The sequence below is a fragment of the Xanthomonas sp. DAR33341 genome, assembly GCF_003992815.1.
Lineage (GTDB): Bacteria > Pseudomonadota > Gammaproteobacteria > Xanthomonadales > Xanthomonadaceae > Xanthomonas > Xanthomonas cissicola.
This window is the reverse complement of record NZ_QEYV01000019.1, coordinates 1-57,671: the sequence shown is the minus strand read 5'-3', so window position 1 is coordinate 57,671 and position 57,671 is coordinate 1. Positions and strand designations below refer to the sequence as shown.

Below are 57,671 nucleotides of genomic sequence, written 5' to 3'. Positions count from 1 at the left end.
CTCGGCTTTGTAGTTGGAAGTAATGACCTTGTATTCGCCGATCGCCAGCTGCGGGAACGGGTTGCCCTGCGTATCGCTTTGACCGGCGACGCCACCGCTACGTACGTAGCTCTTCTGGCCCACGCCATCGATGTACAGATTGCCGGCACTGGCATTGGACGCACCGCCGCGCAGCTTGGTGTTGCCGTTGCCATCGACCTGAAACACCATGCCCGGCACGGTATCGGCAAACTCCAGGAAGTTACGCGTGGCCTGTGGCAATTGCTGGATCTGACGCGCGCTGATGGTGTTGCCCACCTCCGAGGTCTTGACGTCGCGGATCATCGGCGCGCTGACCGTCACCGTATCCAGCGTGGTCGCATCGCCTGCGGGCGCAGCGGCCGTCTCGGTGCCCAGATCGACGGTGGCGCTGGAGGCCACCGACAGGGTCACCGTGCGGCTGATGCCGTTGGATTCGACCTTGTAGGTACCCGGCTGCAGCCCGACGATGGTGTAGTTGCCGTTCGCATTGACCGGCGCGCGTCGCACCGAGCCGGTGGCGACGTTTGTGACGACGACTTCGCTGCCGTTCTGCGCGGAAGCGACCTGGCCACGCAACGTGGCGTTACTGGACTGGGCCATGGCCGGTGTGGCGGCGAACAACGAGGTGGCCAGGGCGCAGCACAACAGGCTGCGCGCCGGCAGGGTGGAGACGGTGCGGTGATTCTTCATGACTTCCCCCTCCCAGGGGTAAGGCGCGACGCAGTGCAGCGACTGGCGCGTTGGATTGGTGCTTTGGTGTGGAACACAGGGACAACAGGCAACGACAGCCGCGAGGGCTGCAAGAACAACAAGGGTCTGCGGTGACGGGTGCTTGCTCCTTCAGGCACGGGTCGAGACGGATGAAACAGTGGGGGCGTGGCCGATGCAGCGCCTCGGCAATCACCGGGCAATGCAAGACCAACGATGCACCAGGATGCGTGCCGTGCGCGGAGGCCAGCACAGGCGGCCTCCCTGTGCTGGCATCGCTGGCATTGCTAGCGACTTACCAGATGATGCGTGCGCTCAGGAACAGCGTCCGCGGCGAGGTGGACAGCGCGCCGTACTGGTTGATGCTGGCGCGCGGGTTGTAGACGCCGTTCTGGCCCCAGTCGATGGCGTACTGGTCGTAGTTGCGGAAGTTGAGCGCATTGATCAGATCCCCGCGCACCTGCACGGTCAACGCCTCGGTCACATGCATGTCCTTGGACAGCGACAGATCCAGCTGCCGCGTGCCGAAGATGTCGCCGCCGGCGATGAACTTGCCGCCCGGTGCATCCACCGAGACGATACGGATGTTGTCCGACGGCTGTCCGCCGTACTGGTCGTAGGACACCGCTTCATTGCGCGGCGGCACCGTGGCCAGGGTCAGCTTGGCCGAGGCGCTGATACCCCAGAACAGATCGTAGATGCCGGTCAGCACCAGCCGATGGCGCGGCACTGCGTTCAGATCCAGGAACGGGTAGTCGGCGATGGTGGCCGCATCGAACCCGTAGCGATCATCGTTGCCGCGGTTACCGCGTGCGCGCGAGAACGTGTAGGCCGCAGTCAACCCCCAGCCGCTTTCCTGGGTATAGGGCTTGTCGGCCGACAGCAGCAGCTGGCCGGTCTTGGTTTCCACACCGTTATTGCCGATCAGCAGCGAACCGAAGCCCGGCGGATTCTCGTTCCACGGCTGGCCGCCATTCTGGAAGAAATCGCCATTGGGGTAGCGGTTACCCAAGGTGAGGATCAGACCGTCCTTGCTATGGATGTAGGACACCGTGGCCGAGGTGTTCCATTCGCCCAGCCGCGTGCGCAGGCCCAGCGAATACTGGTCGGAATAAGGCGTCTTCAGATCGTTGTTGAGCAGGTCGATCTCACCGTTGCGCACCCCTGAATTGACCAGACTGCCGAGGCTTGCCGGATCGCTGAGGTAGGCCGGATTCCAGTTGACGCAGGTGCCCGGCGCCGGCGTGCAGCCGGGCGCGGCTTCGGCAAAGCGGAGCGTGTACTGCGCCAGCGCCGACTTGACCTGCTCCAGTCCCAGGATGTCGAACAGATTGCGGTCGTAGCTGCGCCCGGCACCGCCAAACAACACCAGCGATTCGTCGCCGCGGAAATCGTAGGAGAAGCCCAGGCGCGGCGCGAAGTTGTTGTTGTCCTGCTTACGGTTATGGCCGTTGCTGATGTAGTCGTTGATGTTGACGCCGCCCTTGGCCAGTTGCTCGGCGTAGGTGGCGCTCACCGTCGGGTCGGTGCCGGGGCCGTTCAAGGCCGCCACCACTTCCGGCGGGGTCACGTTGTCCAGATACGAGGGAATCTTCTCGCCATCCCAGCGCACGCCCAGGTTCAACTGCAGCTTGTCGTTGACGTCCCAATCGTCCTGGATGTACAGGCCCAGCTGCTTGCTCTTGGTCGTCACCGACGGCGCGGCACCTGCAAACGGCAGATTGAACTTCACCTGGTACGGAATCGCCGAGGTTCCCAGGCCATCGGCCACCGCGTAGTAGAACGACGGATTGACCGCCGCGTTTTCGCTCTGGGTCAGCTCCACTTCCTTGTACTTCACGCCCATCTTGATGACGTGGCTGCCGTGCCAGTCGATGCTGTTGAAGGTCAGGTCGTTCTGGAAGCTCGGGCCTTTCTGACCCTTGCGCTGGATCGCCAGGCCGCTGGTGGCGTTGTCGCGGATCAGCACATCGTCTTCGGCGACGCCGCGGGTATAGATGTTCTGGTTGCCCAGGGTGAAGGCATTGGGGTTGAACAGCACGTCCTCGTAGGAGACACGCGCCTCGTTGACGTAACGTTCGCCGAAATGCTGCCAGCGCAGGTCGTAGCGCTCTTCGGTGTTGAGGTTGTTCTTGCCGGCGATGGCGGTGTTGCGGTCGCCCACGTCGTCGCGGCTCTTCTCGTCGCGGTACTTGGCGGTCAACTCCAGGCGATCGTTCTCGCCCACGTCCCAGTCGATCTTGCCGAAGTACAGGTCTTCCTTGAACGGACGGGTGACCGAACCCAGGCGGCTCTGCACGCCGGCCGGCAGGTCGTCGCGCAATGCGCTGAAGCTGTCCGGCACCGAGACCGGGTTGGCCGACACCTCGAAGCCCTTGCCTTCGTAGCTGACGAAGAAATGCGCCTTGTCCTTGACGATCGGCCCGCTGAAGGCCATGCCGTATTCGTCCTGGTGGGTCTGGCGCTTGCTACCGTCGGCATTGGGCGCACCGGCGCGCTCGTCGGCCTGACGCGCGCGGAAATCGGTATTGGTGGTGCGCCCGAAGATCTCGCCGTGGAACTCATTGCCGCCAGACTTGGTGGAGGCCACAATCGCCGCCGACCCCACCTGGTCGAACTCGGCCTTGTAGTTGGAGGTGATGACCTTGTACTCGCCGATCGCCAGCTGCGGGAACGGGTTGCCCGCGCTCTGCTCCTGGCCGGAGACGCCGCCGAACAGATAGCTCTTCTGGCCCACACCGTCGATGTAGACGTTGACCGCCGAGCTGGCCTGCGCGCCACCGCGGATGCGGCTGTTGCCGTTCGGGTCGGTCTCGAACTGCATGCCGGGCACGGTGTCGGCGAACTCCAGGAAGTTGCGCGTCAGCTGCGGCACCGTGTTGATCTGCTTGAGCGACACATTGGTGCCCACTTCGGAGGTCTTGACCTCCTGCAGCGAGGTGGCAGTGACCTTGACCGTGTCCAGGGTGGTGGCGGTGCCATCGGCGGGCGTTGTCGCCTCGCCGCCACTGCCCAGATTCAGGCTCACCGACGAGGCCACCGACAGGGTTACCGTCTTCTCGGTGCCCGGGCCGGCATCCACCTTGTAGGTGCCCGGCGGCAGGCCAACCAGGGCATAAGTGCCATCCGGGCCGGTCGCCACGCGTCGCGTCGTGCCCGTGGCGAGGTTGGTGGCGGTCACGGTGGTGCCTGCCTGGGACGCGGCCACTTGCCCACGCAGGGTGGCGTTACTGGACTGCGCCATGGCCGGGCCGGCGGCCAGCAACGAAGCGGCCAGGGCGCAGCACAGCAGGCTGCGCGCCGGCAGGGTGGAGACGGTACGGTAGGTCTTCATGACTTCCCCCTCCCAGGGGTCAGGCGCGTACCGGCAGCGTGGTCGGCGTGGCGCAGGGTGACGCGTTATTTCAAGGACGAACGAGCAGCGGTAGCGGCAACGATAGAGTTATAAAAAACATAAGAAAGCGTAAATAATTCGTGAAGATGCGATGCGGCGCATCGTTGTCAATGTCCGGCTGTGCCACGGGCGGCGCTGGAGGCACGCACGATCAGTTCCGGAACCATCTGCGAAAATGCTGGCGGTGCGGCTTCGGCAGGCGGTGCAGGCGCATCGACCAACTGCTGGCCCAGCAACAACTGCAACGCACGCGCGCCCAGGCCGGCGATATCCACCCGCATCGTGGTCAGCGCAGGCAGGACGTAGCGCGCCATCGGCACGTCGTCGAATCCGGCCAGCGCAATGTCCTGCGGCACCTTGAGCCCGGCATGGCCGAGCGCGAACAGGCAGCCCAAGGCCATCATGTCGTTGGCGGCGAACACCGCGTCGGGCCGCGTGTCCCGGGCCAACGCCTGGCCGGCGCGGTAACCGGATTCTTCGTCGAAGTTGCCGGGCAAGACCCACGGCTGCACGGCCGGGTCCAGCGCCAGTTCGTCGCGATACCCGCGCATGCGCTCATGCGCATCGAAGTTGTCGTCCGGCCCGGCGATGAAGGCGATGCGGCGGTGGCCACTGTCGCGCAGATGCCGGGTCATGACCCGCGCGCCGCCGTAGTTGTCCACATTGAGCACCGGGCGCTGGCTCGCGCTACCCGCGCAATTGAGCAGCACCGCCGGCAGGCCGCCGGGCAGCGCGTCTTCATGCACGCCCGAATCGCCCAGCGACGGCGACATCACCACCACCCCGTCCACGCGCCCGGGCAGGCGCTCCAGTGCCCGGCGCTGCGCCTGCGGGTCGCCGTGCGAGCTGGACACCAGCAGATGGTAGCCCTGGTCGCGCGCCACCTGATCGATGCCGCGGATCAATTCGGAAAAGAATTCGCCATGCAGGTCCGGCAGCACCACCCCGATGGTGTGGGTGCGCCGGCTGCTGAGGCTGCGCGCGGCGTGGTGCGGGATGTAATTGAGCGCACGCGCCACCTGCAAGACACGCTCGCGCACCGACTCGGCCACGTGCTGATGCCCGTTCATGGTGCGCGAGACCGTCGCCACCGACACCTGCGCTTCACGCGCAACGTCCTTGATGGTGACGCTGCCGCCTTCGGACCGTGGCCGACTCATGCTGTGGCGTTCTCCAGGTCAACGCACGTGGCGCCGCGCGCCGGGGTAAGGCGCACGGCCTGCTGGCACCGAGCGCCCGTGTCGGACAGGCACATGCATGACATCAGCCCCATCTGATGGTGACCCCCAAGCGAGATGCAGCGCACGCTAGCAGGAACTGCAAGCGCTTACATGATGCGCCGCAGCATGCGATCAAACGCAAGTGGCGCAAGGGCTGCAGCCCGATCGCTGGACAAGTTTGTCCGAATAAGACATCGGCAGCCAATGTCGGACACTGGTCGACAACGTGCCAGGAACTACGAAAACGTAACATCTGCACACCATACCCTGGCGCACGGTTCAGGCCTGCCTTGCCGCCAATGCATCCAGACAGCAAGATGCGCCGATCGATCAGGGGGAACATCGTGCGCATGTCGCTACCTACCGTCCGTGCAGGGCGGTTCCACTCCGCCGCGTGGCTGCTGCTGGCCGCGCTGTGCGTGAGCGGCTGCCAGCGCAACCAGACCGCCCCGGCACTGCCCGGCGCCAAGGCCGAGCCGGCCGCGGCGATGCAGGCGATGACCCTGCCGCTGCGGCGCAATGATCTGGTGGCGTATGCGCGCATCCGGGTAACGCCTGCGCAATACACCCAGCTGGAGGCGGCGTGGCGCAGCGGTGCCAGCCGCTGGCCGCTGACCGAACTGCCGCTGCCGAATGAAGTCGGCGCGCTGCTGGGGTCGTTGTCGGCGCCCGATGCCGAACGCCGCCTGCAGCAGGCCTTCGATGCGCAGCTGGCCGGCCAGGCCCAGGGCATCGCGCAGGCGGCGCAATCGCTGGGCCAGTTCGGCGTGCAATACCTGCGTAGCCGCAACGACTACCAGCCCGAGCAGCGCGCCCATTACGTGCAGTTGGTCGATGCCTTGAGCGCGTGGGCTGCCGCCGCGCCGCTGGCCGATCGCCCCCGCGCCAAGGCCAGCATCGCCGATCTGACGAGCGCCGCGCGCGCCACCGGCATTACGTCCGATGCCGACCTGCAGCGGCTGGGCATGGAAGAAAGCCTGCGCCGGCTCGGGCCGTTCTGGGAAACCTGCAAGAAGGTGCTGGAGCGCTACGACCTGTCGATCGACAGCAGCCTGGACGCGCTGCGGACCGGGTTGATCAAGCAGGATGCCGACACCGCCCAGGTACGGCTGCGCTATCCGCTGGCCGCCCACGATATCGATCTGAACGTTGCGCTGATCAAGCGCGAGGGCCACTGGTACCAGCTGCAGACCCAGAACGAAGTACAGGCGCTGCTCGATGCCCAGGCCACGCCCCTACCTAGCGCCACTGCAGCGCCCGACACCGCAGCGGCCGCGCCGGCGAAGCCTGCCGACACCGGGAACCGCCCGGCTGGGCGATAATGACCGTGATGCCAGAACAGAATCCCCTGCCGTTCCCGGACGGCCAGCCCAGCCCGCCCAGCACTGCCGCAGCCGACACCGGCGCCACGGCGGCGGCATTGCCGCTCGCCGAGCCGGTACCGCCAGCGGTTGCGCCATCGATCGCCCCCAGCGTTGCCGCTGCGCGCAGCGGCAAGCGCCCCTGGTGGGCGCGCCTGCTTGGCCGCCTGGCAGACCCCTGGCTGAGCCTGACCATCGAGCCGGACCAGCCCGGTCGCTACGACGACGGCCGCCCGGTGGTGTACGTGCTGGAAGACTACGGCATGTCCAACGCGCTGATTTTGGACAAGGCCTGTCGCGAAGTCGGCCTGCCGTCGCCGCTGGTGCCGTTGCCGGGCGACCCGCTGGAGCGCAAGCGCGCCTACCTGGCGCTCTCACGGCGCAGCAGCAGCAATTCGCTGATTCCCGAGCAGCGCGGCGGCAAGACCCATTCCGATTCGCTGGCCAAGCTGCTGCAGGCGCACCGCGTGCGCGCCGACCTGGACGTGCATCTGGTGCCGGTGTCGATCTTCGTCGGCCGCGCGCCGGACAAGCAGAGCGGCTGGTTTGCGGTGCTGTTCTCGGAAAACTGGGCGCTGGTCGGCCGCTTCCGCCGCCTGCTGTCGGTCTTGCTCAACGGCCGCACCACCATCGTGCGCTTCGCCCCGCCGATTTCGTTGCGCCAGACCATGGCCGAAGGGCTGCCGCCCGAGCGCACCTTGCGCAAGTTGCAGCGCGTGCTGCGCACGCACTTCCGGCGCATCCGCGAAGCGGTGATCGGCCCGGATTTGTCTACCCGCCGTTTGCTGGTCGACCAGGTGCTGGCCGCCGAGTCGGTACGCGAAGCCATCGCCATCCAGGCCAAGCGCGACAATTCCAAGCCGGTCGATGCCTGGCGCAAGGCGCACGCCTATGCGTGGGAAATCGCCGCCGACTATTCCAGCCCGGTGGTGCGCTCGGCCAGCTTCCTGCTGACCCACGTGTGGAACCGCATCTACGCGGGCGTGCTGGTGCATCACCTGGACAAGCTCAAACAGGCCGCGCCCGGGCACGAAGTGGTGTACGTGCCCAGCCACCGCAGCCACATGGACTACCTGCTGCTGAGCTATCTGCTGTACGAACGCGGCATCGTGCCGCCGCACATCGTGGCCGGCATCAACCTCAATCTGCCGGTGGTCGGTACCCTGCTGCGCAAGGGCGGCGCGTTCTTCATCCGCCGCTCGATCAAGGGCAATGCGCTGTATTCGGCGGTGCTGAGCGAATACGTCGCCCAACTGGTGGCCGGCGGCTATTCGATCGAATACTTCGTCGAAGGCGGGCGTTCGCGCACCGGGCGTTTGCTGCAGCCCAAGGGCGGCATGATCGCGATGACCCTGCGCGCGTATTTGCGCCAGCCGCGCAAGCCGGTGCTGTTCCAGCCGGTGTACATCGGCTACGAGAAGTTGATGGAAGGCAACAGCTACCTGGACGAGCTCACCGGCCGGCCCAAGGAGAAGGAATCCATCTGGGGCCTGCTGTGGTCCATCCCCAAGGTGCTCAAGCAGAACTATGGCCAGGTGGTGGTGAACTTCGGCGAGCCGATCGCGCTCAACGACGTGCTGGCCAAGCACGCGCCCGATTGGGACGGCCAGCCGCTGCCGGAAGACGAAAAACCCACCTGGCTGGCGCCCGCGGTCGACATGCTGTCGACGCAGATCCAGACCCGCATCAACTGCGCCGCCGACGTCAATCCGATCAACCTGCTGGCGCTGGCCCTGCTGTCCACGCCCAAGCACGCGATGGGCGAGGCCGATCTGATCGCGCAGATCGAGCTGTGCAAGAAGCTGCTGGCCGAAATGCCCTACTCGGACCGCGTCACCGTCACCCCGCATACGCCGGCGCGCATCATCACCCATGCCGAAGAGATCAACGTGCTCACGCGTGTGTCGCACCCGCTGGGCGATGTGCTCAGCGTCAGCGGCGATACGGCGGTGCTGCTGAGCTACTTCCGCAACAACGTGCTGCACCTGTTCACTGCCTCCTCGTGGGTGGCGTGCTGTTTCCAGAACAACCGCCGCATGAGCCGCGCCGGTCTGTTGCGCCTGGGTCGCACGGTGTATCCGTTCCTGCAGGCCGAGTTGTTCCTGCCGTGGAGCGAAGACCGCTTTGCCGAACGCATCGAACAGACCATCGACATGTTCGTGCGCGAAGGCCTGCTGCTCAACGTCACCGACGACGACGGCGGGATCCTGGCACGCAACACCGGGCAGACCGACGAAGTGTTCCGCCTGCGTGCGATCGGCCACTCGCTGCAACAGGCCTTCGAGCGCTATTACATCGCCATTTCGGTGCTGGTGAAGAACGGTCCCGGCGTGCTCGGTGCCGGCGAACTGGAAAGCCTGTGCCAACAGGCCGCGCAGCGTCTGAGCCTGCTGTACGCACCGGCCGCGCCGGAGTTCTTCGACAAGACGCTGTTCCGCGGCTTCATCCAGAAATTGCGCGAGTTGCGCCTGGTGTGGCCGGACGAAAACAGCAAGCTGATGTTCGACGAGCGCCTGGATGCCTGGGCTAAGGACGCCAAGTTCATTCTCGGCCGCGAACTGCGCCATACCATCGAACGCGTCAGCCCGGCAGCGGCCAAGCCGGACGTGGTCGTGCCCCCGCAGTAAGCCGTTGGCGAACGCCTTCAAGCCCTGTGGGAGGCGTTGGGCGCGTGGCGGGGTGTGGGCGAGACGCCGGCCGCCTTCACGCAGCGGTTCCGTTCGTTTCATCGGGCACTTCCAGCACTCCCGTTAGCATCGCAGCACCTTTCACTGTGATCGGCTGCGTTGCACCACGGGCGTCGCCGGCAGGAGACTTGCATGCGCGCAGCCATCCACACCCGGTACGGCGACCCGGCCAAGGTGCTCGAACTTGGCGAACGGCCCACACCGCAACCCGGCAAGGGCCAGGTCCGCATCGCGATGCGGCGTTCGCCCATCCACAACCATGACCTGTGGACGGTGCGCGGCAACTACGGCTACAAGCCCACATTGCCGGCGATCGGCGGCAGCGAAGGCTCTGGCGTGATCGATGCGCTGGGCGAAGGCGTCCAGGGCCTGCAGGTCGGCCAGCGCGTCGTCGCTGCCGGCGTACACGAGAGCTGGGCCGACTCCTTTCTGGCCGAGGCGACCGGCGTGGTCCCACTGCCCGATGCACTGGATGACGACCGTGGCTGCCAGCTCATCGCCATGCCGCTGAGCGCATTGATGCTGATCGAGTTCCTGCATGTCGAGAAAGGCGACTGGATCGTGCAGAACACCGCCAACGGCGCGGTTGGCAAGACCGTCGCCATGCTCGCGGCGGCACGCGGCGTCAACGTGATCAATCTGGTGCGTCGCGATGCCGGCGTGGACGAACTCGAGGCACTGGGCATCGGCAATGCGGTGTCGACCGCGCAAGACGGTTGGCAGGACCGCGTGCGCGCGCTGGCCGGCGATGCGCCGATCGTGCGCGCTATCGACTCGGTCGCCGGCAAGGCAGCAGGCGAGCTGATGGGGGTGCTGGCCGAAGGCGGCGAGTTGATCTCGTTCGGCTCGATGACCGGCGAACCGCTGGAGATTGCCAGTGGCGATGTGATCTTCAAGCAGGCCACAGTGCGCGGCTTCTGGGGCAGCAAGGTCATGGCCGCCACCAAGTCCGAGGACAAGCGCCGCATGATCGGCGAGCTGTTGAAGGCCGCGCTCGACGGCAGCCTGGCACTGCCGGTGGAAGCGGTGTTCGACCTGAAAGACGCGGCCAAGGCCGCAGCGGCCAGTGCCGAGCCAGGGCGAGGCGGCAAGATCCTGTTGCGCGCAGGTTGAGCCGCCGCAGCCGACGGGCACAATCACACGCAGCATCGTCGAAAGCCAGGCAGTCAACCTTGTGTAGGAGCGCGCCCGAGCGCGACGAAGCTTTCCCGAGAAGGCCCGTCGCCCTCGGGCGCGCTCCTACGGAACCGAGGACGCCAGCTGCTCAAATACCGCCAGTCCACTCCCTTCCCCGGCGTGCGGGGGAAGGTGCCCGAAGGGCGGATGGGGGAGCGCCGCGCCGGCTATGCGTGGACCGCGCCGCCGCAACGCGTGCCCGCGCACCACAAAAAAGCAAACCCAACCGCAGGCGCGTGCTACGCCGGCTCGTCGGGAACCAACTCCATCTCCAGCCGGATGATGTTGTCCTTGATCTGCAGCTTGCGCTTCTTCAGGCGCTTCATCTGCAGTTCGTCTTCCGGATTGGCGGGCATGCGCTGAATCTCCTCGTCCAACGCGCGGTGGGCGCGTCGCAACTCGGCGATCTGCTCGACGATCTCGGCGGTTGACAGGGTTTCCACCCCCCGAGCATACACAACCCAGGGTTGTGCGCGTCACCCGCGCTTGCCAAGCGGCCTGGGGCTGCGACAATGCCCGCGCGCCGCGGGGAAACGGTGGCGCGCCTCGTCCATCATTGCCGCGCGGCCACGGCCGTCGAGAACGGAGTCTTTCGATGCGTCTGCATTCGTCCCTGCTGGCCCTGAGCCTGTTGACCGCCGCCAACCTGGCCAGCGCCGCCGATGTCGCCAAGTACGACGGTTTTTTGTGCTGCAACCTGCGCACCGACGGCAGCTGGATCAGCGACAGCAACTACGCCGAAGACGGCAAACGCATGCTCCCGGTCGGCACCCCGGTCAGCGTCACCGGCTTCGGCCGTAACCGCGTCAACCTCAAGATCGCCGGCGAAAAGCAATCCATCGGCAACGATTACAGCCGCGACCTGGACAACACCGCCTTCGCCGCCCGCTATGTGGTCACCACCGACCCCAAGCTCAAGCTCGCCACCTTCCCGCCCAAGATTCGCCAGGCCATCACCGACGGCAAGCTCACCGGCGGCATGACCCGCGAACAGGTGCTGATGGCGGTCGGCTACCCGATCAGCAGCGAAAACCCCAACCTGGACGCCTCGCTGTGGCGCTACTGGCGCGACAGTTTCTCCGAGTACCAGGTGCAGTTCGGCCCCAGCGGCAAGCTGGTCAGGGTGACCGCCGATCCGCAGCTGATGAATTTGATCTGGGTGCCTTGAGGCACTCAGTGAAGCAGCAGGCGCCGGCGTGAGCCGGCGCCTGTCATCGCCCCACGGCTACTGATCACTGATGTCGCGCGTGCGCGCGCTGGCGAATGCGAGGCATCGACGACACCGCGCGAACGTTCGCCCCCGACCAGGGAAGACATGCACGATGGAGAATTGATTGTCCCGCCCGACCCACTGGCCGATCCGGAGGCCTTCGAACTACTGCGTCTGTAGGCCGCGAATGAACAGCGGCACGTGAGCATCAATTGCGAGCCGGGCGGCGGTGCAGAGGACTTCGGCGAACTGCTCGCGGATCTGTTCGAGCATGCTTCGCGGATGTACGCGCAGCGCGATGGCATGCCGCTTGCGCGATGTCGCTCGCTGATGCTGGATGACTTCTCGCGACGCGTTGCCGATCCGAGCGGTCGGCGAGAGGGAGCGCTGCCAGTCGAGCATTAACGGCGCCGTTCAAGACCCTTGTTGCGTAATCGCGTGCCTCCTCTCCACGGGCAAGCTTCTCCCGATTGCGATGACTCGGTCAGCAGCGAGCCGGGCACGGACGCATCGCCGTGGCGCCTTTTGGATACCATCGACGCTGGCTTTCTTGCCCAACGGCGAAGATCCTGGCCTCACAGGCCTTCCCGACCAACACTTGATGAGAGCGTCATGCAGCGAGATCTGATTCTGTATCCCAAAGACGACAACGGCGACACGCTCTGGCATATCGCACAGCAAGGTGTAGACCTTTCAACGCCGCGGGAAATCGCTTTTTCAGTCGTCTTCCCCAGCAAGGAATCGGCGCTTGAGTTCTCGGTGAAGATGCTTCGCTTCGAGCAGAAAGTCCGCTGCTGTCATTACCCGGAAAATACCGCGTTTCCCATGGATGTGACGGTGTATCCGACCATGCTGCCGTCGTACAAGGCCATTTCGGCGTTCGAGGACGACTTGGCAACCGAGGCCAAGCCCTTGGACGGCTTGAACGATGGATGGGAATTTTCTGTGGACACGAAAGACGCCTGATGCGCTTGGCCGGCTGGAGGACTGCACGGCGTGCAGATTCCCCATGGGCGCTTCCGCATCAGCGTGCCGACTGCGGCACACGTCGCAGCTGCGACACGTCGTAGCCCATCGCGGCAATGCGTTGAACGGCCTGCTGATAGTCGGCATCTGAGACCTGTGGAGTGCGCGCCATGTACCAGACGTAGTCGCGCTTGCTGCGCGCCACGATGGTTTGCGTATACCCCGCATCCCGCCAGGCAATCACGTACTCGGCCTTGAACGGCCAGAAGAACTGCATGCGCCAGAGCGCGCCATTGCCCTGCTTCGTCACCTGGCCGATCGGGTGCATCGACTTGAGCGGCGCCTGGAAGCTGCCCTTGCGAAAGGTAAAGGTGGTCTGGATACGACCATCCGGTCGCAGCGCGTAACTTTCGACCGCGTCGTAGGCGTTGCGTTCCGGGCGGGTCGGAATATGCGCGATGACGTACCAGTCGCCCATGAAGCGCGGCACATCGACGCTATCTGCGCGGGGCAGGGCGGCACGCGACTCGCTCCCACTTGCACTCCCGTAGACCGCTAAGGTCAGCAACAACAGCATCGAGCCACCTCGCATGGCAACCTCCACCTGAAAGAATCCGTAGACAGGCCTACGGCGTTGCGGCGCGTCCGGATGCAACCCCATGCGATGCAGTTCCGGACTGGGCGCACGATGACTCTTTTCGCCAGGGGGATGACGGTAACGTTCGATACGTCATGGCGGCGTTCAAGAGCCGCGCCGACGCGTTGCGCATGCCAGGAAACGCGCGATCACCGCACGATGAGCACCGGGTCGACGATCAGCCGCAACGAGGCTCACGACGCGCCCTGGAAGCGCAGCGGCGACGGGACGTGTCGTTCAGCGACGGCGGTCGAGCCATGACGGGCTGGTCGGGATCCCGACAGCCGGTTACCCAACCGCACTCACCAAGGCGATACCGCATCTTCCCCATACGGATAAATCGTCGCGATCGTTCCATCTGCAGCATGCGCCAGCGGCGCCATCTTGATGCTGCGCAGATGCGTCTGACCGCCTGAGAGCACGCTGTCGTGATAGAACAAATACCACTGCTGCTGGAACAAACAGATGGAGTGATGCGTGGTCCAGCCGACCACCGGTGCGAGCAGCACGCCTTGATAGGTAAACGGGCCGTAGGGTGAGTCGCTGGTGGCGTAGCAGATCCGGTGGGTGTCGCCGGTGGAATACGACAGGTAGTACCGGCCGGCGTGCTGGTGGACCCAGGGGCCTTCGAAGAAACGGCGGGCGTGGTCGTCCGCGCGCAGTGGAGTGCCGTGTTCGTCGAGGATGACGACTTCGCGGCTGGGTTCGGCCAGGTCGATCATGCGCTCGTGCAGGCGCGCCACGCGTGGACCGAGCGCGGGTGCGTCGCCCACCGGTTCCTGATGCGTTTGCGCATAGGCATTGTCGCGGTAGTGCTGCAGCTGGCCGCCCCAGATGCCGCCGAAGTAGAGATAATGCGCGCCGTCGTCGTCGGCAAGCACGGCCGGGTCGATCGAGTACGTCCCGGCGATGGGCTGCGGCTCGGCCACGAACGGGCCTTCGGGGCGATCACCCACCGCCACGCCGATCTGGAACATGCCGTCGGCGCGTTTTGCGGGAAAGTACAGATAGGTCTTGCCGTTGCGTTGTGCCGCATCCGGTGCCCACATCTGCCGCTGCGCCCAGGGCACATCGCGCACATGCAGCACTTGCCCGAGGTCTTCCACCGCTGCACCCGGATGCGCCATGCGCAGCACGTGGTAGTCCGCCATGTCGAAATGCGAGCCGTCGTCGCTGAAGGCCACGCCGGCATCGAGGTCGTGCGAGGGATAGATATACAACGCACCGTCGAAGACATGCGCGGACGGATCGGCGGTGTAGAGATGGGTCACCAGCGGTGCGGAAATGGCGGTGCGCGCCAGCGCCTGCAGACTGGCGGCTTGCAGTTCATCGGACATGCGCGTACCTGTGCATGAAGTGGGAGGGGAGGTCAGACGGTGGCGAGCGGGACGGTGTGTCGGCGCACGCTCAGTTCGTGTTCGATGCGGGCTTCCAGCGCTTTGTCGATCTCGTACAGCGCCAGCAGTGCGGTGCCGAGCAGGAACGGAAGCGAGGCGTACACGCTGATGGCCAGGCGGATGCCGTTGGTGACGGCCGCGCTTTGCTGCGGCAATGCTGCGTCATAGCCATACAACGCCAGGATGCCGGCGACCAGTGCGCCACCTACGCTCAGGCCGATCTTCAAGCCGCACAACATCGCCGAGAAGATGATCGCGGTGGCGCGGCGGTGGTTCTTCCACTCCGAGTAATCGGCCACATCGGCGATCATCGCCCAGAGCAACGGAATGGTGATGCCGTAGAAATACCCATGCAGGACGTAGGAGGCGAACACCCAGCCGATCGCATTGGGTGGGTACAGATAGAACGCCAGCAGGAACAGCGTGGAGATCAGCAGCGCGCCGCCGAACACATTGCGCTTGCCATAGCGGTCGGCCAGGCGTTTGGAAAAGCCGATGCCCACGATCATCGCCAGGATGCCGCCGGCGCTGAAGACGCTGAATGCGGAAGTCGGCGCATCTTGTGGCCACTGCAACGCGCTCATGCCGGCGCCAGTCAGTACGCTGTTGACGCCGGCGATGAAGCGGTTGAAGCCGGCGTGATCGAGAAACTGCGTCAACGCATTCGCGTCGAGGTAGTACTTGAAGTAGTAGATGTACATCCCACCCTTCATCGCCAGATTGATGAAGACCAGGATGGTGAGCGCCAGCATCACCAGCCAGGGTTTGTTGCGGACCAGATCGGTCAGGTCCTGGCGCACGCTGTTGCGTTGTTCGCTGATCGGCAGCACCCGTTCGCGCGTGGTGAAAAAGGTGATCAAAAAGCACAGCGTGCCGATCGCAGCGAACAGCGCCATGGTGTTGCGAAAGCCCTGCGCCTTGTCGCCATTGCCCAGGATCAAGACCAACGGCAGCAACAGCACCTGGATGATGAACTGCGCAAAGGTCACCGCCAGAAAGCGGTACGCCGACAAGCTGTTGCGCTGCTCCATGCTGCCGGTGAGCACGCCGCTCAAGGCCGAATACGGCAGGTTGTTGGCCACGTACACCAGCATCAGCAAGGTGTAGGTGGCAAACGCGTAGGCGATCTTGCCCTGCTCGCCGAGCGTGGGCGTATTGAAGGCGGCCAGCGACAACGCCCCGAAGGGCAGCGCCGTCCACAGGATCCACGGGCGGAACTTGCCCCAGCGGGTGCGCGTGCGATCGGCCAGGATACCGATGGCCGGCGTAAACACGAATGCGCCCAGCATGCCGACCACAAAGATCAGCGTCGCTGCCACGCTTGCAGGAATGCGGAACACATCGGTGTAGAAGAACGCCAGGAAAGTGACCAGCGTCTGGAAGATCAGATTGGCGGCCAGGTCGCCCAGGCTGTAGCCGATCTTTTCGCGCAAGGAGAGCTGCTGTGACCGATCGTTCATGAGGTGGGGCGGACTCGAAGAATGCTGCGGAAAACGCCGCGGCGCGCATTGCGCCACCGGTCGCCGCTGGGAGGAACGGCGACCGATGACGACAACACTCAAAAGGTACCGCGGATGCCGAGCATGACGGTGCGCCCGGGCTCATACAGGTCGTAGGTGGCGTTGGGCCAGGCGAAGGTCGTGCGCAACGGTTCGTTGGTGATATTGGTGACGTTGAGCGTGATCTGCGGCTTGGACGGCAGCCAATCCAGTGCGTAGCTCGCCGACATATCGAGCTGTCCGCGCGCGTCGGCGTTGAGGCGCGCATACGGAATGCCGTTCTGGTTGGCGCCGGAGATCACCATGTCGTCGTTCCAGGTGTAGGACAGGCGGATCGAGGCTGCATCCTTTTCCCAGTAGACGGTGCCGTTCCAGAGGTTGGGCGCGACACCGACGGCCACCGCCGGCACGCCTTCGCCTTCGGACTGCTGGTTGACGTGGGTGTAGTTGAGGCTGAAGCCCAGGCCATCGAACAGCCTGTCCAGCGGCTGGACCCAGATGGCCTCGGTGCCGCGGATATTGAGCACACCATCGGCATTGACCTGCGTCTGCACATCCACGGTGGCCGCATTGGGGCCGCCGCGCTGGGCCAGGCCGGCCTGCTGGATCGGCAACAGCGTGTCGTAGTTCACGCCCAGGTCGTTGAACGGGATGCGGCGTATGCCGTTGACGGTGAAGCCGGTGATGCGCTTGTTGAACAGGGTCAGGCCCACATAGCCTTCGCCGCCGGTGTACCACTCGCCGCCGAAGTCCACATTGGTCGATAGATACGGCTTGAGGTTCGGATTGCCCTGCGTGGCGGTCTGCGCGGAAGGGTCGCTGAAGTTGGTGTTGGGCAGCATCGCGCTGGGATCGGGGCGGGTCAGCGTGCGCGAGCTGGACAGGCGCACGACCACCTTGTCGGCCACGTCCCACGCCACGTTGAACGAGGGCAGGGTTTCGGTGTAATCCGAATCCAGCACCTGTACGCTGCGCACGCCATTGATGGTGACCGGGCCGGTAATGGTCTGGTCGGTGGTCACATAGCGCACGCCGGCATTGAAGCGCATGGTGCGGTTCCAGACATCGGCTTCCGCATTGGTCTCGATGTAGAAGCCCAGATTTTTCTCGCGGATGCCGCCGGTCGAAGCGCCGGTGTTGGCCGAGTTGCTCTCCGGTGCGGCATCGCGCAGCGCGTAGTAGTTGGTGTCGGCCAGGAAGCGGGAGAAGTCGGCAGTGATGAAGCCGTCTGGGCCGGGTTTCAGATAACTGGCCAGGGCCGAGTTCGGGATTGCCGAGCCGGCGCCGCCATTGCACACGTTGCCGCCGTTGCCGCGGCACACCACCTGTTCCCAGGCGGTACTGTTGTCGAAACCGCGGATGGTGCGCTCGGCCATGTCGTAGGACGCGCCGATCTTGACGTTGCGCTTGTCCTCGCCGAACTGCAGATCGGCGCGCGCGCCACGCGTTTCGGTCTGGCGCTTTTCGTTCTGGATATTGACCCGGCCGCCCGTCCAGCCCCAGCCCAGATTGGGGTCGTTGAGATCGAGCGGGCTGGTGATGCTGGGGCGGTCGCCGCCTTCGTTGCGGTAGTCCACGGTGGTGAACGGCGAGGTGACCAGGATGCTGGGCGATTCGCGCGCGAGCCAGCTACGGGTGGCATTGGCCTGCACATTGAGCTTGATGTCCTGCTCGGCGCCAAACAGCAGTTCCGCACCAGGATTGACGCTCCAGAACTTGACGTTCTCATGGTACGGGCGCGCTTCCAAAAAATATTGCGCATTGGCGAAGGTGGCGCTGGTCACCACGTTGTTCTGATCCACCTGCATGCCGAGCGGGATCATGTTGCCGTTGCGGCCGATCAGATTCATGCTGATGCGCTCGGTGGTGCGCTCGGCTTCGGAGTACAGCGTGTCCAGATAAAAATGCATGTTGTCGGACGGGCGCCATTCCAGCGACATCACCGACGCATCGCGGTCGCGATCGCCACTCATGTAGACGCTGCGGCCCAGACGCGGAATCAGCGCGTCGCTGATCTGGTCGATGCTCAGGCCCGGGTTGCGCGCCAGCAGCCAGGCGGCGTCGATGGTTTCGCCGGTGGTGAGGCCGCTGCCGGCAGTGGCGGGCACCGTGTCGGGAATGCGCCAGTTGCCGCCGCCATTGACGTTGCACGCCGCCGGTTGGTTGGTGGCTGGCGTGCCTGCCGGCGGCGCGAGACCGCATTGTGTGTAGGTGAGGCCGGGGTTGGTCCAGCCCACGCTCTCGAAACCGCGCACGCCAAGTTTGCTGCGTACCGAAGCCACCCCAAACAAGGCGCCGAAGGTGCCTGCTTCATTGGTCCAGCTGCCCATGAAGGCGCCGCGTGGGGTGGTTTTTTCGCTGGTGCTGTTCCAGTCGGCCTGCGCCTGATAGGTGAAGTGCACGCCGGGGCGATCGAACGGACGCGCGCTGCGCATGTCCACCACTCCGGAAACGCCGCCTTCGAGCATGCTTGCGGTGGGTGTCTTGCTCACCGTGAGCTGGGTGAAGAATTCGGTGGGGAACAGATTCAGATCGACTTCGCGGTTCTGGTTCTGCGCATTCAGGCCGATCGAGGCAGTGGCAATGCTGGCGCCGTTGAGCGTGGTCTTGGTGAAGCTGGTGCCCAGGCCGCGGATGGCGATATTGAGACCTTCGCCATTGACGTCGCGCGCCAGCTGCACGCCGGGAATACGGTTGAGCGACTCGGCGATATTCATGTCCGGAAACTTGCCGATATCTTCGGCAAACACCGTGTCGGCAAAGCCGACCGAATCGCGCTTGGCGTCGGTGGAGAACTGGATGCTACGTCGGTAGCCGGAGACGGTGACAGTGTCCAGCTGGGTCACCGCATCGTTATTGCCGGCAGTGGTTGGCGGGGTTTGCGCCGTGCCCTGGGCATCGGCGGACTGTGCCCAGGCGGCGGTGCTGGACATACCCAGCAGGATGGATCCCAACGCGCAGGACAACGCGGTTCGTGCGTAGCTGTTCTTCACCGTAATCCCTTCCCTAACAGGTAGCAGATGTCCCACGCATCGCCCTGCGCAGGGAGTGCCGCTGCCGTTGCGCGGCGCGACGATGGTGCGATGGGGGAGACGGACGATCAGTGCTCGGGATGTTAGCGCTAACAAATTCGGAACATCACGCTGCAGGGCAACATAGATGCGTGGCGCGCCGGCCGGCCGCCAGCCAACCCACGCCATCGTGCCAGACTCGCTTGCGTACGGTGGCGCAGTGCTGCACTGCGCGATGGATTTATCGCGATGCCGTGGTAATGGTAGCGCTATCATCCGTGGCGCAAGGCCACCTTCGTGCAGGTGCAGTGGTCGATGAATCGAACCGAAGAACACGGCAGCGATGGGTCCGGCCGGCACCTGATGGATGCATGCATGCACCACATCAGCCAGGCCGCTGGCGCGGTTGCACAGGCCGCGCGCATGAGCAACGTGCCCACCGCAGCGCCGGAGGCTGCATCGGCAACGCTCGGCCGGGTGCGCTGGCGGGTTTGCGCCTTGCTGCTGGCCGCCACCACCATCAACTATGTGGACCGCCAGGTACTGGGCGTGCTGGCGCCGTTCCTGCAGACGCAGATCGGTTGGAACGAAATTCAGTACGGCTATATCGTCACCGCATTCCAGGCGGCGTATGCGCTGGGTCTGCTGTGCAGCGGTGCGGTGATCGACCGCTTCGGCACGCGGCTCGGCTATGCGCTGGCGATCGGCCTCTGGAGCCTGGCGGCGATGGGGCATGCCCTGGCCACCAGCGTGGTGGGGTTTGCGATTGCGCGGTTTTTCCTGGGCCTTGGCGAATCGGGCAATTTTCCTGCAGCGCTCAAGACGGTGGCCGAATGGTTCCCGCGCCGTGAGCGTGCGCTGGCCACCGGCATCTTCAATTCCGGCTCCAATATCGGGGCCATTGTCGCCCCGTTGCTGGTGCCGTTGATTGCCACAGCCTGGGGCTGGCAGGCGGCATTCCTGTTCACCGGCGTGCTCAGTGCAACCTGGTTGGCGGTGTGGTGGTTCAGCTATCACCCGCCCGAGCAACAACCCCGTTTGTCTGCCGCGGAACTGGCGTATATCCGCAGCGATGCGCATGAGCCGGTGCAACGCCGGCTGTCGTGGTTACAGGTGCTGCGACATCGGCAAGCCTGGGCGTTTGTGCTGGGCAAGTTCATCACCGACCCGATCTGGTGGTTCTTCCTGTTCTGGCTGCCGAAGTTCCTGCACGCCGAATACGACTTGAGCCTGCTGCAATTGGGCGTGCCCCTGATCGTGATCTTCGTGCTGGCCGACATCGGCAGCATTGCCGGCGGTTGGGTGGCCGGGCGTTTCATCGCGCGTGGCTGGAGCGTCAATCGCGCACGCAAGACCGCGATGTTGATCTGCGCGATTTCGGTGGTGCCCATCGTATTTGCCGCACGCGCCGACAACCTGTGGCTGGCGGTCGCGCTGATCGGGCTGGCCACCGCCGCACATCAGGGCTGGTCGGCGAATCTGTTTACGCTGCCTTCGGACATGTTTCCGCGCCACGCGGTCGCCACGGTGGTGGGTATCGGCGGCTTTGCCGGTGCGGTGGGCGGCATGTTGATCGCCACCTTCATCGGCTTCCTGTTGCAAGCCACCGGCAGCTATGTGCCGGTGTTTCTGATGGCAGGCTCTGCCTACCTGCTGGCATTGGCGCTCGTGCACACTCTGGTGCCGCGGCTGGAGCCGGCGCAATTGCCTGCCGATCCAGCGCCGACATCGTCCTGAGGTGAGCTTATGCACATGCGCGCAGTAATACTGGGGTTGTCGATGGCGGCCGGCATGGCTGCGCCTGTACACGCGGCACCACTGGCAGCGACAGCGTCCAAGTTCCTCGGAAGTGCGTACGGCGCGCAGCAGGCGCCGGGGTTTGCGCAGTACTGGAACAAGCTCACCCCGGAAAACGGCGGCAAATGGGGCAGCGTGGAGGCCGTGCGCGACCAGATGGATTGGAGCACGCTGGATGCCGCATACCGGTTCGCCCAGGCCAATCAGATGCCGTTCCAGATGCATGTCATGGTATGGGGCAACCAGCAGCCGGAATGGATCAAGACCTTGCGGCCGGCCGAACAGCGCCGCGAGATCGAGCAGTGGTTTGCCGCCGTTGCGCAGCGCTACCCGGATATCGCACTGCTGGAGGTGGTGAACGAGCCACTCAACGACCCGCCTAGCAAGGCCGATACCGGCGGCGGCAATTATCTGCAGGCGTTGGGGGGCAACGGCGACAGCGGCTGGGAATGGGTGTTGCAATCGTTTCGGCTTGCGCGCCGGCATTTTCCGCACACCAAGTTGATGATCAACGACTACAGCATCACCAGTAGCGCGCAGGCCACGCAGAAGTATTTGCAGATCGTGCGGCTGCTGCAGCGTGAGAACCTGGTCGATGCCATCGGCGTGCAGGAGCACGCCTTCGAGACCACGCCGGAGGTTGCGGTGTCGGTGCACCGCGACAATCTGGATGCGTTGGCCGCCACCGGCCTGCCGATCTACATCACCGAGTTCGATCTGGACGGCCCGACCGATGCGCAGCAGCTGGCCGACTACAAGCGGGTGTTTCCGGTGTTCTGGGAACACCCGGCAGTGCATGGCATCACCTTGTGGGGCTTTCGGCCCGGTTTGTGGCGCGACAAGGAAGCTGCGTACCTGATCCGCGCCGACGGCACCGAACGTCCTGCGCTCACGTGGCTGCGCGATTACGTTGCTGCCCATCCCGGTACACCTGCGCCATGACAATTGCTGATGCTCACCGCGCTCGCAGACACTTACGTGGTGTCCTGACCCTATGCCGCAGGCTTCATGTCATCGTGCTGGCTGCATGCATCGTGCGGCGGGCAGTCGCGCTGATCGGGCTGGCCACTGCCGCACAACACGGCTGGTTGGCGTATCTTTTTACGCTGCTTTCTGACCTGCTTGCGTGTCATGCAGTTGCAACAGTCGCCGGCTTCGGCGGCGTCGCCGCTGCGGCGAGCGACATGGTGATCGCACCGTTCATTGGTTTCGTTTTGCAGGCCATCGGCAGCTGCGTGCCGGTCTTTTTGATAGTGGGTGCGGCCTACATTCTGGCGCTGGCGGTGGTGCACCGCCTGGTGCCACGGCGGCAGCCGGCGCGAGTGGAGCAACCGGCCTAGACGCCGTTCCAGGTGTCTGCACTTTGGCGTCGATCGGACGCACGTCAGCGCACCTGTCCTTTCCGTGACTGCTTCGCTCACTCATCGAGGATGCCAACATGATGAAACTCCGTTATCCGCTCACGCTTGCGTTGTTGCTGGGCGCTTGTGCGTCCGCTGTCGCCGGGCCTATCGCTGCCGGCAAGCAACGCGTCCTGGGCAGCGCCTACAGCCCACGGCAAGCGCAGGGCTTCACCAACTACTGGAACGCCGACGTTTCCGAAAATGCGGGCAAATGGGGCAGCGTCGAAGCCGTGCGCGGCCAGATGAACTGGGGCCCGCTCGACGAGGCTTACCAGCTGGCCAAGCGCAACCATATGCAGTTCCAGTTCCATGTCGGACTCTGGGGGGCCCAGCAGCCGACATGGGTACGCAACCTGCCGCCAAACGAGCAGCTTGCTGCGATCGAGCACTGGTTTGCGGCGATTGCGCAGCGCTACCCCGACATCGACCTGATGCAGGTGGCCAACGAGACGCTGCCGGGTCACAACCAACCGGACAATCGCCGCAGCGATACGGGTAATTATCTGCAGGCACTGGGCGGCACCGGGGCGACCGGCGTGGACTGGGTGCTTGAGGCATTCCGCCTGGCACGCACGTATTTCCCCCATACCAAGCTGATGATCAACGACTACAACGTCACCGAGTACAACGACCAAGCCAGGCAGTATCTGCACACCATCCAGCTGCTGCAGCAAGAACACCTGATCGATGCGATCGGTATCCAGGGGCACCTCTCGAGCAACGGTCCTTCAGTTTCGGTGCAGCGTGCCAACCTCGACCTGTTGGCATCCACCGGCCTGCCGATCTACATCACCGAGTTCGACCTGGATGGGCGTACCGACGCTCAGCAGTTGGCAGCCTGGCAGCGCTTCTTCCCGATGTTCTGGGAGCACCCGGCCGTGCGTGGCGTGAACCTTTGGGGTTTCCGTCACGGTCTGTGGCGCGAAAATGAAGGTGTTTATCTGATCAATTACGACGGCAGCGAACGCCCGGCATTGACCTGGCTACGCAGCTACGTCGCCAGCAAGTCCTGACCAGGGTTCCCATTTATTGTCCATAGGGCTGATATCGATCATGCGTTCTTCCGTGTTGTCCTTGCATCCCGATCGTTTGCTGCCGGCCGATCCCGGCACGCGCGCGATCGCCCGCCGCCTGTACGCGCAGGTCGCAACGCTGCCCATCATCAGCCCACATGGCCACACCGACCCGGCCTGGTTCGCCACCAATGCGCCGTTCGCCAACGCCACCGAACTGTTGTTGGTGCCGGATCACTATGTGTTCCGCATGTTGTACAGCCAGGGCATCGACCTCGATGCCCTGGGCATCCCACGCGCAGATGGAACCCGCGCAACAGTCGACCCGCGTGCGGCGTGGCGCGTGTTTGCCGAGCACTACACGTTGTTGCGCGGCACGCCGTCGGCGCTGTGGCTCAATCATGTGTTCCATGACGTTTTCGATCTACGTATTCGTCTCGACGCCGGTACCGCCGATCACTATTACGACCACATCACCGCCGCGCTGCAAACGCCAGCATTCCTGCCGCGCGCGTTGTTCGAGCGCTTCAATATCGAGGTGATCGCCACCACCGAATCGCCGCTGGATCGGCTGCAGCATCATGCGGCCATTGCCGCCAGCGGCTGGCAGGGACGGGTGGTGACGGCGTATCGCCCCGACCCGGTCGTGGACCCGGAGCACGAGCAGTTCGCCGGCGCGCTGCAGCAGTTCGGCGCGCTCACCGGTGAGGACGTGCTGACCTGGGATGGCTACTTGCGCGCGCATCGGCAACGGCGTGCGTTCTTTGCCGCGCACGGCGCCACCTCGACCGATCACGGGCACCCCAGCGCCGCGACCGCCGATCTGTCGCCGGCCGAAGCGCAGCGCCTGTTCGATACGGTGGTGCGCGGTGCGGCCACGTCGGAGCAGGCCGAATTGTTTCGCGCGCAGGTGCTGACCGAATTGGCGGCGATGAGCCTGGACGACGGCCTGGTGATGCAGCTGCATCCGGGCTGCTTCCGCAATCACAATCGGCAACTGTTCGAGCAGTACGGACGCGACAAGGGCGCCGATATTCCGATGCGCACCGACTACGTGCATGCGTTGAAGCCGTTGCTGGATCGGCATGGCAACGACCCGCGCCTGCGCCTGATCGTGTTCACCCTGGACGAGACCAGCTACAGCCGCGAGCTGGCGCCATTGGCCGGGCATTACCCCTCCCTGCTGCTCGGCCCGGCGTGGTGGTTCCATGATGCGCCGGAAGGCATGTGGCGCTTTCGCGAGCAGACCCTGGCCAGCGCCGGCTTCTACAACACCGTGGGCTTCAACGACGATACCCGCGCATTCCTGTCCATTCCGGCGCGACACGATGTGGCGCGGCGCGTGGATAGCGCCTTCCTGGCCAAACTCGTTGCCGAGCACCGGTTAGAAGAGGACGAGGCCACCGAGGTGGCGATCGACCTGGCCTACCGCCTACCCAAGCAAGCGTACAAGCTGTGAGGTGGCGCAAACGGAGGGCGGTGGTGCCGACGCGTCCGCACGCGTCGTCGCTGCATCCTGCGCAGCGGAAGGGTCGGTGAACTGATGCGTACACACGCCAAGCACAACGTCACACGACAGCTGCTCGCAGCTTGCGCAGTACGTGCCTGCACAGGGGTTGTCTGGCTCTGCAGCGCATTGCCTATCATGGCAGCACCGCACCCGGCCAGCGACGCCTCGCGCGAACGTATTTCGCTCAATGCGCAGTGGCGCTTTCATCGTGGCGACCCACCCGCAAACCAGGAAATCCTGGACTACGATGTGCGCCCGCAGGTGGTGCGCAGCGATGACGGCAAGGTGGCCGATGCGCAACCGGAGCAAGCGCAGCTCACCGATGCGTCCGCCGTGCGCGTGCTCAAGCCGTGGATCCTGCCCACCGCCAACGGCTTGATCGCAGACCCGGCCCAGCGGCACACGCGCCCCCCAGGCAACCCGGGCAGCACGGTGGCTTATGTGCAGCCGCACTTCGACGACAGCGCATGGGAAACCGTGGACCTGCCACATGACTGGGCCATTGCCGGGCCGTTCCTGGCAAATGGGCCTTACGGTGGCATGGGCCGGTTGCCGAGCTGGGGCATTGGCTGGTATCGCAAGAGCCTGGACATCCCAGCCAGCGATCGCGGCCGCGCGTTGTTTCTGGATCTCGATGGTGCGATGTCTTACGCCACGGTCTGGCTCAACGGCACCCTTGTCGGCGGATGGCCTTACGGGTACAGCTCCTGGCGCGTGGATCTGACGCCGTATGTGGTTGCAGGCAAGCGCAATCAACTGGTCATTCGCCTGGACAACCCGCCCGAATCGGCGCGTTGGTATCCGGGCGGCGGGCTGTATCGCAACGTGTGGCTGACCAAAACGGCGCCGTTGCATATCGCGCATTGGGGCACGCAGCTGACCACGCCGCACGTTTCGGCCGATGCGGCGCAGGTGCAGCTGACCGTCACGCTGGACAACGCCGCCCGCAGCGCCACCCAGGCGCAGGTGAGCACAGCGATCTATCTGCTCGACGATGCAAGCGACCGGCCCAGCGGCGAGGCGGTCGCGCGCATTCCAGCGCAGCCCATCGCGGTCCCTGCCGGCGGCACCGCGCACGTGCAAGGCAGTACCCGGATCGACGCCCCGCGCCTGTGGGGGCCTCCACCCACGCAGCAACCGCATCGCTATGTGGCCATCACCGAGGTTGGCCAGCAGGGGCACGTGGTGGACCGCTACGAAACCCGCTTCGGCATTCGCAGCATCGTGTTCGACGCCGACAAGGGCCTACTGGTCAATGGCGAGCACGTGCCGATCCGCGGGGTGAACAATCATCACGACCTGGGCGCGCTCGGTGCGGCGTTCAACAGACGCGCCGCCGAGCGGCAGTTGCAATTGCTGCAGCAGATGGGCGCCAATGCCATTCGCATGAGCCATAACCCGCCTGCGCCCGAGTTGCTCGAGCTGACCGACCGCATGGGCCTGCTGGTGGTGGATGAGGTGTTCGACAGTTGGGAGATGAAGAAGACCCCGCTGGATTTCCATCTGGTGTTTCCGCAGTGGCATGCCGCCGATCTGCGCGCGATGCTGCGCCGCGACCGCAATCATCCTTCGGTGATGCTATGGAGCGTGGGCAACGAGGTTGGCGAGCAATACACCGGCGAACAGGGCGCGGCGATTGCGCGCACGCTGCGCGCCATCGTGCATGCAGAAGACCCGACGCGCCCGGCCGCGGTGGCGATGAACTACGCCTCGCCCGAGATGCCGCTGTCCGCTACGCTGGATGTCGTCAGCCTCAATTACCAGGGGGAAGGCATCCGCGATGCAGCCGAGTTCGAGGGTACGCAGCGCATCCGTAAGCCGCCGCAATACCCGGCGTTTCATGCACGGTTTCCGCACAAGGCCATCGTCAGCAGCGAGACTGCCTCGGCACTGAGCAGTCGTGGCGTGTATCTGTTTCCGGTTACTCCGGACAACAGCGCGCCGGTACGCGATGGCCGTGGCGGCGATTCGGCGGCGCATCAGGTCAGCGCGTACGAGCTGCATGCCGTGGATTTCGGCTCCAGTGCCGACAAGGTGTTCGCTGCGTTGGATCGACACCCGTACGTCGCCGGCGAGTTCGTCTGGACCGGGTTCGATTACCTGGGCGAGCCCACCCCGTATTACAGCTCGCGCAGTTCCTACTCGGGCATCTTCGATCTGGCCGGCTTTCCGAAGGACCGTTACTGGCTCTATCAATCGCGCTGGCGCCCGGAATTGCCGGTGGCGCATCTGCTGCCGCATTGGAGCTGGCCAGGGCGCGAGGGACAGGTCACGCCCGTGCATGTGTTCACCTCCGGCGACGAGGCCGAACTGTTCGTCAATGGCGTCTCGCAGGGGCGCAAGCGCAAGGCGCCACTGCAGTACCGGCTACGCTGGGACGCGGTGGTGTACCAGCCGGGCGAATTGCGGGTGCAGGCGTACAAGGATGGCAAGCCGTGGGCCAGCGAGCGCGTGCAGACGGCAGGCCGCGCCGCGCGCATGCAGCTGACGCCGGATCGAGGCAGTATCCGCGGCGACGGACAGGACCTGAGTTTCATCACCGTGCGCCTGCTCGATCGCGACGGACGTCCTGCGCCGACCGCGGGCGACCGCCTGCGCTTCCGCATCGAAGGCCCGGGCGAGTTGGTGGCCACCGACAACGGCGATCCCACCAATCTGGAAACATTCGCCTCTTCGCAGCGTCATGCCTTCAACGGGCTGTGCCTGGCGATCGTGCGTGCCAAGGCCGGGGCGCGTGGCACGATCACCGTGCATGTGGAATCGGACACGTTGCAAGCCGCACAGACACAGGTGGCGGTGCAGTGATGCGATCCAGTGCAAGCGAAACCTGCGGCCTCTCAACGGACCTGCCCATGCACATCAACCGCACCAACCTCACCAACCTCACCAACCTCACCAACCTCACCAACCTCACCAACCTCACCAAACCCCTGGGCTTGCTGATCGCCGGCCTGAGTGCAGTGTGCACACTGCAGGCCTTCGCCGCATGCGGGACGCCCGGCACCTCGCTCAAGCAGGCGTATGCGCAAGGGTTTTTGCTCGGGACTGCCGTCAATGCCGATATCGTCTCCGGCAAGGACGCAGCCTCTGCTGCGCTGGTGGCCTGTCACTTCAATGCGGTCACCGCGGAAAACGTGATGAAGGCCGAAGTGGTGGCGCCGCGTCGTGGCGTGCAGGATTTCAGCGCGGCCGATGCATTCGTGGCTTACGCACAGCGCGATCGGCAGTTCGTGGTCGGTCACACCCTGGTCTGGCACAACCAGACACCGGAGTGGTTCTTCACCACCGCCGATGGTCGGCCCAATACGCCGGCACAGCAGCTGGAGCGCATGCGCGCGCATATCGCAGCGGTGGCCGGGCGTTACACGGGCAAGGTGCAAGCCTGGGATGTGGTCAACGAAATCATCGACGAAGACGGCAGTTACCGTTCGACCAACTGGGTGCAGCGCGTGGGCGACGGCGACACGGTGGTCCGCAATGCCTTCGCCTTCGCACAGCGCTATGCACCGGATGCGCAGCTCTACTACAACGATTTCAATGCATGGCGGCCGGCCAAGCGCGAGGGCATCGTGCGCATGGTCAAGATGCTGCAGCAGGCCGGTGTCCGCATCGATGGCGTGGGCATGCAGGGCCATTGGGGGCTGAACTACCCCAGCCTGCGCGATATCGAAGACGCGATCGATGCGTACGCTGCGCTTGGCGTCAAAGTGATGATCACCGAGCTGGACATCGATGTGTTGCCGCTCACCAAGGAAGGCCAGATCATCGGTACCGGCATGGCGCACAAGCAGTTTCAACTGCCGGAATTCAAGCGTTTTCTCGACCCCTATCGCGATGGTTTGCCTGCCGACGTGCAGGCGCAATTGCGCGACCGGTATGCCGAATTGTTCGCGTTGTTCTGGCGCAAGCGCGACAAGATTGCGCGCGTCAGCGTGTGGGGCGTGAGCGATGACATGTCGTGGAAAAACGATTACCCGGTGCCTGGACGCACCAATTATCCGCTGCTGTTCGATCGCAATCATCAACCCAAACCGGCGTTGGATGCGGTGTTGGCGGTGCCCTCCGCGACCGCTGCACGCTAGCGCCTGCCGGCCGAAGAGCGGCTGACGACCAGCGCCCAGGCAACAGGCGGGCACGGCCGATGTTCGTGCGGCATGGCTCCAACACCGCATTCCTGCGTGCTGTGCACGTCACAGATGGGTGCGCGCGACGCGTTGGTCGGCGCTAGGGCAGTCGCTTGCACACGCAGGATGGCATCATGCCCCGACCATGAGACAGGACTGACCGATGCGCTTGCCGCCTTATCTGCTGTTGGCCGTTCCGTTGCTGGCGGTGCTTGCTGCGTGCACCAAGCAGACTCCACCGACGCCGCGTTTTGCGGCCATTGGCCAGCTGCAGACATTCGACCGCCGCTTCAGTGAGGCGGTTGCAAGCGATGCGCGCATCGAGAAGCTCACCGAAGGCTTCACCTGGTCCGAAGGCCCGGCATGGGTGCGCAGCGGAGGCTATCTGTTGTTCACGGATGTGCCGGAAAACACGCTGTATCGCTGGTCCGAACAGGCCGGCCTGTCGGTCTTGCTGTCGCCCTCCGGCTACACCGGCCCGGAGCTGCCCACGCTGCGCGAGGCCGGCGCCAATGGTCTGTACGCCGAGCCCGACGGCACGGTGCTGCTGGCCGATTCCGGCACGCGCATCCTGGCCCGGCTCGATCCGGTCACGCGCAAGAAGACGCCGCTTGCGACCACCTTCGAGGGCCACCGTTTCAACAGCCCCAACGATGTCGTGCGGCGCAGCGATGGCGTGGTGTTCTTCACCGACCCGCCGTACGGGTTGAAGGACCTGGATAAATCGCCGGTCAAGGAGTTGCGCTTCAATGGCGTCTATCGCCTGGACACCGATGGCAGCGTGCATCTGCTGGACGATGGCCTGAGCTTTCCCAACGGCATTGCCCTGTCGCCGGATGCGCGCACCTTGTACGTCTCCAACTCCGATCCGCAACGGCCGATCTGGATGGCTTATGCACTGGATGCGCAGGGCGCCGTCACCGGCAAGCGGGTGTTTGCCGATGCGTCGGACCTGATCGCCAAGGATGTGCCCGGCCTGCCCGACGGCATGGCCGTGGCCGCCGACGGCACGCTGTTTGCCAGCGGCCCTGGCGGCGTGATCGTCTTCGATCCCGCCGGCCAACGGTTGGGTCGCATCGCCACCGGCGAGGCCGTCTCCAACTGCGCCTTCGGCAACGATGGCCACATGCTGTACATGACCTCGCACGCGATGCTGGCGCGCGTGCGCGTGAAGTCGCTGGGCCTGCAGTTCGCGCGCTAGAGCGTGTGATGCATTTTGAGATGAGATGCGTTGGCCGCCAGCGGTGCGGAGCGGGTGCTGCGTGGCGCCGGCTTGGCTGGCGCCAAGGCAAGCCGCACGCCTTGTCTCGACGCGCCGCAGGACGCTCGCACTCACCTCAACGTCCATGACACGCTCCAGACGATCGCGGCGATGCCGCTGCATCGCCTTGCGTCGCGATGGAGACGCACACGCCTGACCGCGTGCGTGTCTGACCGCAGCGCCGATCGCCTCGTGCAGCCGTTGCATCGGCTGCGCTGCGCCACTGCCTCGGTCAGTCGTCGAGCCGCCACAGGCCGCGCCGTTGCAGGCAAGAACAGCGGCCATGACGCGCGCCGCACTGCGCGTCCTCGCCCGCAGCGCCGCCGCCGCTGAGGGCCTTCCCGAGCAGCGCGGTGCGCGCGAGCCCGCGCCTCCAACCGCTGGCTGCAGCGCCCGCGAGGCAGGCCATCCACCTAGCACGCTGCACGCCGTTAGCCACCGCAACCGTGGTGCGCCGCGTCAAAACAGGCGTGCACCGAATCCGCCTTACACCGCGCAGCGCCTGCTGCGCCAGGGCGTGCAGCTGTCCAGGCAATCGCCACGCTTGAGCCTGTTGCAAAAAGGTAATCATCGCTATACGGTAGTTTTCACTACTGTCATGAGCGGATTGCCCGCGGGGTTGCGGCAATGTACGAAGCTTGCGTTTCCCGATTGCTGCGCACCCTGGCGTGCGTTGTCGTAGCGGCGCTGCCGTTGATGCCTGCGCTGGCGGCAGCGTCCTCGCCGGTACAGGGCCTATGGCTGACTGCGGCCAAGGACGCCGTCATCGCATTTGCACCGTGTACCGAGGCCGCCAGCGCGATGTGCGGAGAGGTGGTGTGGGACAAGGACGCCGGCACGCCGAAGGACACCTGCGGTGTGCAGATCGCGCGCCTGGAGCGCGACGACAACGGCACCTGGCGCGACGGTTGGGCATTCGATCCGCGCAGCGGCAAGCGCTACAAGGCCACGCTGCGTGGCAAGGGCGACAGCCTGACCCTGCGCGCGTTCATCGGCGCCGAAGTGCTCGGCGAAAACATGCTGTTCACCCGCGTGCAGGTCCTGCCATCCGCGCCGGTGTGCGCCAGCCATTAGCTGCGTCCAGCGCGGCATGCGCGCGCAGCACCGACCGCCGCGATCGCGACGGTTCTCACTTACATCCACCGGGGGAATCCAGATGGCGAAGATCCATGTCGGCGCGGTTGTCGCGTGCGGGTTGCTGCAAGGCGCAGCTTGCCTACCGGCGCAGGCCCAGCAAGCCGACCCGGCCAGCGAGGGCAGCGTGGCCACCTATCAGTTCGACAACCAGGTCAAGCTGATGAGCGAACAGCGCACGCGCGGCATCTCCGATTCGTTGATGCGGCCCTCGGCCAAGTGGAGCACCCAGTTCGTGCATGCCAGCGGGCTGGTCGCCTTGCTGGAAGTGGCCGGGGTCAGCAAGCAGCAGTTCGTCAATGGCGATGGCCTGGGCGTCACCCTGGCCGGCGGGTATCGCTTCGGCGATCCGGACCGCTGGCACGCCGGCGTCGGCTTGGCCACCGAGCGATTCCCGGGCGCGCGCTTCATGGCGCCGCACGGCATCGACCTGGAAACCGGCACGCCGACCGACGTGCGCACGACCAACTACAACAGCGATTTTGCGGTGATGGAGCTGGGCTACGGCATCGTCGAAGGGCGCGTGTTGTATGTGGTGTCCAAGACCTACCGCGGTGCCGATACCGGCGGCGTGTGCGGGCAGATCCTGCGCTTCTCGATCGATCCGACCGCCGCATTGCAGTGCTACGCGCGCGGCGAAGAGGATTCGCGCGGCACCGTGTTGGCGGACCTCAATAGCCAGTTGCCGTTGCTGCCCTCGCTGCTGCCGTCCACGACGCTGCGCCTGCATGCCGGCTACCAGAAACTGGCCAACTTTCGCGAAGGCAACTTCGCCGATTACCAGATCGGCATCACCCATCGGCGCTGGGGCCTGGACTGGAGCCTGGACTGGCTGACCACCAAAACCAACGCGCATCAGTTGTACTGGGTGCAGGATGGCGAGCGTATCCGCAAGACCGACGGCGATGCGCTGGTGTTCTCGATCGGCTACACGTTCTGATGCGCACGCAAACGCTCGCAGACGACACCGGCGGCAATGCGCCGCTGGTGCTGGCGGTGGACCTGGGAACCTCCGGCTGTAAATGCGCGCTGGTGACGCTGGACGGCAAGGTGCTCGCCTGGGCGTTCGAACCTGTGCAACTGCACGTGCAGGGCGTCGCTGCCGAACAAGACCCGCACGCGTGGTGGGATGCGTTCTGCGCCACCGCCGCGGCCGTGGTGCAGGGCGATGCGGGGCTGCGCCGACGCGTGGTGGCCGTGTGTTGCTCGACCCAGGGCGAAGGCACCGTCTGCGTGGACCACAACGGCCAGGCGCTCGGGCGCGCCATGCTGTGGCTGGACATGCGCGGCCAGGCGGCCATCGCCCGGCGTCTGCAGGGGCGCTGGCTCAATGTGCGCGGCTACGATCCGCTGCGCCTGTGGCGATGGTTGCGCCTGAGCGGCGGTGCGCCTGCGCGCAGCGGCAAGGATTGCGCCGGACACATCGCCTATCTGCGCGATCACCAGCCCGTGCGCTATGAGCGCACGCACAAGTTTCTCAACGTGCTCGACTACATGAATCTGCGCCTGACCGGCCGGTTCTGCGCCACCCCCGATTCGATGCTGACCACCTGGGTCACCGACAATCGCGACCCGCACCATATTCGCTACGACGCAGGCCTGCTGGACATGGTCGGGGTGGAGCGCGACAAGTTGCCGGACCTGCTGCCGTCCACTGCGGTGCTAGGTCCGCTGCTGCCGCAGGTGGCCCAGGCGCTGGGCCTGTCGCCGCAGACCGTGGTGGTGGCCGGCGCGATCGATACCTCGGCAGTGGCGGTGGCCGCAGCGGTGGAAGATCACGCCGCGCACCTGTACCTGGGCACCTCGTCGTGGCTGGGCGCGCATGTGCCGCGCATGAAGACCGACGTGCGCAGTACGATCGCCGCGGTGCCGTGCGCGGTGGAAGGGCGCTATCTGGCGATCGCCCTGCAGACCACCGCCGGCGCCAACCTGTCCTTTCTGCGCGACCGCATCCTGTTCCATGCCGACGAGCTGCTCAGCGACGAGCAGCGCCCGGACGTCTATGAAGTGCTCAATCGCATCGCCGCACGCGTGCCCGCAGGGTCCAATGGGTTGATCTACATGCCCTGGCTGTTCGGCGAACGCACGCCGGTGGAAGACCCGAGCCTGCGTGCCGGCCTGATCAATCTCTCGTTGATGCATAGCCGCGAGGACATGATCCGCGCGGTGATGGAAGGGGTGGCGTTCAACACGCGCTGGATGATGGAGCCGTTCGCACGCCTGCTTGGCTGCGACCCAGGCACGATCGCTGCGGTCGGCGGCGGCGCCCAGTCGGATCTGTGGTGCCAGATCATTGCCGATGTCAGCGGCCGGCCGATCCGGCAATTGCACAATCCGATCCAGGCCAATGCGGTCGGCGCGGCCTTTATCGCCGGGGTTGGCCTGGGCCGGCTCGGCTTCGGCGACCTGGCGGCACTGCAGCGCCCCCGGCGGGTCTACGAGCCGGATGCGGGCACGCGCGCGCTCTACGACGACCGCTATGCGGTGTTCAAGGACCTGCAGCGCACGTTGGCGCCGATCTACCGACGGCTCAATCCCTCCACGTCCGTTCCCGCCCAGGAGGTCGCTGCGCATGTTTGCCCATGAACAACGCCAGCGCGTGGTCGCGCTGTGCATCGAACTGTCGCGCCGCGGCTATCTGGCTGGCACCGGCGGCAATGTCGCCTTGCGTATCGATGCCGAGTGTTTCGCGGTCACCCCTTCGGCGATCGACTACCTGAGCATGCAGGCCGAGGATATCTGCATCGTCCGCACCAAGGACCTGCACCAGCTCGATGGCACGCGTACGCCGTCGGTCGAAACCGGCCTGCATGCGCAGGTGATGCGGCGGCGCCCGGACGTGGGCTGCAGCATCCACACCCACCAGCCGGTCGCCAGCGCCTGCACCCTGCTGGGCGCGCCATTGGAGGTGACGCAACCGGCGTTGCGCCGGCTGCTCGGCGCACGGATTCCGATCGCCGGCTACATGCCGTCGGGCACCGGCCTGCTGGCCCGCCTGCTGGCCCGGCAGCTGCGGCCCACCGTCAACGCCTATCTGCTGCGCAATCACGGCGTGGTCTGCTGCGGGACCAACCTGCAGGCGGCCGTCACCGTGGTCGAGGCGTTGGAGCTGGTCGCGCGCAGCCACCTGCAGACGCAGATCCAGGCGCGTGCCGCGCGCGAGCCCGACCTCGCTGCGGGCCTGCAGCGGGTGCTGACGGCGCTGGATTCTCACCGGCACACGTCCGGCGCGTCCTCCCTTTCCCAGACATGATGGCACCGACAATGAGCGTGACTTCCGCGATTTCGCAATGGCCCGATGTGGACCAGCTGTATCGCCGCTTCGATGCGTTGGTCAAACAGCCGATGCGGCCGATCCGGCGCGAGGGCATGGACAAGGTGATGCGCTACTTCGAGCAGCGCTGCCAAGGCTCCAAGCAGTTGGGCGACGCCGCGCAGCGGGTGATTCCCGGCGGCGTGCAGCACAACCTGGCCTTCAACTACCCGTTCTCGCTGGCGATGCGCAGCGCCGAGGGCGCCTACCTGACCGACGTCGACGACAACCGCTACATCGATTTCCTGCAGGCCGGCGGCCCGACCTTGCTCGGCTCCAACCCACCGGCGTTGCGCGCACGCGTCAACGAGGTGCTGGACCAGTGCGGACCGGTGACCGGACTGCTGCACGAATACGAGGTCAAACTGGCCGAGCTGGTCTGCGCCAGCATGCCGGCGGTGGAGATGGTGCGCCTGCTCGGTTCGGGAACCGAGGCGGTGATGGGCGCGGTGCGCCTGGCGCGCGCGTATACCCGCAAGCGCTGGATCATCAAGATCGGCGGTGCGTATCACGGCTGGAGCGACCAGTTGGTGTACGGCCTGCGCCTGCCCGGCACCGGCCGCATGGAAGCGATCGGCATTCCGCGTGGGGCGACCGCGCAGACCCAGGAATGCCTGCCCAACGATCTGGACGCGCTGCGCCGCAAGCTGCAATTCAATCGCCTGCGTGGCGGGACCGCCGCGGTGCTGCTCGAACCGCTGGGGCCGGAGAGCGGAACCCGCCCGGTGCATGCGGACTACAACCGCCAGGTGCGCGCGCTGTGCGACGAGTTCGGTGCGCTGCTGATCTTCGACGAAGTGGTCACCGGTTTCCGGCTGGGCCCCGGCGGTGCGCAAGGCTACTTCGGCGTTGCACCGGACATCACCGTGCTGGGCAAGTGCCTGGCCGGCGGCTACCCGATGGCCGGGGCGATCGGTGGCCGCCGCGAGGTGATGATGAGTTTGGTGGGTGGCATCGGCACGACCGCGCGGCGCGCGTTTGTCGGCGGCACGCTGTCGGCCAACCCGCTGTCCTGCGTGGCCGGCTATTACGCGTTGCTGGAAGCGCAGCAGAACGATGCCGCCGGCCGCGCCGGCCGCGCGGGCGATCGCCTGCGCGCCGGACTGGAGGCGATCATCCAGCGCCGCGGATTGCCGTACGTGGTCTACAACATGGGCTCGATCGTGCACTTGCAGACCTCCGGCGTGCTGCTGCTGGACACCGGCAACCTCTACAAGCTCTGGCGCGTGCGCAACGACGCCAAGGCGCGCAAGCACATGATGGAAGAGATGGGCGCGGCGTATTCGGCGCACGGCCTGATCACCCTGGCCGGCAGCCGCATCTACACCAGCATGGCCGACACCGATGCGGTGATCGACGAGGCCTTGAACCGTTTCGACGATGTCTTCGCACTGGTCTGAGCCGATGAACGCCACCGATGCCCTGCGCGACACCTGGCTGCAGACCCGCGAACGGCTGCAGGCGACCCACTTGCTCGGCGACGATGACGCGGCCCTGTCGGTGCGTTGCCCGGGCGCAACGCAGATGTGGATCGGCAGCGCCGCGGCGCCAACGCCGCTGCTGCTGGATTGGCGCGAGGATGCCGCGCTGGAGGCGGCGCAGCGTCTGCATGCGCAGGTCTATGCGCAGCGTGGCGATGTGGGGGCGGTGGCCTGGTCGGCCGGTGCGTTCGGCCACTGCCTGGCCGACGTCGGCGGCGCCTTGCCGCAGGTGTTCGACGAACAGGCGCGGCATCTGGGGCCGATGCCGCCGCCGGTACGCGCGGCCGACGCGGCGGCCGTGCTGGCCAGCGGGATCGACAACGCCGTGCTGGTGGCGCGGCGGCCGTTGTGCCTGGGGACCAGTGCGCGTCGCCTGGCGCTGAACATCGCGTTGTTCGAAAAGTGCGCCAAGGCGTATGTGCTGGCGGCGGCGACCGGAGGACCGACCCGGCAGTTGCCGTGGTGGGTGCGTCGCATCGCCAACGGGCGTCTGCGCAAGGACCAGGTGCGTGCGGCGGTCGCATTCGCCAATGGCGCCCTGCCCACCGAAAGCACGGCTTACTGAAGGCATCTCATGCGCAGCCCTCATCCACCCGTATTGTCCGCCGTGGCCGTTCCCGCGTCGCAGGGGTTGCCGTCCGGTCTGTCGATCGGTGCGATCGCCCTGCTCATCCTGGGCGTGCAGCCGATCCTGCTGGGAACATTGGTCGAGCAGAAGCTGATCACGCTCTCCGGCGTGGGCATCGTGGCGATGGGGGAGATCGTCGCGCTCGGCCTGGGCGTGGCGCTGGGCGATGCGCTGTTGCCGCACCGCTGGCAACGTCAGGTCGCGGTGCTGGCGGCGCTGTTGGCGGCACTGCTGGATCTGGCCACCACCCAGGCGGTCGGCGACACCGCGTTCGTGCTGGTACGCGCAGCTGCCGGCCTGGCGGAGGGGCTGCTGCTGTGGGTGGCGACCCTGACCATCGTGCGTGCGGCCAAGCCGGATCGGGTCACCGCGGTGTTCATGCTGACCCAGGCGGTGGCGCAGATCGCACTGGCGAACCTGCTGGCGTGGTGGGTGCTGCCGTCCACCGGCTGGAAAGGCGGCTTCGTGGCGCTGGGCGCGGTGACGCTGTGCGCGGCCCTGCTGACACCGTTGCTGCCGGCAAGGTTGTCTGCCGTGAGCGCAACCGCGCCGGCGAGCCACGTGCGCTGGTCGCCGACAACCCTGTTGCCCTTGCTGATCGCCTTCGTGCAGATGGCCGCGATCGGCGCGCTGTGGGCGTACCTGGAACCGTTGGGGCTGCGCGCCGGCCTGGATGCCGGGGCGGTGCAGGCGCACACCTCGCTGGTGCTGACGCTGCAGATCGTCGGCGCGCTGGCGGCGATCTGGTGGGTGCGCCGGCTCGGTCACGCGCGCACCCTGGTGGTCGGCAGCCTGGTGCTGGCGGCGGTGGCGGCCACCATGGCGCGTGCGGCGCCGGCCGGCACTGCCGCGTTCACCGTTGCCTGCGTGGGCTTCGGTCTGGTCTGGATGTTCCTGATGCCCTTCCACGTGGGTCTGGCGTTCGATGCCGACGCGCATGGCCGGGTGGCGGTGCTGGTGCCGGCGGTGCAGTTGCTGGGATCGGCAGCCGGCCCCTTGCTCGCGTCGCTGCTGCTGCAGCACGATGATCCGGCCCCGGTACCGGTCTTCAGTCTGGCCGCCGCACTGCTGGCGGCCGTCCTGGCGGCGGCTGCCGGCCGCGACCAGCGCCACCACGCGCCGCCGACCGGGGCCCAGCCGAGCAAGGGGGATCGATGATCGACAGCGTGTGCGGGATAGGCCGCAGCGCGCCGCCGAGTCTGGCGCGCCGGCCGCGGTGCCGTTTCCAGTGTGTGCGCTTGCAGCAGGGGCGTGCGCGTCATGCACGCTGACCTGGACGTCTGCGCCGAGGACATCGCGGCAGTGTTCGCCGCCCAGCAGCCGGTGGCCGTGGCCTGGCGCAGTTCCACCGCCGCGCAGCGGCGCGAGCGCCTGCGCGCGTTGCGCAGCGCGCTGCTGGCGCGGCGGCAGGCCCTGTACGCCGCCTTCGCCGGCGACTTCGGCAAGCCGGCGCTGGAAGTGGAGCTGAGCGAGCTGTTGCCGGTGGTGGACGAAATCGCCGCCGCCATCGCCGGGCTGCCGCGCTGGATGCGCCCGCGCAAGGTGTCCCCCACCTTGCTGACGCTGGGCACGCACGCGCAGATCGGCTATCAGCCCAAGGGCCGCTGCCTGATCATCGGCCCGTGGAATTATCCGGTCGCCACCGTGCTGGGGCCGCTGGTCTCGGCGCTGGCGGCAGGCAACACCGCCATCCTCAAGCCGTCCGAATTCACCCCGCAGGTCAACGCGGTGCTGCGCGAGCTGCTGGCCGAGGCGTTCGACCCTTCCGAAGTGGCGATGGTGCAGGGTGGCGTGGCCACCGCGCAGCGCTTGCTGGCCTGCCCGTTCGACCATGTGTTCTTCACCGGCTCGCCGGCAGTGGGGCGGCAGGTCATGGCCGCCGCCGCCGCCCAGCTGGCCTCGGTGACGCTGGAGCTGGGCGGCAAATCGCCGGCCATCGTCGACCGCAGCGCCAACCTGGAACGCGCCGCGCAGGTGCTGGTGTGGGGCAAGCTGGTCAATGCCGGGCAGACCTGCATCGCGCCCGATACGCTGTTCGTGCATCGCGAGGTCCGCACGGCGCTGCTGCAGCGGTGCCGCGAACTGCTGGCGCAGCGCTACGGCGGCAGCGCCGCGGCGGTGGCTGCCAGCCCCGACCTGGCGCGCATGATCCATGTCGGCCATGCGGCGCGCCTGGCGGCCTTGATCGATGAAGCGCGCGCTGCCGGCGCCGAGCTGGTGGCCGGCGGCGAGCATGACGTGGGCCAGCGTTTCATCGCCCCGACGGTATTGGCCGATGTTCCCGAACACGCGCGCATCGCGCAGGAAGAAATCTTCGGCCCGGTGCTGCCGGTGGTGACCTTCGACCATCTCGACACTGTGCTCGCCGGGCTCGACGCCGCTGCCAAGCCGTTGGCGCTGTATCTGTGGAGCAACGATGCCGCACAGGTCGCCCGCGTGCTGGCGCGCAGCAGCTCCGGCAGCGTGGTGGTCAATCACTGCCTGCAGCAGTTCATGCACACCGGCTTGCCGTTCGGCGGCATCGGCCAGTCGGGAATCGGCAGCGCGCATGGCGTGCATGGATTCAAGGCGTTCTCGCACGAGCGTGCGGTATTGCGCGGCGGCCGCCTGCTGACCGCCCATGCCTTCTTTCCGCCGTATCGGGGCTGGCAGCACCGCGTGGCCACCGCATTGACCGCCTGGCTGGCCCGCCGATGACGCGTGCGGCAAAGATCGCCCGCGACGCAGCGCGTATGATGTGGCTCTGGCAAACACCGGCCGTGCACGCGCATGGCTTGGCGGTGGCATGGCGCTACTGCAGACGATGGACGCCGCCTGGCCGGCGCGATGCAGCAGCGACGCAACGGCGCAGGTGCAGTCGCGGTGGTCTGGCCGACGCATCACTCCGTGTTCGAGGAATCCCCCGCCCATGTCCACGACCAAGTCCCGTCCGCGCGCGCCGCTCAAGGCGCCCGCGCCCAGGCTGACCGGCAACAAGCTCCCGGCCCAGCATCGCGCGACCGAGACCTACGAACATATCCTGGCGGTCACCGCGCAATTGCTCGGCGATGTCGGCGTGGAACGGCTGTCCACCAATCTGGTCTGTGCGCATGCCGGACTGACGCCACCGGCGCTGTACCGCTACTTTCCCAATAAATATGCGCTGTTGTCCGAGCTCGGTACGCGCCTGATGCAGCGGCAGAACGCGCTGGTGCCCAAGTGGATCACGCCGCAGGCGATGTCGGGTTCGCGCGAACAGGTGCAGCAGGCGCTCACCGGCCTGGTGCTGGACACCTACCGGGTGACCAAGGCCACCGAGGGCGGGGTCTGGATCCTGCGCGCGCTGCGTGCGGTGCCGGCCTTGCAGCAGGTGCGCCTGGACTCGCACGCGCAGGTCACCAAGGCGCAGGTGCGCATGCTCGCCGATTTCTTTCCCGATGCAGACCCGCGCCAACTGCGTCTGGTCAGCCGCATCGCGGTGGACCTGATCTATGCGACCGTGGAGCTGCTGTTCGATGTGCGATTGAGCAGCCGGGCGGTGGCCGAGACCGTCGGCACGATGATCGCCGGCCACGTCGAGCAGTTGCGCGATGCAACCGCCGATGTGCCGAAAGGCAGTGCTGTGGCGCATCGGCGACATTCGCCACCGGCACGGCGTTCAAGCCGCGCTGGGTGATGGGCCGGCAGCGGGCGCGGCCGGCAGAGCTTGCGCGAAGGACGCGCCTTGCACGCACTGAGGCGTCTGCCGGGGTGTAATGCGGCTACCCGCAGACACTGAATGCCGCGGGCAAGCCCGCGGCGCATGCGGCGCTCAGGGCACCGGCGGCAGCACGAGCAGGTCCTGCAGTTCCGGTCCGCCGCCGCGGTTGCCGCTGCCTGCGGCGATGTAGAGATCCCCGCCCACCTGCGCCGCCTGCGTGCCGTGCCTGCCGCGCGGCAGGGCCGGACCGGTCACCCACCGCGCGGTGGCCGGGTCGTAGGACTCCACTTCGGCATGGCCGGCGACCTGGGCCGTGCTTTCGCCGCCCAACAGCATGACCCGGCCGTGATGCGCGATGGCGGCCGCGCCGGCGCGCGGGGTGGGCAGCGTGGCATCGGCCACCGACCAGGTGGCCTGCCGCAGATCGTAGACATCCAGCTGCGGGATCGTTTGCGACAGCGTGTCGCCGGTGTCGTGCGAAGACCGGCGCCCGCCGCCCGCGTAGAGCTTGCCGTCGAGCACCACGGCCTGGAAGTGATCGCGCGCATGCGGCGCATCGGGCAGGCGCGTCCAGCGCTGGGTCCGCGTGTCGAAGGCGTCCAGCCAGGGCACATAGCCGCTGTTGTGGCCACGCGTATTGCCGCCCACCAGATACAACACCCCGTCGTGCGCGACGGTACCGGCCGAACCGCGGCGGCGATCGGCAGGGATCTCCGCGCCCACCTGCCAGCGGTCGGTGGCCGGGTCGTAGATCAGCAGATGCGTCAACGCCGTTTCGTTGGGATAGTCGCCGGTAAACCCGCCCACCAGGTAGAGCTTGCCCGCCCAGACCGCTGCCTGGGCGTGGTTGACGGCCAACGGCGGTGCGCTGCCGCGCGACCAGCGCCGGGTCCGGGTATCGAAGATATCCAGCGGGCGTTCGCCGCGACCGCCGAGCACATACAGGCGCTCGCCGATGGCGGCCATGCTGTTTTCGTGGCGTGCATGCGGCTCGCCCTGCGCCTGCACCGAGCGCCATTGCCACTGGCTGGTCGATCCGGCTGGTGCGACGCCATTGGCCTGGCCGCTGGCAGGCACGCTTGCGGTCACCACGAGCAGGAACACCGCGCAGAACGACGTCGCCAAGCGATGCATCGGTGTTCCTTTGGTTGCCGAGAGCGGCCAGTCTACTCACCTGGCAACGCACAGCCAGAGCAGAAAGCGGACAGAGCCGCGACGCACGTAGCGACCACGACAGTGCAGCGCTGTCACGGTCGACGATGGCAGTGGTCGATCATCTGCACGGCGGTGTTGCAGCCGGATACGCAGCGCGCTTCATCGAGCGCAGCGCCATTGCTGCTTGCAAGTGCCCGGGGAGACGCCGCCTCTTCACGTCCGACAGCACTGCGTATGCGAACACTACCGCTACCGCACTGACAGGAGATCTGCGTGACGCGTTCATCGACAACGTCCCGTTCGGCGACGACGCCGCCCAAGAGCGTCGCCGCTGCAGCGGCGCGTGGACTGCGCCTGCGCGAGCAGCATGGCCGTGGCGGTACCGCCGTTGGTGTGGCGCGTGCGCGCGATCTCTCCGCGCAGAAGTCGCTGTCTGCACAGACCATTGGACGCATGCATTCGTACTTCGCGCGACACAGCGTGGACAAGAGCGGCAAGGGCTGGGCGGATGCAAAGGCGCCATCGGCCGGCTACATCGCCTGGCTGCTCTGGGGCGGCGATGCAGGCCAGCGCTGGGCCGCGCGTGTATACGCGCGCCTGCAGCGGGCAAGCGCGACCAGGGGGGGCAGCAGCGGAGATGGCTCGAAAAAGACTGCTGTAAAGAAGACCGCAGCAAAGAAGAGCGCAACCAAGCAGGCCGCGACAAAAAGAACCGCGACGAAGAAGTCAGCAAAAAAGACGGCTGCGAAAAAGACCGCACCGAATAAGCGCGCCACGAAAAAAACGGCGGCCGCGAGCGCCTCCGCCAGAAAGACTGCACCGTCCAAGGTCGCACGCAAGGCAAGCAAGAAAGCTGCAGCAAAGAGCCGCACGGCCGAGAAGAACGGCGCGACCAAGAAAGCGCCATCAAGGCGCACTGCGGCGAAGAAGGGCACCTCCACAGCTGCCAAAAAGCGTGCAACCAAGACGTCCGCGCCCTGGAACACGTCCAGCCCGAAGGGCGCTTCGCATTCCAAGCCACTGTCTCCATCGCAGAAGGCCCAGGCCCGCAAGCGCGCAAAAGCCGCAGGCCGGCCATATCCGAACCTGGTGGACAACATGGCCGTCGCCAGCAAGCGCAGCACGAGCAAGCGTGCGGCCAGGTCCAGCGGCGCGAAAAAGCGTGCAGGAACGAAATAGCGGCATCGGTAAAGCGTGTTGGACAGTGCATGCTGCACTCAGCGATGTGCGGAACATGCCCGTGTCTTGTAGGCATGCTGCCGGGTCTGAGGCAGTGCCGGCTAAGCTGTGGAGCGGTGGCGTTTGCTGTCGCCCCGGCATCGGTCCGAGCAGTACTTCACCTCGTCCCACACACGCTCCCACTTCTTGCGCCAACGAAACGGCCGCCCGCATTGCGCGCACACCTTCTCCGGTAGATCCTGTTTTTTGCGCGCTGCCATAGGCTGGGAGGACCGGGCATGTGTCGATGAAGCGGGGTGCAAGCATGTCATAGCGATGTCCAATGCAAAACGCCGTCTCAGGCTTCATGCAGGCTACTGCTGGAGCACAGCGGTACATGGCGTTGGGAGCAAGCGCACGCGCTTTGTTATGGTTTGCAGGAAGCGGTTTGGCGGCACGTCTGCGGCATCGGAAGGCGCCACGCTCACAGCGACCGAATACGGGTTGATCCCGTCACCGCCCGCTAGCGCTTTTGAGGCGCGTGTACGAGCGAGCCTGTCACTTCCATCGAGCTGCGCACATGAGCGCTTCTGAAACGTGGACCCATGGAGATTGGTAATGGACACCAGCATCAACATAGAGGCGCAAACCATCCCAACCCTGCCAAGCCGCTCGATTCCGCAGACGGTGGCGTTCTATCGCCAACTGGGCTTTGTCGGCGATGCGCATCCGCACGATGCAGGTTACGCAATCCTGCGACGTGGCGATGTGGAGCTGCACTTTTTCGCGCATCCGGATCTGGATCCGGCCGACTGTTATGCGGGCTGTTACATCAGGGTCGGCGATGTGGATGCCGTCCACGCAGCGATGCAGCTCGCCGCCTTGCCCGAGCGAGGCATTCCACGGCTCGACCCGGTTGGCGACAAGCCCTGGGGCATGCGTGAGTTCGCCATCGTCGATGAGAGCGGCAATCTGCTGCGGATTGGGCAGGTGATCGCGTCAGGGTGATGCATTGCATGAGCAAGGCGACTGCGCTGCTCACCGACCTGATGGCGCCCGCCCGCGCAATGCAATGGCGCTATGCACCGTCTTACACCTCACCCATCGACCCAAGGGCGTGTGTCACGTCAGTCGGGGTGGCCGTGCCAAGCGCTGCATAAGCCGCCTGCAAGGACGCACAAAAACGCGCGTCTGTGGACAACGATCCGAACACCGCCTCCAGTGTCAGGAAGGCGGCAACATCATGACCGGCATCGCCCGTCGCATTGCGACCATGCGCACTGAGGGCATCGTTCATCGGGTCGGTCAGCGCAACGCCGTGCTGTGCCTGCCTGCGGACGAAGTGCAGCCACGCGGCAACGGCCAGGCATAGGTGCCGGATCGGTTGGCCGGTAGCGAGGGCATCGCCGATCGTGCCGAGCAGTCGCACCGGGATTTTCTGCGAGCCGTCCCAGGCGATCTGGGCGAGCAGGTGGCGGATGGCGGGATTGCGAAAACGGGCAAGGATGGCGTCGCTGTAGCCTTGCGCATCAAAGCCGTCCATGGTCTGCAAGGTGGGTGCGATCTCCGCGCGCATCAATGTTTGCACGTACGCGGCAAGTCCGCGGTGACGCATGGCGTCGGCCACGGTGTCCAGGTTCAGCAGGCTGCCGAGATACGCCAGCGCCGAGTGCGGCGCGTTGAGCAGACGCAGCTTGGCGCGCGCGTAGCCGGCGATGTCTTCGCTCAGGGTGACGCCTGCGCGCTCGAATGCAGGGCGACCATTGCAGAAACGGTCTTCGATCACCCACTGGCTGTAGCGCTCGCGCTGGATCGGCCAGGCATCGTGCACGCCAAGCTGATCGTGGATGCGCGCGCGCAGCGCATCATCGGTGGCGGGCGTGATGCTGTCGACCATCGAGCGCGGGAAGGCGGCGTGCTGCGCGATCCATTCCGCAAGCGCCGGGTCGACCTGCGCTGCGAGCCGCACAACCGCGCGCTGCAGCAGCGTACCGTTGTCGGTGAGGTTGTCGCAGCTCAGCGCAGTGAACGGCGCGGTGCCGTTGTGCATGCGCTGCCGCAGCCCGGCCACGAGGTAGCCGATGGCGCTCTGTGGAGTTGCGGGATGGGCGATATCGTGCGCGATATCCGGATGCGAGAGGTCGAGCGTGTCGCCGGCCAGGCAATAGCCTTTCTCGGTGATGGTCAGCGTGACCAGGCGTACTGCCGGGTCGGCAAGGCGCGCGAGCACGGCAGCGTGTTCGTCTGCGGCGCAGAGCACCTCGCCGATGGCCCCGATGACGCGCAGTTGCGGGTGTTCGTCGAGCAGGGCGAGGGTGTACAGGCCCTCTTGCGGACGTAAGGCATCGCGCACCTGCGGGCGATGCAGCGAGACGGCGCTGATGGCCCAGCTGGGGTCTTCGGCAAGCAGGTCGTCGATATAGACGGCCTGGTGAGCACGGTGGAAGGCGCCTGCGCCGAGATGCACGATGCCGATGGTGGTGCTTGCCAGGTCATAGCTGGGCCTTGCAACCACCGGCGGCAATGTGCCGAGGGTGTCGAGCGAAAGACGTGGTGCGTGCATCGTGTCGCCTGCGAGGTAGGGGTGTCTGGAGGAGGGGCTACGCCGAACCCTCACCCCAACCCCTCTCCCGGGAGGAGAGGGGGTTTTGAAGCAATCGCAGCCGAAGGGATTGTTTACCCACGGCCGCATGGCGAGAGTGTCAGCGGCTGCTACTGTCGGTCACGGTAAAGCGCTGCCTGGCGCGGATATCCGCACTGGAGGCGCCGATCTGCACTTCATAGGCGCCTGGGTCCACCCCATACGCCTTGCGCTGCTCGTCGTAGAGCCGCAGTGCATCCTTTGCGTTGATGGTGAAGCCTAGCTCGCGCTGCTCGCCCGGCTGCAGGGCGATACGTTGAAATCCGTGCAATTCCTTGCCGGCACGTTCGCGTTGCGGGGCGAGCGGTTGCAGATACAGCTGCACCACCTCATCGCCCGCGCGTTGGCCGGTGTTCTTGACCGTGACGGTGGCAGCGAGCGAGCCATCGGTTGCGATGGTGGTGCGGTCCAGGCGCAGTCCGGAATAGGCGAACTGCGTGTACGACAGGCCGTGGCCGAATGGATACAGCGGCGTGCCGCCGAAGTAGCGGTAGGTGCGGCCGCGCATGGCGTAGTCGTCGAACGCCGGCAGTGTTTCGCTTTCCTTGTAGAACGTCACCGGCAAGCGGCCGCCCGGATTGGCATCGCCGAACAGCGTGTCGGCCACCGCGGTGCCGCCGCGCTGGCCGGGATACCAGGCCAGCAGGATCGCCGGCAGGTGCTGCTGCGCCCAATCGATGGCCAGCGCCGAGCCGGTGGTCAGCACCGCCACCACCGGCTTGCCGGTGGCCTGCAAGGCTTCGAGCAGGTCGCGCTGCGGCTTGGGCAGGCGCAGGTCGGTGCGGTCGCCGCCGGCAAAGCCGGGGTAATTCACCTTCATTTCCTCGCCTTCGACATCGCCGGTCAGACCACCGACGAAGACCACCACATCAGCGCTGCGTGCCACGTCCAGCGCCTCCTGCAAGGGTGGCTTGGCCCCGGGTTGGCGCCAGGCCAGGCGCACGGCGGCATCGCGCTCGCCTTCGAAGTATTCCAGCCGCACCTCGTAGGCGCGGCCGGCCTGCAGCTGCACGTCGACGCCATCGGCGTGCAGGCGGTCGATGGTGCTCCAGCGGTCGATCACCGGCTTGCCGTCCAGGTACAGGCGCACGCCGTCGTCGGCGGCCGCTTCCAGGTGGTAGGTGCCGGTGGTCGGCGGGACCAGCTGGCCGCTCCAGCGGATGCTGAAGTTGTCCGCCGGCACCGCTTCGCTTGGCCCGGCTTCGCCACGCGCCAGCAGATTGTCGGTCGGCGAGCCACGGTCCCATTTGAAGCCGATCTGCGCATCCACCCGCACCAGGGCCGGCTTACCCGACAAGTCGCGATTGCGGAAGTACTCGCCACGCAAACCGCGCTCGGGCGAGTTGGCCGATGGCCGCAGGTATTGCGGTCCGATCAACGGGGTGGCGGCGGGATCGTCGCGCCCCTCGACCAGATCGGCGCCGCGCGCATACAGCACCTGCGCATTCGGGGCCGCGGCTCGGATGCCTTGCAGCACGGTGACCGGCGCGGCCGGCGTGCCGTAGTAATTGCCCAGCAGCGCCATGGTGTCGTCGGCGGTGGGGCCGATCACCGCGATGCGCTTGAACTTGGCGCGCGACAACGGCAGCAGGCCATCGTTCTTCAACAGCACCAGCGATTCGCGCGCGGTGCGTCGTGCCAGCGCATCGTGCGCCGGCGATTGGTTGACCGAGGCGGGAATCGTCGACCACGGCAACTGCCCGGGCGGATCGAACATGCCCAGGCGCATGCGCGCGGTCATCAAGGTCTTCAACGCGGTGTCGATCTGCGCGTCGTCGATCAGGCCCTGGCGGACCGCTGCCGGCAGGGTGGCGTACTCCTCCCCGCATTCCAGCTCGGTGCCGTGCTTGACCGCCAGCGCAGCGGCTTGTTCGCGGGTGGCGACGATCTTGTGGTGCTTCCAGATATCCACGATCGCCCAGCAGTCGGACACCACGTAGCCCCTGAAGCCCCATTGGTCACGCAGTACATCCTGCAGCAGGAACTTGCTGGCGCTGGCCGACTCGCCGTACACGCGGTTGTAGGCGCCCATCACCGCATCCACCTTGCCGTCCTTGACCAGTGCCTCGAACGCCGGCAGGTAGGTCTCGTACAGGTCGCGCTGGGAGGGGCGCGCATCGAAGTGGTGACGATCGGCTTCCGGGCCGCTGTGCACGGCGAAATGCTTGGCGGTGGCGTCGAGCTTGCGGTAGCGCTCGCCCTGCGCGTTCTTCGGCGCGTCGGCGCCTTCGCCCTGCAGGCCCTGCACGAAGGTCACGCCCATGCGCGCGGTGAGGAAGGGATCCTCGCCGTAGGTTTCCTGGCCGCGGCCCCAGCGCGGATCGCGGAAGATATTGATGTTCGGCGACCAGAAGGTCAGCCCCTGATAGCGCGCGTGCTGGTTCTGGCGCAGGAACTGATGGTGCTTGGCGCGCGCCTCGTCGCTGATCGCGGTGGCGACCTCGTGCATCAGCGGTAGGTCGAAGGTGGCGGCCATGCCGATCGCCTGCGGGAACACCGTCGCCCCGCCGGCGCGCGCCACGCCATGCAGCGCCTCGTTCCACCAATCGTAGGCAGGCACCTGTAGCCGTGGAATCGCCGGTGCGGCGTTCTGCATCTGCGCGGCCTTTTCTTCCAGGGTCATGCGCGACACCAGATCGGCCGCGCGTGCCTCGAAAGAGCGCTGCGTGTCCAGATACGGCGGCGTGGCGGCGTGGGCAGCGCCTGTAGCGCACCCCAATGCAAGCAGGACACCCTGCGCGAGCGAACGAAACGGGGTGGGCGGATGCGAAGGCATGGTCAGTCCTGTGAAGAGCGGTCGGGGTGCGATTGGGCAAAAGGCCCGATCATGCTGCCGACGAAACCGCCGGCCTGTGCGGTGCTGAGAAAGCCGGCATCGTCGTTGCGGTGTAGCGATTGCCAGCCGCGGCCATCGGCATCGAAGGCGAAGCTATACGCACCGCCATCGCCGCTGATCTGCAGCCGCAGCTGTGCCGTGGCCGGGATGCGAGCCTGCGCCAGCGTGGTGGTGGCCGCGCCATCGCGCTTGTCCAGAAACACCTGCACGGCATCGCCATCGCGACGAATGCCGAGTGCGTACCACGCGGTCGAATTCTGAAATGCGGCCAAGCCTGCACTGATGCCTGCCTGGGTCGGCACCTCCAGTGCGGTGCTGGCGGTGAAACGCATATGTTGCTGGCGGCGTGCGAGAAACGCGGGTGTGCCGGTACCGTCCAGCCCGCGTGCGTCGGCATGCAGCGTCAACCAGCCGGCCCGCGTGCGCAGGTCGGCCACGTCGTGCTTTGGCACGCGCACGGTCAGCCATTCGCGTTGCAGCGTGGTGTGATCGAAATCGTCGTGCCAGACGAAGTTGCCCGACAATGGCGCCTGCGTGGCAGGTGCCTTCATGCCCGCGGGCGCCTTGGCGATGTAAGGAATCGGCTGTCCCGCCGGCAGGATCGAGGGCCAGCCATCGCGCCACTGCACCGGCAGCAAAAACGTTTCGCGCCCGGTGTTGTAGCGATCGCCGCGATACGGACGGCTGGCGAGAAACACCGCCCACCACTGCCCATCGGGTGTGTCGACCAGGTCCACGTGGCCGGCATTGCTGATCGGATGCGCGCGCTCGGCCGGCAGGTCGCGTTGGGTCAGGATGGGGTTGTTCGGTGCCGGTGCATACGGCCCCCACACGGTGCGGCTGCGCAACACCACCTGCGAATGCTGCGGCCCCGTGCCGCCCTCGGCGCACGAGAGGTAGTACCACCCGTCGCGTTGATACAGGTGCGGGCCTTCGATCCAGATCGGCTTGCTGGCCAGATCCACGCCGCCATTGAGCAACACCTTGCGCGGGCCGACTGGTGCGTTCTTCGCGATATCGAAGCGCTGCATCCAGATGGCGCGATGCCCGTCGTACAGCGGCGGGCCCTCCGGCGGGCCGTTGTTGAGCAGAGAGGCGCTGCCATCGCTATCGAAGAACAACGACGGGTCGATCCCGTCGATGCTCGGCAGCCACGTCAGCGGCGACCACGGGCCCGCCGGGTTGCTGGCACTGGCGATGAAATTGCCACCGCTGTCGACCGAGGTGCCCACCACGTAAAAGCGCCCGTCGTGATGGCGGATGCTGGCGGCATACATGCCGCGCGACATGCGCAGCCCGTCGTAATCGAGCTGCTCGCGGCGGTCGACCACGTTGCCGATCTGGGTCCAATGCACAAGATCGGTACTCTCCAGCACCGGGATCGCCGGGAAGTAAGTAAACGTCGAATTGACCAGGTAATAGCGCTCTCCCACGCGCGTGATGCTGGGGTCCGGGTAGAACCCGGCCAACACCGGATTGCGGTAGTGCCCGGCCGGTAGCGGCGTGGCGAATACCGCATCGTCGCCGCGGTATTCGAACCAGTCGAACGCAACATCGGCAGAGGCCTGCGCCTGCGCGTTCGCAGGCACCGCCAAGGCCATCAGCAGGGCCACACACGTGGCAGAAAACGCGCGCATCACCAATCCCACATCGCGCCGTCTTCCAGTCGCGCGATCGGCAACTGCTTGGGCACGTAGGGATACTTCGCTGCAAGCGCTTCGTCGATGTCCACGCCATGCCCCGGCGTCTCGCCGCAGTGCAGGCGGCCATCGCGGAAGTGGTAGTCGTGCGGGAATACCGCATTGGCTTGGTCGGAATGGAACATGTATTCCTGGATGCCGAAATTGGGTACCCAGGTGTCGAAGTGCAAGGCGGCGCCCATGCACACCGGCGAGAGGTCGGTGGCCCCGTGGAAGCCGGTGCGCACCTGATGCAGCGCGGCGAAATCGGCCAGCCGGCGCACATGGGTGAGACCGCCGGCGTGGACGATCGTGGTGCGGATGTAGTCGATCAGTTGCTGCTCGATCAGGTGCTTGCAGTCCCAGATCGAATTGAACACCTCGCCCACCGCCAGCGGCGTCACCGTGTGCTGGCGAATGATCTCGAACGCACGCTGGTTTTCCGCCGGGGTTGCGTCTTCCAGCCAGAACAGCCGGTACGGCTCCAGGTCGCGGCCCAGGCGCGCGGCTTCGATCGGGGTGAGCCGGTGGTGCGCGTCATGCAGCAGTTCGATCTCGTCGCCATGGTCGGCGCGCAGTTGCTCGAACAGGCGCGGCACGACGCCGAGGTAGCGCGGCGTGGACCACACGGTTTCGGTGGGCAGCTCGCTTTCGGCCGGTTCGTACGGCTTGCCGCCGACAGAAATGCCGTAGGTCTTCTTGATGCCTGGCACGCCGCATTGCGCGCGAATGGCGATAAAGCCCATCTCGCGGAAACGGCCCACTTCGTCGCTGGTTTCGGCGATATCGCGCCCGTTGGCATGCCCGTACACCAGCGCACCTTCGCGTGAGCGCCCACCGAGCAGCTGATACAGCGGCATGCCGGCCATCTTGCCCAGGATGTCCCACAACGCCACATCCACCGCGGCAATCGCGCTCATCGTCACCGGGCCGCGCCGCCAATACGCGCCGCGGTAGAAGAACTGCCAGATGTCTTCGATGCGCCCGGCATCGCGGCCGATCAGATTCGGCACCAGGTGTTCCTGCAGATACGCGGCCACCGCCAGTTCGCGCCCGTTGAGCGTGGCATCGCCCACACCGGTGATGCCCGAGCGCGTGCGGATCTTCAAGGTGACGAAATTGCGCCCCGGGCAGGTGACGATGACGCGCGCCTCGACGATCTCGCGGTCGCGGGCAGAGCCTTGCAGCGGTGCAGGGGAGTCGGAAGTCTGTGACATCGTGATCTCGCTCAGGGGGAAGAGGTGGCAGTGATGGGAAGTTCGAACGGGCCGGCCGGCAGGCCGCTGCGGTCGTACAAGGTGCACACAGGGCTGTCGGCCCAGCAGTAACGCACCCGTGTGGCCTGCACGCCGGCAGGAAGACGCAGGCCGATCTCGCGCCCGGACAGCGTGGCACTGGCGTAACGGCAGCTGCCGGCCGCATCGCCGCAGAGCTCGAAGCCGATCGGCGCGTAGTTGCCGTAACTCACCAGCGCGGTGTCGACATCGTCGAAGCCAATGCGCACGCTCTCGCCCTCGCGGCGCGCGTTGCGCGCGACCGGGCCGGAAGGTGCAATCGCTTCGCCATACACCACATGCCGCGCCGCGCGCGCCAGGCGTCGGCCCAGCTCCTGCTTGTTGGCCGGATGGATGTCGTAGCGGTCGCCGATATCGATTGCCACCGCCAACCCTGCGTGCGCGTCGCTGGCCACGAAACGCCGCTGCGCCTCGCGCAATTGCGCCCAACCGCTGTCGGTTGGCTGGGTAGGCGGTGCGCCGTAATTGGCCAGCTGCACCACCAGCAGCGGCAGGTCTGCGCCGAAGCGCTGCCGCCAGTCGCGCTGCCAGGCAGTGAGCAAGGCCGGGTAGCGCGCTGCATCGCCGGTATTGGATTCGCCCTGGTACCACAGCACGCCGCGCAGGCCCAGGTGTTCCAGCGGCGCGATCATGCCGTTGTACAAGGTGGTCAGCCCGGCCGCCGACGACCACGGTGCGCGCGGTGGCGTGCCCACTGCCTGCGGCACGATGCGGTATTGCCAGGGCGCGTCCAGCGCCACGGTGCTGCCGTCTGCAAATTGCAGTGCGCGCGATGGCGCGTCGCCCAGCAGCCCGCCGCGCCGGTAGGTGTTGAGCACATTGAGCACGATGCTGTTGCGCCCGGCATGCAGCTGCCCGCGCGGCAACGCGTAGCGACGCGGCTGGTCGGCGCCGTAGCTGCTGCCCACGCCGCGTCCGTTGACCCAGGTCTGGTCCAGTTCGTCTACCGGCCCGAGTAGCAACGTGGCCTCCTGTGCGGCCTGTGCCGGGGTCAGTTCGACGCTGGTGCGGTACCAGACCATGCCGTTGAAGCCGACCAGTTGCGGCACGCCCCAGTCGTCCCATGCGCCCAAGGCCGACGGCGCGCTCCGCCAGTCGCCGGGCGCATCCGGCTGCCACGGTTCGCCTTCGCCATGGGCACGCCACCAGCGTTCCCACAGCGCGGCCCAACGCGGTGCGGCCGCGACCGGGTCGGTTGCATAGCGCGCCAGCACATCCAGTGCCGGACCATCGTCGCCGGCGGCACGCAGGGCCTTGTCGCCGATCCAGGCCTGCAGTTGCGAACCGCCCCACGACGCATTGATCAACCCCATCGGCACGTCGACCTTCTTCTGCAACTCGCGTGCGAAGTAATAACAGGCAGCCGAAAAGTCTTTGACCGCCTCCGGTGTGGTGCGCTGCCAGGTTGCAGTGCCGCCGAGACCGCGTTGCGGTGTCGGGCTGGATTGTGCGGGCACCTTGAACATGCGGATGCTGGGGTGGTCGGCATCGGCGATCTCGCTGCGCGAATCCAGCGTGCGATGCACCTGCAATTCCATGTTCGATTGCCCCGAGCACAGCCAGACGTCGCCGATCAGCACATCATCGATCTGCTGCATCGCACCGTTGGCAGCGCTGGCCTTCAGGCTGTACGGGCCGCCGGCGGCGTGCGCGGGCAAGCGCGCTTCCCAGTGACCTTGCCGGTCTGCGCGAGCCTGCACCTGCGTCCTCTCCAGTTGCACGGTCACACGTGTGCCCGGCGCCGCATCGCCCCACAGGCGGATCGGCGCATCGCGTTGCAGCACCGCATGGTCCTGAAAAATGGGATGCAGTAGCGGCGCATCCGTTGCGCTCGCAAGTTGCGGCAGCAGCAACGCCGACAGCGTGCCGATCACTATCTTTACGCGACATGCGCTCACTTCGGATTCCCCGGTGCATACGGAAATGTCAGTGCCTGGTAATACGCCAGCGGGTGCGCCGGCGGGCTGACGCCTGCAGGCAACGGGCGCCCGGACACGTTCTGGAAATAGGCGATGCTGGCATCGCGCCACCACTGCGCTTCACGCTGCTGGATCGCCAGGAAATCGGCGACCTGCTGGTAGCGCTGTGCATCGATCTTGCCGGCCAGGCCTTGCCAGGTCGTGCGCATCGCAGCGACCTCGGCCACGCCATGGTCGTAACGCCACACCAGCTCGTCCCACAGCGGCCTGCCGGAGGCCATGCGGTGATCCCACCGCACATGATGGAACCACAGCAACACCTGCTCGGGTACGCGCTGCACGTCGCCGAACACGCGCGCCACGGGCGGGGCATATTGCGCAACGGCATTGCTGCCGCTGGCGCTGCGGTCGAAGCCAATCCCGTTGCGGTCGGCGCGGTGGTAATACACCGGATCCCAGTCCGGGCGTTCGCTGCCGGCATCCCACGGTGCCGGGCCGTAATGGTGGCCGCGCCCCATCAGGTGATGCAGACCGAGCGGAGTCATGTAGTCCACCACCGCTTCGCGCGAACGCAGCATCATGCCCACCACCGGCTCGACCACCGCCGGATCGTTGGAAAATGTCATGCGCGCCCATTCCTGCGCAATGGCCTGCGGCGACAGCTGCGGGTCCCACGCCAGCCGCCCGTACGCGTACCAGTTGGCCTGATCGAAGATCGAGCCGCTCCAGTTGCGATCGGCGCCAATATTGGCCACGCCGGCAATACCGGTCAGCCGTGTGCGTTTGCTCTCGGGGAACAAGCGGCCATCCACTGTCTTTGCAACGGTCGAGCCCTTGCCGCGCGCATAGGTGTCGGCTTGCAAGGTCTCGGAAAATAGCGGGCCCAGATAGGCCAGGTGGGTGGAAAAGCCGAGATATTCCTTGGTGATCTGAAACTCCGGCATCAATGGCGTCTTGCGCATCGCACCGAACAACGGGTGAAATGGCTCGCGCGGCTGGAAGTCGATGGCCCCGTTTTTCACCTGCACGATCACGTTGTCGGCAAATGCACCATCCAGCGGCACGAACTCGCTGTAAGCCTGCTTGGCGCGATCGTCCGGCTGCTCATGCGAGTAAACAAAGGCGCGCCACATCACCACCCCGCCATGCGGCGCCAGTGCGTCGGCCAGCAGGTTCGCGCCGTCGGCGTGGCTGCGTCCATAGTCTTGCGGGCCGGGCTGGCCTTCGGAGTTGGCCTTGACCAGAAACCCGCCGAAATCCGGAATGCGCGCATAGATGGCGTCGGCGGTGTCGCGCCACCAGCGCTGTACCTGCGGGTCCAGCGGGTCGGCGGTTTTCAGGCCACCGATTTCGATCGGTGCACTGAAGCGCGCGCTGAGGAATACGGCAATCCCGTAGGGACGAAACACGTTTGCCAGGGCTGCCGCCTTGTCGAGGTATTGCGGCGTCAGACTCCAGGCGTTGGCATTGACGTTGTTGAGCACGGTTCCATTGATGCCCAGCGATGCATTGGCACGCGCGTAGTCGGTGTAACGCGGATCCAGGTAGCCGGGCAGCGTCTGCCAGTTCCACAGCGACGCGCCGGCATAGCCACGTTCCACCAGACCATCGAGATTGTCCCAATGATTGAGCATGCGTAGCTGCAGGCGTGGCGATGTGCGCACATCCAGCGCCGCAAGGGACTGTCCGGTCTGCAGCAGACGCAACAGGTGGAATGTGCCGTATAACACCCCGATATCGCTGCCCCCGACAATGGCGGTGACGCGATGCCCATCAATCTCGGCGCTACGAATGAGATAGCCGTCGCGGCCCAACTGGCCGGCATTGAGCTTCAGGGCCGCAATCTGTGGCGCGCTGGCGGCGCCCAATACGAGTGCGCCATCCTGCGTCACCGCGTCCACGCGCGGCGGTGTGCTTCCCAATAATCCCTGCAGGCCGCGCGCCAGTTCATCGCGTGCTGCGTGCAGGGTGGGCGAGTCGCCAACGACGACCAATTGGCTGGCACTGTCGCGCAATTGCGCGGCATTGGCCAGCGGTTGGTAGCGCAACCATAGATCGTAGCCATCTTCGGCATGCGCGCTTGCGGTGACCAGCAGGCCACTGCATAACAGCGCCAGCCACATCAATGCCGGCAGCGTAATTGCGCCAGCACCGATGCCATGTCGCTTCATTGCAGACCCGCTCATGCGGCATGCTCGAGCGTCACGGACGCATGCAGGCGCATATCGCCGCTCTGCCTGCTTCCCGGTACCATGGCTCGCACTGTCATACCTGCACTCGGCGTCCGCGTTACCGCAGCAGCGCCCGTGCATCCCGCAGCTTTTGCACGCATTTGAAGAGGCCACGCTTGGAGAAGGTCAGGAAATCGGTCCGCCGCACCAGCCGCGCGACCACCATCGACGAGGTGGCAGCGCTGGCAAAGGTCTCGCCGATGACGGTCTCGCGCGTGGTCAACAATACCGGCAGCGTGCGCGATGCCACCCGCGAACGGGTCATGCGCGCAGTCGACAAGCTGGGCTACACGCCCAATCTTGCCGCCAGTGCACTGGCGGCCGCGCAGAGCACGCGGATTGCGTTGATCTACAGCGATCCCAGCGGCGCCTACTTGCGCGAGTTGCTGCTGGGCGTGTTGCGGGTGGCATCGCGTACGTCGATCCAGCTGGTGATCGACTGCTGGGACGACCTGGACGCCGATGCCGAACGCAAGGCGGCGCGCAAGCTCGCCAAGGGCGTTGCCGGTGTGATCCTGCCGCCGCCCTTGTGCGAATCCAGGGCTGCAGTGCTGGAGTTGGTGCGCGCCAAGGTGCCGGTGGTGGCGATCGCCTCCAACCATTTCAGCCCGGATGTGGCGTGTGTGCGCATCGACGAATTCGCTGCAGCCAAAGAGATCACCGAACACCTGATCGCACGGGGGCATACGCGCATCGGCTACATCGCCGGGCATCCGAATCTGTCGGCCAGCACGCGGCGCTTCGAAGGCTTTCAGGCGGCGCTGGCCGACGCCGGTTTGCGAATGGATCGGCACCTGGTGCAGCCGGGCGATTACACCTACAAATCCGGCCTGGTCGCGGCGGAAAAATTGCTGGCGCGCAAACGTCGCCCCAGCGCCATCTTCGCCAGCAACGACGACATGGCCGCCGCGGCAATCTCGGTCGCGCACCGGCGCGGCCTGGATGTGCCGCGCGATCTGTCGGTGGTCGGGTTCGACGACACCTCTGCCGCCACTGCGGTGTGGCCGGAAATCACCACCGTGCAGCAGCCCATCGCCGCCATGGCCGATGCCGCGCTGGACATCTTGCTGAAGACGATTCGCGCCAGGGAGCGTACGGCAAGGATGGTCGATCATGTGGTCGCGCACCTGCTGGTCAAGCGGGATTCGGTAGCCGCACCGATAGCGGACGATGCGGCCGAGTCAACGTAGCGATCAGATCACTGCATGCCGCAGGGCGGATGTGGTCGTCTCGCAGGCCTGCATGCAACACATCAGCATTGCCGGTGTGCGCTCACGTCTCTGTGGTCGCGCATCACATTGGCAGCCAGTGCTGGCCGCCGCAGTGTGGTAGCTGGCCCACCGTCGCGATGCAGACAGTCATTGCACGCGCCAGGTGAGGCGAAGCGCGTGCAGTGGCAAGGCTCAACGCGTCAGATACTGATTGATCAGGTTTTCATACGCTTCCTGGCGGCCGCTGATCTGCTGGGGCGCATTGCCGGCCGCATGCTTGGCCAGATCCGCCAATGTGGTCTTGCCTGCGGCAAAGTCCGCGCCCGCGCCGCTGTCGAAGCTGGCGTAACGCTCGGCGCGCCACTGTTCCAGCGGCGAGGCGGTCAACAGCGCGTTGGCCACTTCCAGCCCGCGGGCGAACGCGTCCATGCCGCCGATGTGGGCCAGGAACAGGTCCTGCGGGTCGGACGATTCGCGCCGCACCTTGGCATCGAAGTTCAAGCCGCCCGGTGCCAGCCCGCCCTGCCGCAGCACCACCAGCATGGCGCCGACGGTGTCGTACAGATCGGTCGGGAACTGGTCGGTGTCCCAGCCGTTCTGCGCGTTACCGCGGTTGGCATCGATGCTGCCGAGCAGGCCGGCATCGGATGCCACCTGCAGGTCGTGCTCGAAGCTATGGCCCGACAAGGTGGCGTGGTTGGCCTCGATGTTGAGCTTGAAGTCCTGATCCAGGCCATGCTGACGCAGGAAGCCGATCACGGTGGCGCTATCAAAATCGTACTGGTGCTTCATCGGCTCCATGGGTTTGGGCTCGATCAGGAAGTTGCCTTTGAAGCCGATGCTGCGGCCGTAGTCGCGCGCCAGGGTGAGGAAGCGCGCCATGTTGTCCTGCTCGCGCTTCATCTGCGTGTTGTGC

42 protein-coding genes and 2 pseudogenes (1 of these 44 running past the window's edge) are annotated in these 57,671 nt (G+C 66.0%); 25 read left to right on the top strand and 19 right to left on the bottom strand.

Annotated elements, in window-relative coordinates:
- The 3 genes from EO156_RS06210 to EO156_RS06200 all read right to left on the bottom strand — a co-directional run.
- Positions 1 to 711, bottom strand: partial view of a TonB-dependent receptor gene (locus EO156_RS06210; RefSeq protein ID WP_003485089.1) — the 5' end (the start) only. Its footprint begins 2,325 nt before the window's first position; the window shows 711 of its 3,036 coding nt (coding positions 1–711); it begins with the start codon at positions 709 to 711; its stop codon lies beyond the left edge, outside the window.
- 313 nt (positions 712 to 1,024) lie between these two features.
- On the bottom strand, positions 1,025 to 4,063 hold the full coding sequence (locus tag EO156_RS06205) for a TonB-dependent receptor (RefSeq protein ID WP_016849584.1): 3,039 nt from the start codon (positions 4,061 to 4,063) through the stop codon (positions 1,025 to 1,027).
- Between the two features lie 167 nt (positions 4,064 to 4,230).
- Positions 4,231 to 5,283: a LacI family DNA-binding transcriptional regulator gene (locus tag EO156_RS06200; protein ID WP_005917039.1), complete on the bottom strand. Its 1,053-nt coding sequence runs from the start codon at positions 5,281 to 5,283 to the stop codon at positions 4,231 to 4,233.
- 410 nt (positions 5,284 to 5,693) lie between these two features.
- On the opposite strand from EO156_RS06200, the gene EO156_RS06190 reads away from it, so the two are divergent.
- The 3 genes from EO156_RS06190 to EO156_RS06180 all read left to right on the top strand — a co-directional run bounded on the left by EO156_RS06190 (position 5,694) and on the right by EO156_RS06180 (position 10,504).
- Complete coding sequence (locus EO156_RS06190; protein ID WP_005922819.1) at positions 5,694 to 6,665, top strand: hypothetical protein; 972 nt, start codon at positions 5,694 to 5,696, stop codon at positions 6,663 to 6,665.
- Entirely contained in the window at positions 6,665 to 9,331 is a 2,667-nt protein-coding gene (gene plsB / locus EO156_RS06185) for a glycerol-3-phosphate 1-O-acyltransferase PlsB (protein ID WP_003485072.1), read from the top strand. The genes EO156_RS06190 and plsB overlap by 1 nt, the downstream gene beginning before the upstream one ends.
- A 192-nt stretch (positions 9,332 to 9,523) precedes the next feature.
- Entirely contained in the window at positions 9,524 to 10,504 is a 981-nt protein-coding gene (locus EO156_RS06180; RefSeq protein ID WP_016851389.1) for a zinc-binding dehydrogenase, read from the top strand.
- Positions 10,505 to 10,806: 302 nt separating this feature from the next.
- Here EO156_RS06180 and EO156_RS06175 read toward each other — a convergent pair whose 3' ends face one another.
- Positions 10,807 to 11,010, bottom strand: coding sequence for a YdcH family protein (locus EO156_RS06175; RefSeq protein WP_003485069.1), 204 nt, complete (start codon positions 11,008 to 11,010; stop codon positions 10,807 to 10,809).
- A gap of 152 nt (positions 11,011 to 11,162) precedes the next feature.
- On the opposite strand from EO156_RS06175, the gene EO156_RS06170 reads away from it, so the two are divergent.
- From EO156_RS06170 to EO156_RS06160, 3 genes are all read left to right on the top strand, one after another.
- A complete protein-coding gene (locus EO156_RS06170) occupies positions 11,163 to 11,735 on the top strand; it encodes a hypothetical protein (protein WP_016851390.1) in 573 nt (190 codons plus the stop codon).
- Between the two features lie 243 nt (positions 11,736 to 11,978).
- On the top strand, positions 11,979 to 12,182 hold the full coding sequence (locus EO156_RS06165) for a DUF5076 domain-containing protein (RefSeq protein ID WP_016851391.1): 204 nt from the start codon (positions 11,979 to 11,981) through the stop codon (positions 12,180 to 12,182).
- 207 nt (positions 12,183 to 12,389) lie between these two features.
- Positions 12,390 to 12,743, top strand: a complete 354-nt coding sequence (locus tag EO156_RS06160; RefSeq protein WP_003485066.1) for a ribonuclease E inhibitor RraB — start codon at positions 12,390 to 12,392, stop codon at positions 12,741 to 12,743.
- A 58-nt stretch (positions 12,744 to 12,801) separates the two neighbouring features.
- On the opposite strand, the gene EO156_RS06155 is transcribed toward EO156_RS06160, so the two are convergent.
- From EO156_RS06155 to EO156_RS06140, 4 genes are all read right to left on the bottom strand, one after another.
- Positions 12,802 to 13,335 (bottom strand): lipocalin family protein, encoded by a 534-nt coding sequence (locus EO156_RS06155; RefSeq protein WP_026007282.1) that lies wholly within the window; start codon positions 13,333 to 13,335, stop codon positions 12,802 to 12,804.
- A gap of 347 nt (positions 13,336 to 13,682) precedes the next feature.
- Positions 13,683 to 14,717, bottom strand: a complete 1,035-nt coding sequence (locus EO156_RS06150) for a glycoside hydrolase family 43 protein (RefSeq protein ID WP_011052848.1) — start codon at positions 14,715 to 14,717, stop codon at positions 13,683 to 13,685.
- Between the two features lie 32 nt (positions 14,718 to 14,749).
- On the bottom strand, positions 14,750 to 16,237 hold the full coding sequence (locus EO156_RS06145; RefSeq protein WP_016851393.1) for an MFS transporter: 1,488 nt from the start codon (positions 16,235 to 16,237) through the stop codon (positions 14,750 to 14,752).
- Between the two features lie 98 nt (positions 16,238 to 16,335).
- Complete coding sequence (locus tag EO156_RS06140; protein ID WP_016851394.1) at positions 16,336 to 19,269, bottom strand: TonB-dependent receptor; 2,934 nt, start codon at positions 19,267 to 19,269, stop codon at positions 16,336 to 16,338.
- 441 nt (positions 19,270 to 19,710) lie between these two features.
- Here EO156_RS06140 and EO156_RS06135 point away from each other — a divergent pair, with 441 nt between their 5' ends.
- The 8 genes and pseudogenes from EO156_RS06135 (at position 19,711) to EO156_RS06095 (ending at position 30,335) form a co-directional block, all read left to right on the top strand.
- Positions 19,711 to 21,024, top strand: coding sequence for an MFS transporter (locus tag EO156_RS06135; RefSeq protein ID WP_126936740.1), 1,314 nt, complete (start codon positions 19,711 to 19,713; stop codon positions 21,022 to 21,024).
- 9 nt (positions 21,025 to 21,033) lie between these two features.
- The gene (locus EO156_RS06130; protein ID WP_033483130.1) at positions 21,034 to 22,026 is read left to right on the top strand and encodes an endo-1,4-beta-xylanase; all 993 of its coding nucleotides are present in this window, start codon (positions 21,034 to 21,036) and stop codon (positions 22,024 to 22,026) included.
- 101 nt (positions 22,027 to 22,127) lie between these two features.
- Positions 22,128 to 22,424 (top strand): annotated as a pseudogene (locus tag EO156_RS06125) (hypothetical protein); the annotation flags it as partial.
- 98 nt (positions 22,425 to 22,522) lie between these two features.
- The gene (locus tag EO156_RS06120; RefSeq protein WP_033483132.1) at positions 22,523 to 23,500 is read left to right on the top strand and encodes an endo-1,4-beta-xylanase; all 978 of its coding nucleotides are present in this window, start codon (positions 22,523 to 22,525) and stop codon (positions 23,498 to 23,500) included.
- 40 nt (positions 23,501 to 23,540) lie between these two features.
- Positions 23,541 to 24,959, top strand: coding sequence for a glucuronate isomerase (uxaC, locus tag EO156_RS06115; RefSeq protein ID WP_016849329.1), 1,419 nt, complete (start codon positions 23,541 to 23,543; stop codon positions 24,957 to 24,959).
- A gap of 186 nt (positions 24,960 to 25,145) precedes the next feature.
- Entirely contained in the window at positions 25,146 to 27,815 is a 2,670-nt protein-coding gene (galB, locus tag EO156_RS06110) for a beta-galactosidase GalB (RefSeq protein ID WP_050595579.1), read from the top strand.
- 47 nt (positions 27,816 to 27,862) lie between these two features.
- Positions 27,863 to 29,092, top strand: coding sequence for an endo-1,4-beta-xylanase (locus EO156_RS06100; protein ID WP_230578032.1), 1,230 nt, complete (start codon positions 27,863 to 27,865; stop codon positions 29,090 to 29,092).
- 205 nt (positions 29,093 to 29,297) lie between these two features.
- Positions 29,298 to 30,335, top strand: a complete 1,038-nt coding sequence (locus EO156_RS06095; RefSeq protein WP_016849332.1) for an SMP-30/gluconolactonase/LRE family protein — start codon at positions 29,298 to 29,300, stop codon at positions 30,333 to 30,335.
- A gap of 292 nt (positions 30,336 to 30,627) precedes the next feature.
- Here the strand turns inward: EO156_RS06095 and EO156_RS06090 are convergent, their stop codons facing one another.
- Complete coding sequence (locus tag EO156_RS06090; protein ID WP_029829690.1) at positions 30,628 to 30,966, bottom strand: hypothetical protein; 339 nt, start codon at positions 30,964 to 30,966, stop codon at positions 30,628 to 30,630.
- Positions 30,967 to 31,022: 56 nt separating this feature from the next.
- Here EO156_RS06090 and EO156_RS06085 point away from each other — a divergent pair, with 56 nt between their 5' ends.
- The 9 genes from EO156_RS06085 (at position 31,023) to EO156_RS06045 (ending at position 40,606) form a co-directional block, all read left to right on the top strand.
- Positions 31,023 to 31,469 (top strand): DUF2147 domain-containing protein, encoded by a 447-nt coding sequence (locus EO156_RS06085; RefSeq protein WP_016849747.1) that lies wholly within the window; start codon positions 31,023 to 31,025, stop codon positions 31,467 to 31,469.
- An 82-nt stretch (positions 31,470 to 31,551) separates the two neighbouring features.
- Complete coding sequence (locus tag EO156_RS06080; protein WP_016849746.1) at positions 31,552 to 32,469, top strand: TorF family putative porin; 918 nt, start codon at positions 31,552 to 31,554, stop codon at positions 32,467 to 32,469.
- A complete protein-coding gene (locus tag EO156_RS06075; RefSeq protein WP_015463776.1) occupies positions 32,469 to 34,115 on the top strand; it encodes an FGGY-family carbohydrate kinase in 1,647 nt (548 codons plus the stop codon). Before EO156_RS06080 ends, EO156_RS06075 begins: the two co-directional genes overlap by 1 nt.
- A complete protein-coding gene (locus EO156_RS06070) occupies positions 34,102 to 34,782 on the top strand; it encodes a class II aldolase/adducin family protein (protein WP_003485022.1) in 681 nt (226 codons plus the stop codon). The genes EO156_RS06075 and EO156_RS06070 overlap by 14 nt, the downstream gene beginning before the upstream one ends.
- A gap of 11 nt (positions 34,783 to 34,793) precedes the next feature.
- Positions 34,794 to 36,242 carry an aminotransferase class III-fold pyridoxal phosphate-dependent enzyme gene (locus EO156_RS06065; RefSeq protein WP_005916155.1) on the top strand — a complete coding sequence of 483 codons (1,449 nt, stop codon included), beginning with the start codon at positions 34,794 to 34,796 and terminating at the stop codon, positions 36,240 to 36,242.
- 4 nt (positions 36,243 to 36,246) lie between these two features.
- Positions 36,247 to 36,888, top strand: coding sequence for a hypothetical protein (locus tag EO156_RS06060; protein ID WP_029829688.1), 642 nt, complete (start codon positions 36,247 to 36,249; stop codon positions 36,886 to 36,888).
- Between the two features lie 78 nt (positions 36,889 to 36,966).
- Entirely contained in the window at positions 36,967 to 38,109 is a 1,143-nt protein-coding gene (locus EO156_RS06055) for an MFS transporter (protein WP_029829686.1), read from the top strand.
- A 102-nt stretch (positions 38,110 to 38,211) separates the two neighbouring features.
- Positions 38,212 to 39,648: an aldehyde dehydrogenase family protein gene (locus EO156_RS06050; RefSeq protein ID WP_029829684.1), complete on the top strand. Its 1,437-nt coding sequence runs from the start codon at positions 38,212 to 38,214 to the stop codon at positions 39,646 to 39,648.
- A 211-nt stretch (positions 39,649 to 39,859) separates the two neighbouring features.
- Positions 39,860 to 40,606, top strand: coding sequence for a TetR/AcrR family transcriptional regulator (locus EO156_RS06045; protein ID WP_003485012.1), 747 nt, complete (start codon positions 39,860 to 39,862; stop codon positions 40,604 to 40,606).
- Between the two features lie 135 nt (positions 40,607 to 40,741).
- On the opposite strand, the gene EO156_RS06040 is transcribed toward EO156_RS06045, so the two are convergent.
- The 3 genes from EO156_RS06040 to EO156_RS06025 all read right to left on the bottom strand — a co-directional run bounded on the left by EO156_RS06040 (position 40,742) and on the right by EO156_RS06025 (position 43,224).
- Positions 40,742 to 41,764, bottom strand: coding sequence for a ring canal kelch (locus tag EO156_RS06040; RefSeq protein ID WP_029829682.1), 1,023 nt, complete (start codon positions 41,762 to 41,764; stop codon positions 40,742 to 40,744).
- 551 nt (positions 41,765 to 42,315) lie between these two features.
- On the bottom strand, positions 42,316 to 42,837 hold the full coding sequence (locus tag EO156_RS06030) for a hypothetical protein (RefSeq protein WP_026007216.1): 522 nt from the start codon (positions 42,835 to 42,837) through the stop codon (positions 42,316 to 42,318).
- Positions 42,838 to 43,065: 228 nt separating this feature from the next.
- The gene (locus EO156_RS06025) at positions 43,066 to 43,224 is read right to left on the bottom strand and encodes a DUF2256 domain-containing protein (protein WP_003485006.1); all 159 of its coding nucleotides are present in this window, start codon (positions 43,222 to 43,224) and stop codon (positions 43,066 to 43,068) included.
- Positions 43,225 to 43,561: 337 nt separating this feature from the next.
- Between EO156_RS06025 and EO156_RS06020 the strand changes: the two genes are divergently transcribed.
- Entirely contained in the window at positions 43,562 to 43,951 is a 390-nt protein-coding gene (locus EO156_RS06020) for a VOC family protein (RefSeq protein ID WP_016851054.1), read from the top strand.
- 82 nt (positions 43,952 to 44,033) lie between these two features.
- On the opposite strand, the gene EO156_RS06015 is transcribed toward EO156_RS06020, so the two are convergent.
- The 6 genes from EO156_RS06015 to EO156_RS05990 all read right to left on the bottom strand — a co-directional run bounded on the left by EO156_RS06015 (position 44,034) and on the right by EO156_RS05990 (position 55,484).
- Positions 44,034 to 45,506, bottom strand: a complete 1,473-nt coding sequence (locus EO156_RS06015) for a mannitol dehydrogenase family protein (protein WP_016851053.1) — start codon at positions 45,504 to 45,506, stop codon at positions 44,034 to 44,036.
- Between the two features lie 139 nt (positions 45,507 to 45,645).
- A complete protein-coding gene (locus EO156_RS06010) occupies positions 45,646 to 48,360 on the bottom strand; it encodes a glycoside hydrolase family 3 protein (RefSeq protein ID WP_016851052.1) in 2,715 nt (904 codons plus the stop codon).
- A gap of 2 nt (positions 48,361 to 48,362) precedes the next feature.
- Positions 48,363 to 50,033: a glycoside hydrolase family 43 protein gene (locus EO156_RS06005; protein ID WP_026007214.1), complete on the bottom strand. Its 1,671-nt coding sequence runs from the start codon at positions 50,031 to 50,033 to the stop codon at positions 48,363 to 48,365.
- 23 nt (positions 50,034 to 50,056) lie between these two features.
- Complete coding sequence (gene manD, locus EO156_RS06000; protein ID WP_005922862.1) at positions 50,057 to 51,316, bottom strand: D-mannonate dehydratase ManD; 1,260 nt, start codon at positions 51,314 to 51,316, stop codon at positions 50,057 to 50,059.
- Between the two features lie 11 nt (positions 51,317 to 51,327).
- Complete coding sequence (locus tag EO156_RS05995; RefSeq protein ID WP_016851050.1) at positions 51,328 to 53,292, bottom strand: sialate O-acetylesterase; 1,965 nt, start codon at positions 53,290 to 53,292, stop codon at positions 51,328 to 51,330.
- Positions 53,289 to 55,484 carry an alpha-glucuronidase family glycosyl hydrolase gene (locus tag EO156_RS05990; RefSeq protein ID WP_016851049.1) on the bottom strand — a complete coding sequence of 732 codons (2,196 nt, stop codon included), beginning with the start codon at positions 55,482 to 55,484 and terminating at the stop codon, positions 53,289 to 53,291. Before EO156_RS05990 ends, EO156_RS05995 begins: the two co-directional genes overlap by 4 nt.
- 176 nt (positions 55,485 to 55,660) lie before the next feature.
- Between EO156_RS05990 and EO156_RS05985 the strand changes: the two genes are divergently transcribed.
- Complete coding sequence (locus EO156_RS05985) at positions 55,661 to 56,734, top strand: LacI family DNA-binding transcriptional regulator (RefSeq protein ID WP_003484990.1); 1,074 nt, start codon at positions 55,661 to 55,663, stop codon at positions 56,732 to 56,734.
- Between the two features lie 213 nt (positions 56,735 to 56,947).
- On the opposite strand, the pseudogene EO156_RS05980 reads toward EO156_RS05985, so the two are convergent.
- Positions 56,948 to 57,671, bottom strand: a pseudogene (locus tag EO156_RS05980) (xylose isomerase); the annotation flags it as partial.

What these genes read in the sequence shown, in the direction of transcription:
- EO156_RS06020 (WP_016851054.1), top strand. Translation starts at nt 43,562, where the DNA reads ATGGACACCAGCATCAACATAGAGGCGCAAACCATCCCAACCCTGCCA.
- galB (WP_050595579.1), top strand. Translation starts at nt 25,146, where the DNA reads ATGGCAGCACCGCACCCGGCCAGCGACGCCTCGCGCGAACGTATTTCG.
- EO156_RS06170 (WP_016851390.1), top strand. Translation starts at nt 11,163, where the DNA reads ATGCGTCTGCATTCGTCCCTGCTGGCCCTGAGCCTGTTGACCGCCGCC.
- EO156_RS06190 (WP_005922819.1), top strand. Translation starts at nt 5,694, where the DNA reads ATGTCGCTACCTACCGTCCGTGCAGGGCGGTTCCACTCCGCCGCGTGG.
- EO156_RS06155 (WP_026007282.1), bottom strand. Translation starts at nt 13,335, where the DNA reads ATGCGAGGTGGCTCGATGCTGTTGTTGCTGACCTTAGCGGTCTACGGG.
- EO156_RS06065 (WP_005916155.1), top strand. Translation starts at nt 34,794, where the DNA reads ATGAGCGTGACTTCCGCGATTTCGCAATGGCCCGATGTGGACCAGCTG.
- EO156_RS06060 (WP_029829688.1), top strand. Translation starts at nt 36,247, where the DNA reads ATGAACGCCACCGATGCCCTGCGCGACACCTGGCTGCAGACCCGCGAA.
- EO156_RS06150 (WP_011052848.1), bottom strand. Translation starts at nt 14,717, where the DNA reads ATGTCCGATGAACTGCAAGCCGCCAGTCTGCAGGCGCTGGCGCGCACC.
- EO156_RS06070 (WP_003485022.1), top strand. Translation starts at nt 34,102, where the DNA reads ATGTTTGCCCATGAACAACGCCAGCGCGTGGTCGCGCTGTGCATCGAA.
- EO156_RS06120 (WP_033483132.1), top strand. Translation starts at nt 22,523, where the DNA reads ATGATGAAACTCCGTTATCCGCTCACGCTTGCGTTGTTGCTGGGCGCT.
- EO156_RS06145 (WP_016851393.1), bottom strand. Translation starts at nt 16,237, where the DNA reads ATGAACGATCGGTCACAGCAGCTCTCCTTGCGCGAAAAGATCGGCTAC.
- EO156_RS06200 (WP_005917039.1), bottom strand. Translation starts at nt 5,283, where the DNA reads ATGAGTCGGCCACGGTCCGAAGGCGGCAGCGTCACCATCAAGGACGTT.
- EO156_RS06080 (WP_016849746.1), top strand. Translation starts at nt 31,552, where the DNA reads ATGGCGAAGATCCATGTCGGCGCGGTTGTCGCGTGCGGGTTGCTGCAA.
- plsB (WP_003485072.1), top strand. Translation starts at nt 6,665, where the DNA reads ATGACCGTGATGCCAGAACAGAATCCCCTGCCGTTCCCGGACGGCCAG.
- EO156_RS06095 (WP_016849332.1), top strand. Translation starts at nt 29,298, where the DNA reads ATGCGCTTGCCGCCTTATCTGCTGTTGGCCGTTCCGTTGCTGGCGGTG.
- EO156_RS06135 (WP_126936740.1), top strand. Translation starts at nt 19,711, where the DNA reads ATGAGCAACGTGCCCACCGCAGCGCCGGAGGCTGCATCGGCAACGCTC.
- EO156_RS06050 (WP_029829684.1), top strand. Translation starts at nt 38,212, where the DNA reads ATGCACGCTGACCTGGACGTCTGCGCCGAGGACATCGCGGCAGTGTTC.
- EO156_RS06085 (WP_016849747.1), top strand. Translation starts at nt 31,023, where the DNA reads ATGTACGAAGCTTGCGTTTCCCGATTGCTGCGCACCCTGGCGTGCGTT.
- EO156_RS06130 (WP_033483130.1), top strand. Translation starts at nt 21,034, where the DNA reads ATGCACATGCGCGCAGTAATACTGGGGTTGTCGATGGCGGCCGGCATG.
- EO156_RS06010 (WP_016851052.1), bottom strand. Translation starts at nt 48,360, where the DNA reads ATGCCTTCGCATCCGCCCACCCCGTTTCGTTCGCTCGCGCAGGGTGTC.
- EO156_RS06100 (WP_230578032.1), top strand. Translation starts at nt 27,863, where the DNA reads ATGCACATCAACCGCACCAACCTCACCAACCTCACCAACCTCACCAAC.
- EO156_RS06075 (WP_015463776.1), top strand. Translation starts at nt 32,469, where the DNA reads ATGCGCACGCAAACGCTCGCAGACGACACCGGCGGCAATGCGCCGCTG.
- manD (WP_005922862.1), bottom strand. Translation starts at nt 51,316, where the DNA reads ATGTCACAGACTTCCGACTCCCCTGCACCGCTGCAAGGCTCTGCCCGC.
- EO156_RS06160 (WP_003485066.1), top strand. Translation starts at nt 12,390, where the DNA reads ATGCAGCGAGATCTGATTCTGTATCCCAAAGACGACAACGGCGACACG.
- EO156_RS06180 (WP_016851389.1), top strand. Translation starts at nt 9,524, where the DNA reads ATGCGCGCAGCCATCCACACCCGGTACGGCGACCCGGCCAAGGTGCTC.
- EO156_RS06015 (WP_016851053.1), bottom strand. Translation starts at nt 45,506, where the DNA reads ATGCACGCACCACGTCTTTCGCTCGACACCCTCGGCACATTGCCGCCG.
- EO156_RS06090 (WP_029829690.1), bottom strand. Translation starts at nt 30,966, where the DNA reads ATGATTACCTTTTTGCAACAGGCTCAAGCGTGGCGATTGCCTGGACAG.
- EO156_RS06045 (WP_003485012.1), top strand. Translation starts at nt 39,860, where the DNA reads ATGTCCACGACCAAGTCCCGTCCGCGCGCGCCGCTCAAGGCGCCCGCG.
- EO156_RS05990 (WP_016851049.1), bottom strand. Translation starts at nt 55,484, where the DNA reads ATGAAGCGACATGGCATCGGTGCTGGCGCAATTACGCTGCCGGCATTG.
- EO156_RS06040 (WP_029829682.1), bottom strand. Translation starts at nt 41,764, where the DNA reads ATGCATCGCTTGGCGACGTCGTTCTGCGCGGTGTTCCTGCTCGTGGTG.
- EO156_RS06205 (WP_016849584.1), bottom strand. Translation starts at nt 4,063, where the DNA reads ATGAAGACCTACCGTACCGTCTCCACCCTGCCGGCGCGCAGCCTGCTG.
- EO156_RS06025 (WP_003485006.1), bottom strand. Translation starts at nt 43,224, where the DNA reads ATGGCAGCGCGCAAAAAACAGGATCTACCGGAGAAGGTGTGCGCGCAA.
- uxaC (WP_016849329.1), top strand. Translation starts at nt 23,541, where the DNA reads ATGCGTTCTTCCGTGTTGTCCTTGCATCCCGATCGTTTGCTGCCGGCC.